The sequence below is a fragment of the Synechococcus sp. MIT S9509 genome, assembly GCF_047303035.1.
In the GTDB taxonomy this organism is placed as follows: Bacteria; Cyanobacteriota; Cyanobacteriia; order PCC-6307; family Cyanobiaceae; genus Synechococcus_C.
Genome location: NZ_CP138940.1, coordinates 2,149,714 through 2,205,576, shown reverse-complemented (window position 1 = coordinate 2,205,576; position 55,863 = coordinate 2,149,714). Strand labels below are relative to the sequence as shown.

Sequence of the window (55,863 nt, the reverse complement as noted above, 5' to 3'; positions counted from 1 at the left end):
ATCCGGGCTGAATCCAGGCAGCTGCTGGAGAACCTGGATGAGTTGGCGGATCGGTTCAAGGTCCATGTAGAAGTCCTGATCCAGTTCGGCTCCTGACGTCATGAGGCGGGTTGGTTGCAACTGACGGGGGAGGCGCCTGCCAATGCGTTGCAGGGTCATCCATCCGAGTGAGTCGATGCGGTCGGCTGCAGTTTCAACTATCTGATGGCGCAACATGCCCCCATGGGTTGACACCAGGAAATCAAGAACCTGATCCAGCAAGGCTTCCAGATCCAGCTGGTCCTGACTGGCTGCACTGGCTACGAGATTTTCCAGACGGGTCCAGCTGAAGATATCGCCGTCGAACAACATCTCCTTCAGGCTTTGCCTGAGCTGTGGATCCGGATCCTCCATCAGTCGGCGAGCGAAGTAGGGATAGGCGGCTCCGAGAATCTTGAAGTCAGAATCCACACTCAGAGCAATTCCCTCAAGGGTCACCAGCGATCGGATGATCAGTGCGTAGTAAGGCGGAACTCTGAACGGGAATTTGTACATGACCCCGGACAAGTCATCGGTGACCGCTTTGAAGTCCATGCGGCTGACACCCGCTTCCAGTGCCTGACTGAATACGGTTTCAAAAGCCGGAACAATCGGCTCCAGGTTCACGTCTTCCGCAAGGAATCCGAGGCTGACGAAATCTTTTGACAATTTGCCGAAATTGCGGTTCACCAGGTGAACAACGGCCTGGATCAGACCGGTCCGTGATTCACGGGAAACCTCGCTCATCATTCCGAAATCCAGATAGCAAAGCCGCCCATCAGCAAGGGCCAGCAGATTGCCTGGGTGTGGATCGGCATGAAAAAAGCCGTGTTCAAGCAGTTGCTGCAGGCTGCAGTTCACGCCCACAGAGACCATGTCGTCTGGATCAATCCCCAGATCTCTCACCGCTTCAAGATTGGTGAGTTTGACGCCGTCGATCCATTCCATCGTCAGCACTCTTCGGCTGGTCGCTTCTCGATAAATGTGTGGAACGGCGATGCGGGGATTTTGTTGATGAAGCTCGCTGAATTTCTCCGCATTTGACGCTTCATTGAGATAGTCCATCTCTTCGAACACCCGACTGCCCAGTTCATCAATCAGTGCAACCAGATCGCTGCGGATCAGGCCGATGTTGCTGTTGAGCCAGGCAGCGATGTTGCGCACGATGTAGAGGTCAAGCGTGATCTGTTCACGCAGTCCGGGCCTCTGCACTTTCACGGCAACACGTTGGCCGTCGTGCAAGGTTCCTCGATGCACCTGGCCGAGAGAGGCAGCGGAAATGGGTTCGCGTTCCAGTTCTGCATAAATGCTGTCGACGGGAGCGCCCAGATCTTCTTCGATGCAAGCCATGGCCAGAGCGCTGTCGAATCCTGGAAGCTGGTCCTGCAGCTGGGCCAGTTCCTCAAGGAGCACCGGAGGAACGATGTCTGGTCGCGTTGATAGAGCCTGACCTGCCTTGATGAAGGCCGGGCCGAGTTCCACAAGCAGCTCGGCGCATTCCTTGGCTCGGCTTCGTGCCCGTTTCGGATCCTTGAGCAGTTGGAAGATCCAGTCAAAGCCGATTCCGATCAAGAGCATTCCAATCGGCACCAGGGTCTGCCAGAGACGCCTCAGCAATCTCTGCGGATGCCCCGCGTAGATGCGGGTGATGGCAGCCGGGTCATAGGTCAGTAGACCGGCCGCTTCGATGAAATCGCCGAGTTCTTGTGGGGCCACCGGCCGCAATGCCATGTGCACCCCTTCTAATCGAGCTGAGCCGCCGCTACGGTCAGCACCAACACCGGGGTCTGCCGTGTTATCCGGTCTGCGACTCGAGAACATCGCCTTAATCGACAGCCTCGATCTTGCTTTTGATCATGGCTTCTCCGTGCTGACAGGTGAGACGGGAGCAGGTAAGTCGATCCTTCTTGATGCTCTTGATGCCGTGCTTGGAGGCCTGCAGGCGGGCGCCGGTCTGCGCCTTGTGCGTTCCGGATGTGAGCGGGCTGTAATCGAGGCCAGTTTTCGACCTGGCGCAGCTGCCAGACGCTGGTTGCTTGAGCAGGAGATCCCTGATGGAGATGAGGAGCTGGTGGTGAGTCGGGAATGGCGGCGCCAGGACGAACGTTTCAGCAGTCGCTCGAGGTTGAACGGTGTGATGGTCAATCGTCAGCAGCTGCAGCTGCTGCGTCCACTGCTGATCGATCTCACCGTGCAGGGTCAGACCCAGCAGCTGGCGCGTCCCGGTCTGCAGAAACGCTGGCTTGATCGTCTTGGGGGTGTTTCTCTTGAGGTTCAGCTTGACCAGGTTCGCAGCCACTGGAGTGACTGGGTCCGCTGTCGAAATGAGCTTGAGCGCGCTGAAACCGATCAGCTGCGTCTTCAGGAGCAGCGGGAGGAGCTTGATCTGTTGCTGGTGGAACTCGACCGGGCCGAGCTTGAAGACCCTGCGGAGATTGAGCTGCTCGAGCGGGAGCAGGATCGTCTTGTTCACGGTGTGCGCCTGCAGCAGGGCCTCGGTCTTCTGATCGGGCGTCTGATGGATGGGGCTGATCAGGCACCTTCAGCCATCGAGCATTTGCATGCCTGCAGCCATGAGTTGCAGCAGATGCAGGGCCTTGATCCATCGCTGAATTCCATCAAGGATCGATGCCTGGATCTTGAAACCGCTGCTCAGGATCTGACCCGGGAACTGGAGAGTTACGGAGCCTCACTGGATAGTGACCCCCATCGTCTCTCTCTTCTTCAGGATCGTCTGGCCGAGCTCAAGCGCCTGGAACGCAGGCATGGTCAGAATCTGAGTGATCTGATCAAGCGACGCGATGAGCTGCGTGACCGTCAGCAGTCAGGGGGTGTTGATGCACTGATTGAGCAGTTGCGCAGCAAGGAGCAGGCGGCTTGTGTGATTCGTGATCGCAGCAATGCTTCTCTGCATTCAATGCGACTGGTTGTTGCGGCGAAGCTGCAAAAACGGTTGATGGATCATCTCAGGCCCATGGGATTGGCCAATGTGCGTTTTGAGGTCGCTGTTGAACCATCCGAGCCTGGCGAGACCGGTGCGGATGCGATCTGTTTCCTGTTTTCGGCCAATCCAGGTCAGCCCATGGCACCGCTCGCTGAAGTGGCTTCCGGAGGTGAGATGTCGCGTTTTCTGCTGGCCCTGAAGACCTGCCTTGCCGAGGTTGATGGATCCAGCACCTTGCTCTTCGATGAAATCGATACAGGAGTGAGCGGTCGTGTCAGTGGTGCCATGGCTGATCTGCTTCGGCTGTTGTCAAAACATCGCCAGGTGTTCTGTGTCACCCATCAGCCCCTTGTCGCCGCAGCTGCAGATCAGCATTTCCGCGTCAGTAAAGACGTTGTCGCTGGAGTGACTTATTCACGAGTGTCCCAGCTGCGGGACACCCAGCAGCGACAGCGTGAGCTGGCCGAACTGGCAGGCGGAGACCTGCATGAAGCTGAGGCTTATGCAGCCAGCCTTCTGGATCAGAAAGCAGCATGAGCACCAGCTATCCGATCGGCAGTGACAACTTTTCAGATCCAGCCCTGCAGGTTCAACCGTTCCCCAGATCATGATCCCGTTTTTGACAGAGTCGATGTAACTCATGACTTGATGTCAGCAGGTGTGATTCAAGTTCCAGATGCTTGGCGCCAGTCTTAGGAGGTTGATCCCAGCCTCCCTCGCAGTAGGAAATGATTTATTGAAAGAAATTGATCTCGAAAGTCTTTTTAAGCCGATTTAATCAGGAGTTTTAGCACCATATTTTCAGATAGCTGATGAAAAATCGATGAACGCATGGCATTATTTCAATCCAGGATTGACAATGCTGGACTGTGCTGTTGTCTTATGATTTCAATAACTGTTGTTTGGTAAATGTATCAACCAACATTTGCTAAGGCGGCAAAAGACTATGAGAGCCACGCCTTGCCCCAGGGACGAGCTGCAAGTCGTTTGGTTAGACAAATCATGGAGACGGATGACTTAAAGTCAATCAGTTCAATCATCGACATTGGCTGTGGTACAGCCTTCGCGATAAAACAACTACTCAATAAATTTAGAGATAAAAATATTGTATTCCCGGCTGAGTGTGTATTGGTTGATCAAGAAACCTTGATGCTTGATGTTGCATCAAAAAGCATTCGAGAAATCTTTAATGTTGAACCAAAATGTGTATTGTCGGATGCATTTAACTCCAAATGGACAGGTTTTTACCAGAAGCATGGGCAGACACATGGCAGAAGAGTTGTAATCAGCAGTTATCTTCTTCAGTGGAGTAAAAATCCACTTGATGTTTTGATCAAAATCTGGATCAATTTATTAAACAAAGATGATCTTTTGGTGATTAGCTTTCCAGATTCAAGAAGTTTTGAATGGTTAAGAAGGTCGCATATGTTGGCTGGTTTAAAAGATAAATCTTTGAAATTGTTTGATTCCGAAGAATTGATTGGGGCTAATGCAATTGCAAGGTTGTCGACCTGTTATCAGGTTGTTTCCTGTGGCCAGGATAATGATTCAGTTGTGATTAAGCAGCCATCCGATTATTTAAGGCATTTTTCAAGAATTGGATCAACGCCTTCGTTTCGACGATATAGCTTCAGGGAAGTCAAGCTTATCCTCAAAGCTCTGTCTTTTTTGGAGAAGAGTGGTCACCCATGCATGTTGGATTATTATTCAACATGGCTTGTACTTAAACGTCTCTGACTGCTATTAAAGGTTGCATTACGAGAAGTATTTATATGAATTTAAAGTTATTATGTCTATCTGCTGATCAGTGAAGTTTTCCGTTTTTGCTTCTGCAAAGTCGGTTGTAATGCTTTTAACGCTGCAGAATTGGTGATTCCTTCTGCGGTTGTATGAAGGTTTTAATGCTAAAAAGCATACGCAAATTGATATACACGGCGATTTTTAGGGGGAGTTTTTGTGAAGTCAGTTAACAATGGGGCCGCCTTGAGTGGTTTTGATGTCATGGCTGTGGATCAGCGTTTCAAGGTCAGCCAAGTGTTGTCGATCTGAGCACCGTCAAGAGTGTCCCATCTGCGGGACACTCAGCAGCGACAGTGAGTGTTGTCGGGTCTGGACTTTTGTGAAGCGGGCGTCTACGTAGCCAGCCCGTCGGATCAGAAAGCGTCATGACCATCATCCGATCTCAGTAGAATCTGCGATCCCTGAGATTCAGCCGTATGGGGCGCGCAGCTCCCAAATCCAAGGCCCCGTCTCTGGCGGAGCCGGTGAAGCTGACTGCTGAATCCGACGAGAACGTGATCCGCGTTCGAGGAGCTCGGCAGCACAACCTCAAGAACGTCGATCTCACCATCCCCCGCAACAAGATGGTGGTGTTCACCGGTGTGAGCGGCAGCGGTAAAAGCTCTCTGGCTTTTGACACGATCTTCGCTGAAGGGCAACGTCGCTATGTCGAAAGCCTTTCCGCCTACGCCCGTCAGTTCTTAGGTCAGGTCGACAAGCCCGATGTTGATGCCATCGAAGGGCTTTCACCGGCGATCTCGATTGATCAGAAATCCACCAGTCACAACCCTCGTTCCACAGTCGGAACCGTCACGGAGATCCAGGATTATCTGCGCCTGTTGTTCGGGCGGGCGGGCGATCCGCACTGTCCGAGGTGTGATCGTCCGATTCGCCCGCAGACCATTGATGAAATGGTTGATCAGATCCTCACCCTGCCTGAATCAACCCGCTATCAACTGCTTGCTCCGGTTGTGCGTGGCAAGAAGGGCACCCACACCAAATTGATCAGCGGTCTGGCCGCTGAGGGTTTTGCCCGTGTGCGGATTGACGGAGAAGTGCGCGAACTGGCGGACAACATTGAACTCGACAAGAACCAGAGCCACAACATCGAAGTCGTTGTCGACAGGCTTGTTGCTCGCGAGGGAATCCAGGAAAGACTCACCGATTCTCTGCGTACGGCTCTGAAACGCGGAGATGGGTTGGCCATTGTTGAGGTCGTGCCCAAAAAGGATGAGCAACTTCCAGAGGGTGTCGACCGCGAGCGCTTGTTCTCCGAGAATTTCGCCTGCCCCGAGCATGGGGCGATCATGGAGGAGCTGTCTCCGAGATTGTTTTCGTTCAACAGTCCTTACGGGGCCTGTGAGGCGTGCCATGGAATCGGTCACCTGCGCAAGTTCACTGCAGAGCGGGTTGTTCCGGATCCCTCACTGCCCGTTTACGCCGCAGTTGCTCCCTGGGCCGAGAAAGACAATTCCTACTACTTCTCCCTGCTCTATTCCGTTGGGGAGGCCTTCGGCTTCGAAATCAAGACTCCCTGGAAGGAACTCACTGAAGAGCAGCAGGACGTGTTGCTCAACGGCAGTCGCGAACCGATCCTGATTCAGGCCGATAGCCGCTACCGCAAGGGCAGTGCTGGATATCAGCGCCCTTTCGAAGGAATCCTGCCGATTCTTGAGCGGCAGTTGCGTGATGCCAGCGGCGAGGCCCAGCGTCAAAAGCTTGAGAAATTTCTGGAGCTGGTTCCCTGCTCCAGCTGTGCCGGCAAACGACTGCGCCCCGAGGCACTGGCTGTGCGAATGGGCTGTTTTCGGATCACCGATCTGACTGCCGTGAGCGTGGGCCAGACCCTTGATCGGATTGAGCAGTTGATGGGTGTCGGCGCATTCGAGAGCAGTGCGCCACTGCTGACGAACCGTCAGATGCAGATCGGAGACCTTGTGTTGCGGGAGATCCGCATGCGCTTGCGTTTTCTGCTGGATGTGGGTTTGGACTATCTGAGCCTTGATCGGCCGGCGATGACTCTTTCAGGCGGAGAAGCGCAGCGCATCCGTCTGGCGACTCAGATCGGAGCCGGTCTTACCGGAGTGCTCTACGTGCTCGATGAACCGAGCATCGGTTTGCACCAACGGGATAATGATCGTCTGCTGGCCACTCTCGAACGTCTCCGTGATCTGGGAAACACCCTGGTGGTTGTGGAACACGATGAGGACACCATTCGCGCCGCCGATCACGTGGTGGATATCGGTCCTGGAGCCGGAGTGCACGGAGGCCACATCGTGGCGGAGGGATCTCTTGACGATCTCCTGAATGCAGCGGACTCGGTTACCGGTGCTTATCTCAGTGGTGAGCGAAGCATTCCCACCCCTGCTGAACGCCGTTCGGCGGGGACTCGCAGCCTCAAGCTGCTCAATTGCAATCGCAACAATCTCAAGGACCTGAGCGTTGAGTTTCCGCTTGGTCGTCTGGTTTCCATCACCGGGGTGAGCGGCAGCGGCAAGAGCACGCTTGTGAATGAGTTGCTTCACCCTGCGCTCGAGCATGGACTTGGTCACAAAGTGCCCTTCCCCCACGGTCTCGGGGAGATGCGTGGTCTCAAGTCGATCGACAAGGTGATCGTGATTGACCAGTCACCGATCGGCAGGACCCCCCGCTCCAATCCCGCCACCTATACCGGTGCGTTTGATCCGATTCGTCAGGTGTTTGCAGCCACCGTTGAAGCCAAGGCTCGTGGCTATCAGGTGGGTCAGTTCAGTTTCAACGTCAAGGGCGGACGCTGTGAGGCTTGCCGTGGTCAGGGGGTCAATGTGATCGAAATGAACTTCCTGCCGGATGTCTACGTGCAGTGCGATGTATGCAAGGGCGCACGATTCAATCGTGAAACCCTTCAGGTCACCTACAGGGGCCACACCATTGCTGACGTTCTGGAGATGACCGTTGAGCAGGCCGCCGAGGTGTTTTCAGCCATTCCGCAGGCGGCTGACCGACTGCGGACCCTCGTGGATGTGGGTCTTGGTTACGTGAAGCTGGGTCAGCCTGCACCCACGCTTTCCGGGGGTGAGGCGCAACGGGTGAAGCTGGCGACGGAGCTTTCTCGCAGGGCCACCGGTAAGACGCTTTATCTGATCGATGAGCCCACCACCGGCCTGAGTTTCTATGACGTGCACAAACTGATGGATGTGATGCAGCGTCTTGTCGACAAGGGCAATTCCATCATCTGTATCGAGCACAACCTTGATGTGATTCGTTGTTCCGACTGGTTGATTGATCTTGGTCCAGAAGGTGGTGATCGCGGCGGACAGTTGGTGGCCTGCGGAACGCCGGAAGAGGTGGCCCAGCATCCAACCAGTCACACCGGTCGCTATCTCGCCCGGGTTCTGGAGCAGCATCCCCCTCAGACGGTTCCTCTGGCGGCATGACGTCCTACCCGTGTTTCCGCTTTCATGGGCTGGTTGCAGCTGCGGCTTCGCTGCTGGTCGCTCAACCAGTGGCAGCGGTTGAGCGTCTCACCTTCACTTTGCCCTTGCTCGATGAGAGCATCAGCCTGGATTTGACTCAGGCCACCAACGCACGGGAGTTGATCGATTCCAATCCGGATCTTCGGGAGCTGGATTGGGCAGGGGAAGGATCGGTGCAGAAGCTGATCGAATCACTGTTGACTGCTCCTCTTCCTGAAGAGACCAGCAGCATCGTTCTCCAGTCCCTTGGGCACCCTCTGTTTGAGCAGCTGCTTCTGGCAGCCTCAGAACTGATTCAGGTCAAGGGTCTCCCTGTCGACACCAGCGGGCGCATGGTGTCGGAGGCTCTGATCGCGGCCTATCGGGATGATGAGCCCCATCTGCTGGGATTTCTGCGTCATGTCCCTGGTGATGAGATCTCGATCAATCTTCAGGTGCTCGCTGCCTATGCCAAAAGGCTCAGCGACAACCAAGACGATGCAAAGGCGCTGGTGCAGAGGGGCACTGCAGCCAAGCCTGTTGCATCAACCATCGTTGATGCCGCTGCATCAGGTTGGACGCGCCAACAACGTTCCGTTGCGATTCAGCATCGTCCGCAGCCTCTGGAGGTCACTGTTATTTCTCCCACCGCAAGGCCTAACGGTCGACTGGTGGTGATCTCCCACGGGCTCTGGGATGAACCCTCCAGTTACGAGGGCTGGGCCCATCTGCTTGCTGCCCATGGATATTTCGTCCTGCTGCCTGACCACCCAGGCAGTAATGCAAAGCAGCAAAATTCAATGCTCAAGGGCAAAAAGCCCCCACCGGCATCGGACGAACTTCGCTTGCGTCCCATGGATGTCACCGCCGTGATCGATGCGGTCGAAGCTGGCATCCTGCTCTCTGGTTCTTCTGTTCAAACCGATTCAGTGGCTGTTGTCGGTCATTCCTGGGGTGCCACTGCAGCTCTGCAGCTGGGCGGTCTGAAGACCACGAGCCGGAAGCTGAGTTCACGCTGCCGCAATCCTCGTGATCCAGACCGCAACCTGAGCTGGGTTCTTCAGTGCAGCTGGTTGAAAGGTGCTGATCAGGGATCTCTGGGTGACATGAGAGTTCGAACCGCGGTTGTGGTCAGTCCTCCACTGCGCCTGCTGTTTGATGAATCCAGTGGTCCTTCAATGCATGCCAAGGTTTTGCTTGTGAGTGGAACCCGCGATTGGGTTGTCCCCTCGGATCCTGAAGCGGTTGTTCCGTTGCGCAACGGTCAACCTCTGGCCAATGGCCATCGCATTGTTCTGGCATCAGGTGGTGATCACTTCAACCTCTGGGCTCCGGTGGATGCCAAAGAACCATCTGTGCTGGGACCTCTGATCCTTGCCTGGATCAATGATCACCTGGGCATCACCGATTCCCTCAGCTTCAGTGCCGGTGGATGGGGCAATCGACGCGTGCCGCTGATGGATGTCACCGGTCAATTATGAAAATTCTTTACGCTATGGAAATGTTCTGATCCAATTTTTTTGTTTGCATATCTATATCAAAATCAATCTCAATTTGTAGTGCCCGTCTCTTTTAAATCCTTTTAAAGCCAGGGGATTTGCACGTGCTTTCAATCTCTGCAGATTCATTTGTCAGATTGTTTTTATCTTTTTGAATCTCCACATCACCTAATCCTTAATCGGACACCAGGACCTGTTCCTGAATGTGTTGGAGGTCCAGTGGGACTGAAGCTGCTGCAACTTCATCTCCATGGCTTGTTCCGTTCGCAGGATCTGGAGCTTGGCCGTGATGCAGATACCGGAGGCCAGACCCTCTACGTTTTGGAGCTGGCACGAAGCCTTGCCAACCGTGCCGAGGTGGCCCAGGTCGAGGTTGTCACGCGTCTGATTCAGGACCGCCGGGTTTCTCTCGACTATTCAAGAGCGCACGAACCGATTGCACCTGCTGCATCGATCCGCCGTTTCAGCTTCGGGCCACGCAGGTATCTGCGCAAGGAGCAACTCTGGCCCCATCTTGATGAGCTGGCTGATCAACTGGTTCGTCATTACCGGGTGGAGCACAACAGGCCCGACTGGATCCATGCCCATTACGCAGATGCCGGCTATGTGGGGGCTCTGGTCAGTCGCCGTCTGGGAATTCCACTCGCTTTCACGGGTCACTCCCTGGGGCGTGAGAAATTGCGACGCCTGCTTGCGGCAGGAGGAGACCATGAACAGATCGAGCAGAATTATTCGATCAGTCGGCGCATTGATGCAGAGGAACTGGCTCTTGCCCATGCCGATCTAGTGATCACCAGCACGCGGCAGGAGCGCGATGAGCAATACGCCCGTTACGGATGTTTCAATCCGGATCGCGCCCAGGTTGTGCCGCCAGGAGTCGACAGCCAACGTTTTCATCCACACCCCAACTCGGAGGAGCTCAGCGAGGTGTCCGGTCTGCTGAGCTCTTTTCTGAGGGAGCCTGAGCGTCCACCTCTGCTGGCCATCTGTCGTGCAGATCGGCGCAAAAACATTCCTGCGCTCGTTGAAGCCTTCGGTCGATCCTCTGTGCTTCGTCAACGCCACAATCTGGTTCTCGTGCTCGGCAATCGCGACGATTCCCGCCAGATGGAGCGTCAGCAGCGGGAGGTGTTTCAGCAGATCTTTGATCAGGTGGACCTCTACGGCTCCGTGGCCTATCCCAAGCACCATCGTCGCGATCAGGTCCCGGCCATGTACCGCTGGGCCGCGGCCCAGCGCGGTTTGTTCGTGAATCCCGCACTCACCGAACCGTTCGGCCTCACGCTGCTGGAGGCTGCGTCGTCGGGCCTGCCAATGGTCGCCACGGATGATGGCGGCCCCCGGGAAATCCTCAGCCGTTGTGACAATGGCCTGCTCGTGGATGTGACCGACCGGGAATCGCTCCAGGATGGCTTGGAGCGAGCTGGCGCTGATGGCGAGCGCTGGCGTCGCTGGAGTGATAACGGCGTGGAAGCTGTCAGTCGCTATTACAGCTGGGATGCCCATGTCTGCGGTTACCTGGCTCAGATGCAGGAGCGCCTCAAGCGTTCGAGCACGCGGACGGTTTCTTCACAGCTGCTCGCCACGCCCTCCGGCCTCAGTCCATTTGGCTCCCGTCTGCTGCTGCTGGATCTCGACAGCAGTCTTGAGCAGCCCGAGGACAAGGCACTGCAGAGTCTGCGGCAACAGCTGATGGCACCGTCCGCTCAAGCTGCCCGTACAGGCTTCGGCATCACCACTGGACGGCCTCTCAGTGCGGCCCGGCAGCGTTTTGCAGAGCTTCATCTTCCTGATCCGCAGGTCTGGATCACCCAGGCGGGCACTCAGATTCACTACGGCCAGGAGGAGCAGACGGATCGCTTCTGGCAGGCTCAGATCAGCGTTGATTGGCAACGCGACTTAGTGGAGCGGACCCTGTCCGATCTTGGAGATCACATCAAACTGCAGAAACCCGAGCACCAGGGCCCGTTCAAGATCAGTTATCTGCTCGAGCAACCGGGCCCTTCCGTGTTGCCTCTCATCCGCCAACGTTTGCGTCAGAGCAGCCTGCCTGCAAGGCCCCAATTGCGCTGTCACTGGTTCCTTGATGTGCTTCCGATGCGGGCTTCTCTGAGCGAGGCGATTCGCTTCCTTTCACTGCGCTGGGGATTGCCTCTGGAACACATTCTGGTGGTGGCCAGTCAGCAGGGGGATGTGGAGCTGGTCCAAGGTCTGCCCGCTGCTGTGGTGACTGCCGACCATGACCCATGTCTCGATGGCTGTCGCCATCAACAACGGGTTTATTTCGCCAATCGGTCGTGTCTGATGGGCGTCTTGGAAGGTCTTCAGCACTACCGCTTCCTCAGTGCAAAGTCCCGTCTGGATTAGCCCTCGATCTGAAGCGTCACAGCACCAGCGCTGCGATCGGCCTTGGCCTGAGCATCAGCTCGGTGGTCTCCGCAAGCCAGAGCCACACCCATCCTCCGGCCTGGGCGGGCCTCCGCTTTTCCGAACAACAACACTTTGGTGTCTGATTCGCTCAGGGCTGACTCCAGGCCGCTGAAGCTGACCTGGCTGCCATGGCGGTCCGCAAGGATCACTCTGCTGGCAGCCGCTGTGGCACAACGGATCGTGGGGATCGGCAAACCAAGCACAGCCCTCAGATGCAGTTCAAACTCACTCAGGTTCTGGCTGATCAGAGTGACCAGACCCGTGTCATGGGGACGAGGGGACAGCTCTGAAAAAATCACCTCGCCCCCGCAGAGAAAGAACTCCACTCCGAAAAGACCGGCCCCTCCCAGGTTGTCCGTCACCGTGCGGGCCATCGTCTGCGCCTGTTGCAACTGCTCTTCGCTCAGTTGAGCGGGCTGCCAGCTGCATTGATAGTCACCATTGGCCTGTTCATGTCCGATCGGCGGACAGAACAGGGTGGATCCGTCTCGCTGGCGGATGGTGAGCAGTGTGATCTCCTGATCAAAACGCAGAAACTCTTCCACGATCACCTGGTTGGAGGTGCCACGCGCGTTAACCATGGCCGCCTCCCAGGCCTGATCAAGCCCTTCGGCGTCGTTCACCACGCTCTGCCCCTTCCCGGACGAGCTCATCACCGGTTTCACAACCACCGGCCACCCCAACGGTGCTGCAGCGTTGTGCAGGTCTTCGGCACTGGCCGCATAGGCGAAGCGAGCGGTGCGCAGCCCAAGCTCCGCTGCTGCCAGGTTGCGGATTCGATCACGGTTCATCGTGACGGCAGTGGCGCGGGCCGTGGGGATCACGGTGATGCCCTCTTCCTCCAGTTCGGCCAGTGCATTCACCGCTAGAGCTTCAATCTCTGGAATCACCACGCTGGGACTGTGGCGCCGCACCACCTCCAGCAGTGCCTGAGGCTCGGTCATCGGCAGCACCTCCGCCTGATCTGCCACCTGCATGGCCGGTGCCCCCGCATAGCGATCGCAGGCGATCACCCTGCAGCCCAGGCGCTGGGCTGCAATGGCCACCTCTTTACCCAGTTCACCACTGCCCAGCAGCATCACGGTGGCGGGAAACGTCGTCATGACCTTTTCAGGGCAGCATGGACTGATCCTCGCTCCACGCCTGATGCTTCCATCACTGAGCTTCACTCCCGTCGGATTCTCGACGGCGGGAGATGCCGCTGATGGGCTGATCTTCGGTTGGGAGATCGCCACAGTGCAGAAATGGGCTCTGATCTACCTGGGTGCATCGCTGCTGGCCTTTGTCATCGTCTGGTTGGTTGGAGCCTTTCGCACAAGAATCTGAGATCCATCAGCCTCAGGGTTCGAGGTCATGCATCAGGGTCAGTTGGCGCTCCGCTGGTTCCTCGTTCACAAACCCCCACGACTGGAAGATCTCAGCATCCTTGTGGGTGATGTGTTGCGCGCCATTGCGCTGTTCCAGCACGAACCCCTTGTCGGCCATGCGGCGCATCAGGCTGGCGGCTTCCTCGAAACGGGAGGCCATCGACTCAAGGCTGGCGCAGTCGGCGGTCAGACCTGCCTCTTTCCACGTGAAGTAACTCATTGTCGGCTGGCTCAGGTGGGGCGAAGCACAATACCCAGAATGACCAGTCCAGCTGTCGCAAGCCAGAACATCGGCACCACGATCTGCTCTGGCGATCCACCCAGTTCGAAATGGTGGTGGAGCGGGGCCATTCGCAACACCCGGCGCCCCACACCATCCTCTCCTTTGGTCGCTTTGAACACCCACACCTGGATGATCACCGACAGCGATTCAGCCAGAAAGACGCCCCCCATCACCAGCAGCGGCCAGAGGCTGTTGGACAGCAACGCCACGGCACTCAGTGAAGCCCCCATGGCTAGCGACCCCGTATCTCCCATAAACACCCGTGCCGGGTTGCGGTTGTGAATCAGAAAGCCGAGCCAGCAACCGGCCATTGCCATGCAGAACGCTGCCAGTGCAGGGTCACCCTCGTTGCCGCGCAACATCAACTGCAATCCCAGACCTGTGAACACGAGGGCCCCGCAGCCTGAGGCGAGGCCGTCCAGCCCGTCGGTGAGATTGGTGGCGTTGCTTTCCGCGAGGAAGACAAACAGACCCAGTGGCCAGATCAGCCAGCCCAAAGGAATCACCATCCCCAGGGGCAGACCTACCGCGTCAGGGATCCATCCCTGCCAGGCTGACCAGCCCAGAAACACCATGGCTGCTGCACTTTGCAACAGGATTTTTCCTCTGGGTTTCAGGCCGGTATTGGTGCGTTTGGTCAGGCTGCTCCAGTCATCGATGCCACCAATCACCATGTAGGCCAGTGTGACCAGACCAACAGCCAGCAACTGATCCGCGCTGCGTCCTTCCCAGCTGATCAGGCATCCCACAATCACTCCAACCGGGATCACAAGAAGGCCACCCATCGTTGGTGTTCCGGATTTGCATTGATGTGCCTGAGGCCCCTCGGTCCGGATCACCTGGCCCATTTTCAAAGCCCGCAGTTGTGGAGTTCCCCACCAGGTCACAACCGCAGAGACAAGAGTGGCTGCGAGCAGTGGCAGGCTCAGCAGGCTGTTGGGAATCCAGCGGTCTGACGCGTAGGCCGTAATCATCACCACCGTGATCAACACAGCAGCTGGAGCACGGCCGTCGTGACGGTTGGATCGGTCCGCAGAAGCGCTCAAGTCCCGAAGACGAATCGCAGGGACCTTAGATCAGTCTTCCCAGTTTTCTTCGTTCTCTTCGTCAGCCTTGTAGTCCTCTTTTTCTCCCATCAGAGCGGAGAGCTCCTCCTCTTCCACCGTGCTCACTTCGGGTGAACTGGACTCTTCGTCCTCCACCAGGCGGCCGCTGGTTTCAAGCCAGCTCAGCAGATCAGGCTCTTCGCGAAGAGGCAGCACCGGGGCAGGCTCTTTGCGTCCGTAGCGGGTCAGGGCCGGATTGACGTTGTCAAGGGCGCTCAAGTCCGTGAGATCTGAGGACAAGATCTTCAGAGCCAATCCTCCATCATAGAAGACTGCGCATCTCCAGCTATTGAAGAAAGCGTCGATCTTCGCTGCCGTCTGGGGGATCTCACTGCTGATCAGTGCTCTGCTGCGCTTCTGGGGACAGCAGCACCCACAACCTCTGCAGCCCAGTGTCCTCCCTGTTCTGGCTCTGCTGTTTGTGCCCTCAGGGCTGATGGCCGGATGGTTGCTGTGGTCGTCCCGTGGGAGTGGAGAATCGGAATAGTTCCGCTAAAGAACAGGAGTCCGCTTGATGGGACGCGCCAAGAAGGTTGTGCTCGCGTATTCCGGAGGTGTGGACACCAGTGTCTGCATTCCCTATCTCAAGCAGGAGTGGGGTGTCGACGAGGTGATCACCTTCGCTGCAGACCTCGGTCAGGGCGATGAGCTGGAGCCGATTCGCCTCAAGGCCCTGGACGCCGGTGCCAGTCAGTCCCTGGTTGGTGACCTGATTCAACCCTTCATCGAGGAGTTCGCTTTTCCAGCGATCCGAGCCAATGCTTTGTACGAGGGCCGGTATCCGCTGTCCACAGCACTGGCGCGTCCGCTGATCGCCAGACGTTTGGTGGAGGTGGCGCGGGAGGTTGGCGCCGATGCCGTGGCTCATGGGTGCACCGGCAAGGGAAACGATCAGGTGCGCTTTGATGTGGCGATTGCTGCTCTGGCTCCTGATCTGAAGGTGCTCACTCCTGCCCGTGAATGGGGGATGAGTCGTGAGCAGACCATCGCCTATGGCGAGCGTTGTGGGATCCCCGCTCCGGTGAGCAAGAAATCTCCTTATTCAATCGACCTCAACCTGTTGGGCCGCAGCGTGGAGGCGGGTCCGCTTGAGGATCCGATGGTGGCGCCTCCGGAGGAGGTGTTTGCGATGAGCGTGTCCGTGGATGCGGCGCCTTCTCAGCCTCAGGAGATTGAAATCGGCTTTGAGGCAGGTAACCCTGTGAGCATTGACGGCGTTCGGCTGCCTCCGGTTGAGCTGATCCGTGAAGCCAACCGTCTGGCCGGAATGCACGGCATCGGCAGGCTCGACATGATCGAAAACCGGGTGGTCGGCATCAAGAGCCGAGAGATCTATGAAACTCCTGGTTTGCTCCTGCTGATCCAGGGCCATCAGGAACTCGAGAGCCTCACACTGGCTGCTGATGTGCTTCGCACCAAGCGACAACTGGAGATGCAGTGGGCGGATCTGGTGTATCAGGGACTCTGGTTCGGACCGCTCAAGGAAGCTCTGGATGGATTCATGGATCGCACTCAGACCCACGTGAATGGCACGGTCCGCCTTCGGCTGCACAAGGGCAATGCCATCGTTACGGGACGCAGATCCAGCGACAGCAGCCTCTACGTTCCTGAGATGGCCTCCTATGGCAGCGAAGATCAATTCGATCACCGCGCAGCAGAGGGTTTTATCTACATCTGGGGGTTGCCGATCCGGCTCTGGTCTGCAGCTCGACGTCGCTGAGCACTCTGAAGCCGAGGATCAACTCAGGCGGCGTTCCGTTCGGATCGCCGTTCATGGCTGTTTTTTCTGTTGCGCCAACGTTCCAGGAACGGAATGGGGATGTCGCTCAGCGGTTGTGAAGGCTCTTCAATCAGGGGCAGAGCAGGTTCACCCAGCATTTGCTGTGCTCTGGCCAGCAGCCGGTAACGCTCCATCAGTGGTTCGAGGCGTTGCTGAAATTTGCGCTCGAACAGCTCTGGAAGCTCACTCAGCAAGGTCTCATAGCCCTCGATCATCTGCTCAAGTTCAGCGATGCGCGCTCGCAGAGCATCGGTTTGCTGTTCGTGTTCTCGATCAGCTTCCATCACCTCAGGTGATGGGTTCCAGAGAGGCAACGGTGCCTGATGCTCGGCATTCTGAGACTGCATGACCGAACGGTATCGCCCGGTCAGCAGTTCAACAATGCCTATGCCTCAGGCGGTCGCTTCGGCTGTTTCAGGCTGCGCTGCGGGTTCAGTGCCTGGAGCCACGCGGGGAGCCGGCAAAGGGCCGTCCTGCTTGACGGTGAGGTAGCGGATGACATCCTCGCTAAGGCGCATCGCTTTCTCAAGCACAGCAACCTGCTGCCCATCACCGTTGTGACTCAGCTGGACATAAATGCCTTCCTTGTGCTTTGCGATCGGATAGGCCAGACGACGCTTGCCGCGCATCTGGTTGTCCAGGACATCAGCACCGGTTTCAACCAGGATGTCTCGGTATTTGGTGAGATGAGACTCGACCTCTTCTTCCGGAATGTCCGGACGAAGGATGTACATGGTCTCGTAGTAAGGCTGCTGGGTCATGGAGACAGATCCGACAGGGACTGAAGGCTCACAGCGTGAGCGACGGATCCAACAGCCTATCCCCTTGGGGTTGACAGTCTCAGTAGAGCTGCATGCGGACTGCCTGGCTCAATCCGGGCAGATCAGGTTCTCTGCCGCGGATGCATTCGATCGAAGCGAAGATCACCACGGCCAGCACCGCCACCACCACCGTGCTCGAAAAAGTTCGCAGCATCAGACCGCTGCTGAGAGGTTGCAGCAGGATGGCGAATGCGTAGCCGAGCAGCACCACGATGATGTCCACCAGCAGGGCCTGGAGCGTGTTGAAGCGAAGGAAGTAAGGCACGTTGGGATTGCGCACCACAGCCAGGAACAGCAGGAAGAACACCAGCAGATTTCCGAAAGGGATGCCCCGTTCGAGCAGCACCAGAGGTAATGCAGGCAGCGTGAGCCACTGCATCCAGGGGAACTGACCCATCAGATGGCTGCCGAAGGGAATCGCATCGCTCCATGGCAGCACGTACACCAGCAGACCCAGGAACCGTTGCCAGACGGGAATGGCCATCGCAGCCTCGACATTGGCCCGAGCGTAGAGCGTGTGACTCGATTCAGTTCAGTGATCGTGAGTGCTGATCCTGATGCGCCCCCAGGCTGCGAAGAGCGCCTTCCCGCATCTGATCAACAGGCACATCCGCTCGCCCCGACCATCGACGCAGGGCCGCAGCTCCCTGCTGAACCAGCATCTCCAGGCCATCGATGGTGCGGCAGCCACGCTGTTGACCCAATGCAAGCCAAGGCGTTGGTCGGGGTGTGTAGATCAGGTCGTAGAGGGTCACGGATGCATCAACACCTGCCCAGAGATCTCGGCCGAGCGGCATGGCGTTGTCATCTCCATGGCCCTGCATTCCCACAGGAGTGGTGTTCACCACAAGTTTCGATCGCTGCAAGACCCTGCTGAGCGGTTCCGGATCGAAGCTCATGGCGATCAGCGGTGCGCTGTCGCTGCCCTGGCCTGCACGCAGGTCGCTCAGAAAGTCAGCCAGCGCATCAGGGCGTCTGCCGGAGACATGGATTGCGGTGAGGGGTAGTTGCTGCAGCCCCGCCACCACAGCTCGGGCGCTGCCACCGCAGCCCAGCACGACTGCTTCGGCACCCTGCCACTGCCCTGCTGGTTTCTGCAGTGGTGCCAGAAAACCTTCCATATCAGTGTTATGCCCATGCCAGCCGCCTTCTTTGAGGGGTGTGAGCGTGTTCACGGCACCCAGCCGTTCAGCGAGGGGGCTCAGCTCTCTGCAGAGACCCACCACCTGCTGCTTGTGCGGAATGGTCACGTTCAGGCCGCGGCACCCCAAGGCTTGCAATCCATTGAGCACCGTCTTCAGATCGTCAGCATCACAGGGAAATGCCATGTAGCGCCAATCGAGCGCCATGGCTTTCAGAGCGGCGTTGTGCATCACCGGTGACAGGGAGTGGCTCACGGGTTGTCCCAGCAAGCCGATCAGTCCTGTGGTTCCGCTGATCATTCGGAGAAGCGCAATCCTCTCCACCAGCCTGCTGCGTCATCGGTCTGTTCGGGAACCACACCTCGCCTGGAGGCATTGCCTCTGCCGAAGATGCGAAAGATCTAATCAGTCATTACGCGGAGCAAGGAGGCACGGATGGGCAAGGTTGTCGGCATCGATCTCGGAACCACCAACAGTTGTGTGTCGGTGATGGAGGGCGGCAAGCCCACCGTGATCGCCAATGCCGAGGGCTTCCGCACCACGCCGTCGGTGGTGGCTTACACCAAGAACCAGGATCAACTGGTGGGTCAGATCGCCAAGCGCCAGGCGGTCATGAATCCCGACAACACCTTCTATTCCGTGAAGCGTTTCATCGGCCGTCGGGTTGATGAAGTGAATGAAGAGTCGAAGGAAGTCAGTTACTCGGTTGAGAAGGCCGGCTCCAATGTGAAGGTGAAGTGCCCGGTTCTCGAGAAGCAGTTCGCTCCTGAGGAAGTGTCCGCTCAGGTGCTGCGCAAGCTGGCAGAGGATGCCGGCAAATACCTCGGCGAATCGGTGACCCAGGCCGTGATCACCGTTCCCGCCTACTTCAACGATTCCCAGCGTCAGGCCACCAAGGACGCGGGCAAGATTGCCGGCCTTGAAGTGCTGCGCATCATCAACGAGCCCACCGCTGCGGCTCTGGCTTACGGGCTCGATAAAAAGAGCAATGAGCGGATTCTGGTGTTCGACCTCGGTGGTGGAACCTTTGACGTGTCGGTTCTTGAGGTTGGGGATGGTGTCTTTGAAGTGTTGTCGACTTCCGGTGACACCCACCTCGGCGGTGATGACTTCGACAAGGTGATTGTTGATCACCTTGCCGACACCTTCAAGTCGAACGAAGGCATCGATCTGCGTCAGGACAAGCAGGCGCTTCAGCGCCTCACCGAAGCTGCTGAAAAAGCCAAGATTGAACTCTCCAGTGCCACTCAGAGTGAGATCAATCTGCCCTTCATCACCGCCACTCCTGAAGGGCCCAAGCATCTCGACCTCACCCTCACTCGCGGCAAGTTCGAAGAGCTGGCCTCCAAGTTGATCGATCGCTGTCGCGTTCCTGTAGAGCAGTCACTCAAGGACGCCAAGCTCTCCTCCGGTGAGCTGGACGAGATCGTGATGGTGGGCGGGTCCACCCGGATTCCGGCTGTGCTCGAGCTGGTCAAGCGGGTGACCGGCAAGGATCCCAACCAGACCGTGAACCCTGATGAGGTGGTGGCCGTGGGCGCTGCCATCCAAGGCGGTGTGCTCGCCGGTGAAGTGAAGGACATCCTGTTGCTGGACGTCACCCCTCTTTCTCTGGGTGTGGAGACCCTCGGCGGTGTGATGACCAAGATGATCACCCGTAACACCACGGTGCCCACCAAGAAGTCTGAGACCTACTCCACTGCTGTCGACGGTCAGACCAACGTTGAGATTCACGTGCTCCAGGGTGAGCGCGAGATGGCGTCCGACAACAAGAGCCTTGGAACTTTCCGTCTGGATGGCATTCCCGCTGCTCCCCGCGGTGTGCCTCAGATCGAAGTGACCTTCGACATTGATGCCAACGGCATTCTCAGCGTCACCGCCAAGGACAAGGGCAGCGGCAAGGAGCAATCCATCTCCATCACCGGAGCCTCCACCCTCAGCGACTCCGAGGTGGAAACCATGGTCAAGGATGCTGAAGCCAACGCCAGTGCTGACAAGGAGAAGCGCGAGCGCATCGATCTCAAGAACCAGGCTGAAACCCTCGTTTATCAAGCTGAAAAGCAGATGGAGGAGCTTGGCGACAAGGTCGATGCAGACGCCAAGACCAAGGTGGAGGAGAAGCGCACCAAGCTCAAGGAAGCCACTGAGAAGGAGGATTACGACGCGATGAAGCCCCTGCTTGAGGAACTGCAGCAGGAGCTTTACACCGTGGGAGCCTCTGTGTATCAGCAGGCTGGTGCTGAAGCCGGTGCTGCTCCTGGTGGCGACTCAGGCGCGACTCCCGGAGGGGGTTCTGGATCTGGTGAGTCCGGCGATGATGTGATCGACGCTGAATTCACGGAATCCAAGTGATTCTTTAAGGCCAATCACACGTGGTCTGACATCCTCGTATTTTCTTCCCCGTCTGTGATCAGACGGGGTTTTTTGCTGCGCAAAAAAGGGAGCATTCGCTCCCTTTTGATTTGCAAGTTGGTCCAGACGCAGTTGATCCAGAGGTTGCGAACGCTCAGTTGATGGAATCGGCTGCGGCTTTGGCTTGGCTCACAACTTCAGGTGGTAGCGAAACGTAGCCCAGCTCTGGAGCCTGCGACTGTGCTTCCTCGGAAAGCATGTAGTTGAAGGTCTTCTTCAATAGTGCCGTTTTGTCGTCGTTGCCAGTTTTGTAGGCCAGCACCCAGGTAAAGGTGACGATCGGATAGCCCCCTTTGGGATTGGAGTTGCTTCCGATCAGGTCGGGGCCGAGGTCAATGGAACCCAAAGCTTCGCTGGCCGTGGCATTGGTGGGCTTCACCTGTTCACCCGAAGCGTTCTGCACTGCAGCGGCCTGGAGATCACCCTTCACATAGGCCAATTCCACATAACCGATGCCTCCAGCGATTTGGTTCAGCTGGGCGGAGACACCTTCATTGCCTTTGGCGCCCACACCGGTTGGCCATTTGACCGACTTGTCTGCCCCAACATCCTTTTTCCATTCAGGGCTAATGGCTTCCAGATGTTTCGTGAAGTTGTAGGTGGTGCCGGAGCCATCGGAACGGTGAACCACATTGATCGCCTTGTCGGCACATCCGAGTTCGCTGTAGTTCGTGATCTGCCCCAGAAAAATGCCTGCCAGTTGTTTCTGGGTGAGTGACAGTTCGCAGCCGGGGTTGTTGTAAGCCACGGCGATCGCACCCGCCGTCATGGGGATTTGCGCCACACCGCGACTCACCTTGGCAATGGCTTCAGGTTTCATCGGCTTGTCGGATGCGCCGAAATCGACGGTTTCCGCCGTGAATTGACGCACACCAGCACCCGACCCCACGGACTGATAGTTGACATTCACACCTTGGGGCGACAATCCCTGAAACCATCGCTGGTAAATGGCTGCAGGGAAGGAAGCGCCTGCTGCGGAGAGCTGGCCCTGATCTGTTTCATCACTACCACCACTTGTGGAGCAAGCAGCCAGGCTGAGTCCTGCGGCCACACCCGAGATGACAGTCAGCGTTCTCGTGAGAAAAGAGCGTTGCATGAACTCTTCTAAACAATCGATGGAGAGTGAAGAACACTCGAATTGAACTTATTGCAATGCGAGGAGACAGGATTTAAGGGCTGGTTATCGTTTCTTTATCAACGTGTTGTCCAACCCATTCAGCGGTTGCGGGTGCCAGCAAGACGCCGTTGCGGTAGTGCCCTGACGCCAGCAGCAGTCCAGGTTCGAGCTCTTCCAGTAGAGGGGCAGGTCTGTCTCGTGGCCGTGCACGCAAGCCATGCCATTGGCCGAGCAGTTGGGAGTTTTCCAGCCATGCCGGGGCTAGGTCATTTAACCGTTTCATGGTCTCGATGGCTGCGGGATCCGCTTTCGTGCCAGGTTCCAGCGTGGCTCCGATCCACAGGCGATCCTGTCCCTGCGGAATCAGATTGATGCCGCCGCAGGTGAGCACTGCTGGCCACCCTGTCCATTGTTTGGCTGACTTGTTGAGCTGCAGCTCAAGCACCTGTCCGAGCACGGCATCCATGGGACGTTGATGCCCAAGGTTCTGCAGCAATTTGGCGCTGCCCAAAGCAGAACAGATCACCACCAGATCCACCTCTTCGTTCCGTCCTTCTGCGGTGATGAGGCGCCACTTGCACCGAGGTTTGCTGTCAGGGCGTTGCAGTTCCACGACATCTGTTGCTCGTCGCTCCACGTTGTGTTCAATCAGGCTCCGCTTCAGGGCCTTCAACAGCTGCAGAGGATCGACCCGCCCATCACGTTCGGAGAGCATTGCCCCGTGACCCGCCTGGGGCCAAACCGGATCAGCCTTATCAAGCATGTTGCTGGCGATGAACTGCAGACCTGAAACGGGTCTGGCATCCACAAGCTGTTGCATCCGCTGGGCTTCTTCGGCACTGCCAGCGAGCTGGATCAGCGGTGTTTCCAGCTGCAGAGGTGACTCTGGATGATTCAGTTGTTCAATCCATGCTGGCCACAGCGCCATGCTGCGTTGGCGCAGCCTCCAGGCCCTGCCGCTCGAACGTCGGAAAGCGTGGCCCATCAGCACGCCTAATGATGCGGTGCTGCCATTCAGATCACGGTCAGCTGGCCTTTCTGGAATCGGCTTCGCCAGTGATGGGTCCGCCAGCAAAACACTGTGCCCTCGCTCGGCAAGTTGCCAGGCGGTGCCAGTGCCGGTGACCCCGGCACCAATGACGGCGATGGATGCGATCAGCTCAGGGCCTGCTCTGGAATGACGGCGGCGTAACTGGCGAAGTCAGCTTCAAGATCGTCGTAGGACTTCTGAAGTTTGGCGCCGTCCTGCAGACGAGCGGCTTCATCGAGATCAGCCATGGCGTCCTTCAGGGACGTTGCCAATTTGTTGGCTTCTGCTCGGTCCTGAGGAAGCAGCCGTTGATTGATGTACAGCATTTCTCTGCCCACTTCCTGCATGGGGCCGTGGATCAGGTTGCGAGTGAAGGTCCAGTCGCGTTCGTCGACGAGCTTGGCCAGTTCAGGCAGCCGTTCCCTGGCAGCCGTGAACCCTTCCACCTGGCGGCGGATCACTGCCATATCCTCTGGGCTGATGGTGGCAGGCTTGGCATTGGCGCTGCCATCACAAGCTGCGAGGCCGAAACAGAGGGCGAGGCAGAGGCAGAAGGCAGCCACGCGGCGCAGGGCGCTCAGCATCGGAGTTCACAAGAGTGGTGGCGACTTTAACCGCCACCTAAATTCAACTGGTCTTTTGTCGTTACAAGTGTGCGCTCATGAGGGTGGACAAGGTGCCGCTGGCTTCCGTCCGCAGACCTCTGCAGCGATTCCTCGACGAAGACAAGGTGCAAGCCCTGATGGCCTCCATTCGCCAGGAGGGATTGCGTGAACCGATTGATCTGCTGGAGGTGGATGGTCAGCTCTGGGGGTTCAACGGCTGTCACAGGGTTGCAGCCCATGAACGTCTTGGACTACCAACCATCCGTGCTCGGATCCGACAGGCCACATCCAGGGATTTGAATCTGCATCTTCGCTGAGACGACGGCACGCCCCGGCGCAGAATCAACGTTGTCATCTCTCTGACATCCTTGTCTTCCGCTTCGGTCATCCTTCAGCTGATCTGTCCGGATCGTCCGGCACTCGTGAGTGAACTCGCCGGCTGGGTGGCTGCGAACGGCGGGAATATCCGTCATGCCGATCACCACACCGATTCCGGTGCCGGTCTGTTTCTCAGCAGGATTGAGTGGGATCTGGAGGGCTTCGGTCTGCCGCGTCAGGCGATTCCATCAGCAGCGGAGTCTCTGGCACAACGGCTAGGGGGTGAGGCTCAGCTGCACTTCTCCGACGATCATCCCCGTGTGGCGATTCTGGTGAGTAAACAGAGTCATTGCCTGCTTGATTTGCTCTGGCGTGCCCGCAGCGGGGAACTGCCGATGCAGGTTCCCATCGTGATTGCCAATCACCCTGATCTGGAAAGGAGCTGCAAGGAGTTCGGGGTTCCTTTTATTCATGTGCCCGTGACCCGCGAGACCAAGGCTGAAGCTGAGCAAACCATTCTTGAGCTGCTGATCGAACATCGGGTGGAGCTTGCAGTGCTCGCCAAGTACATGCAGGTACTCAGCGGGACCTTCCTCCGGCAATTTCCCAACGTGATCAATATCCATCACTCATTTCTGCCCGCCTTCAAGGGCGCACAGCCGTATCACCGTGCCTGGGAACGGGGTGTGAAACTGATCGGTGCGACGTCCCATTACGTCACTGAAGAACTGGATGACGGCCCGATCATCGAGCAGACGATCGCCCATGTGAGCCATCGCGATGAGGTGCAGGACCTGATCCGAAAGGGTCGTGACACAGAGCGACTCGCTCTGGCCAGGGCGCTGCGCCTTCATCTGTGCCGACAGGTGATGGTCTATCGAGGCCGTACGGCAGTGTTCGCGTGATGGTTTGGCTGGATCAGGGTCGACCCTCCCTTGCGTCTGCGCGTGGTTGGCGCTGCTTTCAGCTCGGCCTGTTTCTGCTGCCGTCGTCAGCTCTGCTGGGCAGTCTGCTGCTGTTCCCAGCACTGTTGTTCGGTTGCGCCGGGCGTGAACGCTCCTGTTGGCGTGACCCCTGGAATGCCCCGCTGCTGCTGGCTTCTGGCCTGATGATTCTGGGTTGCTTTGGGGCCTATGACCAGGGACTCGCCTGGGTGGGTCTGGCCAACTGGCTGCCTTTTTTCTGGGGCTTCTGGGGTTTTCAGCCCTACGTGATGAGTGGCGAGGCCCGGCGCCGCTCCGCCCTTTGGTTGGTGGCAGGCAGTGTGCCTGTGGTGGTGACCGGTCTGGGTCAGATCTGGTGGGGATGGCAGGGACCCTGGCAGCTGCTGGGTGGATTGATCGTGTGGTTCATGGCAGCCGGTGGCCGCCCTGATGGGCGTCTTTCCGGTCTGTTTGATTACGCCAACATCGCCTCCGCCTGGTTGTCCATGGTTTGGCCACTGACCCTGGCGGCTCTTGTGCAGCAGGGGTTGAATCGCTGGCGCCGTGTCGTGGTGGTGGTCCTGGCTGTGCTGCTGGTGGTTGCGCTGGTGCTCACGGAATCCCGCAATGGTTGGGGTTCACTGGTGCTGGTGGTCCCACTCGTTCTGGGTCCGCCCAGCTGGCCCTGGTTGATTCCTCTGTTGGTACTCGCGCTTCTGCCGGTGCTGTTGTCCGTGCTTCCCGGGGTGTCGCCCATGCTCCAGGATCCTGCCCGGACTCTGGTGCCTGAAAGTCTCTGGGCTCGACTCAACGACAGTCAGTACGGGGGAGAAAGGGTCCTCGCTTCCACGCGCCTCAGTCAATGGAACGTTGCGTTGCAATTGATTGGTGAAAGGCCATGGCTTGGTTGGGGAGCCGCAGCGTTTTCAGTGATCTATCCACTGCGCACCGGTCAGTGGCATGGCCATGCTCACAATCTGCCGCTGGAGCTGGCGATTGGTCATGGTCTACCTGTGGCAGTGCTCTTGGTGGGTTTTGTCTTGGCCCTCTTGGTGGTGAGCCTGCGCCGGGGACTGTCCGGTCTGTTCGACCGGGCCTGGTGGACGGCACTGTTGGTGCTGATCATTCTGCATGGCACTGATCTGCCCTTTTTTGACAGCCGTCTGAACATTGCCGGCTGGATTCTGCTGGCGGGTGTGAGAGCGTCCTTTAGTCCTGAACTGTCGGCGCGGCTCCAGCCAGAGAAAGGCTCTGGTGCTTGAGCAATGTTTCTCGTCCCAGGGGGCCGTTGAGATGGTCCCAGGGGAGCACGACGGCTTCATCCCAGTTGTCGTGCACCACCTGCTCCCATGGCGGGGGTAAAGGCAGATCCACCCCACCGCTTCTGGCCCCCGGCAATTCGCCAGCTCTGCTGCTGCGGTAGGCCTTCTTCCAGCCTCCGAGGCTTTCCTGTGATCCTCGGACTGCGGCGATGACCGGAGCCAGACGGCGGTCACTGCGAGAGAGCAGAGCCTGGATCACACTCCAGCCATAACTTTCCGGTCTCAGATCAATTCCCTTCGGTTTCAGGCGTTTGGCCAGGCGTTTGAGGCGTTTGTCGGCTTCAGGCCTCACGCCCTGCCATTGGAAGGGTGTCTGAGCTTTGGGAACAAAGGTGCTCACGCCCAGTGTGAAACGCAGGCCAGGGGTGGTCTTCTTGAGTTGGAGCAGCAGATCCGCAGTTGATTCCACATCCGCTTCCTGCTCACTGGGAAGCCCCACCATCCCGTAGAGCTTGAGGGCATGCAGCCCACCTTCTTTGGAATGGCGCGCAGCGGCACTGATCTCCTCGTTGCTCAGCTTTTTGTTCACCACCTTGCGCATGCGTTCGCTGCCGCTTTCGATGGCGATCGTGAGTGATTTGCTGCCCCGTCTGGCCAATCCGCTTGCAAGCTCAGTCGTCACGGTGGCTGCCCGCACCGAACTCACACTGACGCGAACGTCCTCAAAGCGGTCGTGACCAAGCCAGCTGAGCAGGTCTGCGAACTGTGGATGCTGAGTGACTGAGGCACCCAGGAGTCCCAACCTGCGCGTTGCCACCAGACCTTTCTCGACAGCAGGGATCAGACCGTCGTCCAGAGACGGAGTGCGGAAGGGAAGGGTGAGATAACTGGCCAGGCAGAAACGGCACAGTTCCGGGCAGCTGCGCACCACCTCCACCATGTGGATATCAGGCCAGGCCGATTCGGGTGTGATCACCGTTGAATGGCTGAGGCTGTTGCCACGCCAGGTTTGCTTGCTGATCGTTGCTGGCAGATCTGCTTCGATCGGGTCGATGCTTTGCAGACAACCGTCATTGCAGTAGCTGGGTGCGTACAGCGATGGCACGTAAATCCCAGGAACCTGAGCCAACCGCCGCAGTCGTACGGATCGTGATTCAGTTCGGACTTCCTGGAGAGTGTCGATGAAGCTGGGCAGCAGTTCTTCGCCGTCGCCCAGCAGGATCACATCGAAAAAGGGAGCCAGAGGTTCGGGGTTTGCAGTCAATACAGGACCGCCACCAAACACGATCGGATCCTGATCCGAGCGCTGCTCGCTCCAGATCGGAATCCGTTGCTGCTCCAGCAGATCCAGCAGCACCGGTCCGTCCAGTTCCCAGCTGAGGGAGAGTCCGAACAGATCGCACTGCCGATGCGGCGGATCGCTCTGATCGGTGAACAGGCGCCGTACATCCAGGTCAGACCGCATGGCCAGGGTGGCCCAAACGATCTGATAGCCAAGGCTGGTGATCCCCACCGTGTAGGTGCTGGGAAAGGCCATCACCGCACGCAGGGCTCCGGTTTCCGGCACAGCCGGATCAAACAGCAGCGTTTCCTGGTTCAGGAGAGCCTTAGCTTCAGATGTTCATCCTGAAGGATCAAGGATTCAGAGGCTCCAGCCGATGCCATCAATGGTGTCGCTCCGCCCAGTGAAGAATTGCCCACCCTCAGGCAGTGGACAATTCGCAGACATCGGTTGACCGTCGTGGCCATGGAATGAAGGGAGCTGCTAGGAATCAGGTTTTTTGGTTTTGTCCTTGGGAGGTGGTGGTGGTTTAGGAGGATCGAACTTTCTGCGCCGAATCGATCCCTCCCAGGCGTGGTGAATGCCACCCCGTCGTTCTCTGCGGGCTTCCAGGTGATCCTCCTCCAAAAGCTCCATGCCCAGCTGGCGCTCATAAATCGAGCGGTCATCAAACAGGCGTGCCACGAGGAAGCTGGCCAGGCAGGCCACCAGGATCGGCTTGAGGATCAACAGATCCTTGGTGAGTGCAAAGGCCAGGAACATGGCTGTGATCGGTGTGCGGGAACAGCTGGCCACGAAGGCACCCATGCCGGCGAAGACATAGGTGCTGGGCACGTGTCCGGTGAGCGCTTCCACCCAGATTCCGCAGGCCAGGCCGATGGCACCTCCAAGGGTGAGCATCGGATAGAAGAGCCCGCCTGGAGCTCCCGACGCAGCAGCCAGACCGGTGCTGAAGAAAAGCACGATGAAGGTGCCAAGCGCCATTGGGATATCGGCCTTGCCATCAGCGATCAGGTGCTGCAGCCCTTCAAGGTTGTGAAAATCCTCAGGCAGAAAGGCATAGACACCGCCCAGCACACCACCACTGATCACCATGCGCAGTACCAGGTGATCGCCGAACCAGGCATTGCCCTTGCGTTGCATGGCGAGCACGTAGCGGCAGTAGAGCTCCGCCAGCACTCCAACCACGACGCCGAGCCCGATCAGATAGCCAAGATCGATCGGCAGGAAGTTCACCAGTGGTGTGTATTCCCGTTCCAGCTGGAATCCCTGCGTGGCATCGAGGCCTCCTCCACTGGAATTGAGGCCTGCCAGACCCAGAACGTCTGCCCAGGCATCGGCCCAGAAGGTGGTGACAATCACCAGCAGCAACACCACCGGTCTGGCGGAGTGCAGCAATTCTTCGACGGCGTAGACGAAGCCTCCAATGGGAGCACTGAACACTGCTGCGATTCCGGCTCCGCCGCCAGCGGCCACAATCATGCGGCGAAAGGCCACAGGTGCTTTCAGCCAGCGCGCCATCTGCCATGCCACCGAGCCTCCCATCTGAACTGCGGGTCCTTCCGGACCCAGTGGGAAGCCGCTGCCGATGGCCACGATCCCAGCCACCAGCTTCACCAGGCCCACCTGAAGCCCCATGGGCACCGCCCGGTGTTTCAGAAACCCCATGATGTGTGTGATTCCTGAGCCGCCAGCGGCTGGGGCCAGATAGGCCACCATCAGACCTGAGATCAGGCCGCCCAGGGCTCCCAGTCCAGGCAGAACAGCCCAGGCCGGTAGATCCGCCAGCAGTTCCAGTCGCCAGCCACTCAAGACTTTGATGCCCGCCTTGAACAGCACACCGGTTAGGGCAGCGCCCAGGCCGGTGAGCATCAGTGCCAGCACCACAACCCACCAGCGCCGTTCCAGCAGTCGTCTGATGCTGCGGCTGGAGCCAAGCTGGTGGCGGCGTTGTTTCAGTTCACTCAGAACAACCATTGCATTGCCGGCGCGGGATCACGCCCCGGCGAGCACCTGGGCCTCCTCATCTGCACTGACCACCCTGCCCTGATCCTCGAAGCCGCTGATCTGGTCGAAATTCAGATACCTGTAGAGCTCGTCGGAGAGGGGATCGATTTTTTCGGAGGCGATGCTGCGGTATTCGTCAGCTGTGGGGATCCGACCCAGCTGTGCACAGACCGCTGCCAGTTCGGCGCTGCCGAGGTACACCTGGGCGCCTTTGCCCAGGCGATTGTTGAAGTTTCGGGTGCTGGTGGAGAACACGGTGGTGTCGTCTTCCACTCTGGCCTGGTTGCCCATGCAAAGGGAGCAGCCCGGCATCTCCATGCGAGAGCCTGCCGCTTCGAAGGTGGCGTAATAGCCCTCCGCCTTGAGGGTCTCTTCGTCCATGCGGGTGGGAGGGCAGACCCAGAGGCGGGCTTTGTTCTCACCGGCTCCCTCAAGCACCTTGGCCGCGGCCCGGTAATGGCCGATGTTGGTCATGCAGGAGCCGATGAACACCTCCTGCACCGGAGCCCCAGCGACCTCGCTGAGCAGTTTCACATTGTCGGGATCGTTCGGGCAGGCCAATACGGGTTCCGTGAGTTCGTCAAGGTTGATCTCCAGCACCTCGGCGTACTCGGCATCGGCATCAGCGCTGAGCAGCTGGGGGTTGGACAGCCAGACCTCCATCTCCTTGATGCGGCGGGCCAGGGTCCGGGCATCGCTGTATCCGCGGGCGATCATGTTCTTGAGCAGGGCCACGTTGCTGCGCAGGTATTCACCCACCGTTGCCTCGGAGAGCTTGATCGTGCAGCCGGCGCAGGAACGCTCGGCGCTGGCGTCGGTGAGTTCAAAGGCCTGTTCGAGCTTCAGATCAGGAAGACCCTCGATCTCCATGATCCGGCCATTGAACAGATTCTTCTTGTTGGCTTTCTCAACGGTCAGCAGGCCTCGCTGAATGGCAACCCAGGGGATGGCGTTCACCACATCGCGCAGGGTCACGCCCGGTTGCAGAGATCCGCTGAATCGGACCAGGACCGACTCGGGCATGTCCAGGGGCATGGCACCGATGGCCGCGGCGAAGGCCACCAGGCCTGACCCGGCCGGGAAGGAGATGCCTAGCGGAAAGCGGGTGTGACTGTCACCGCCGGTGCCAACAGTGTCGGGCAGCAGCATCCGGTTCAGCCAGCTGTGGATGATGCCATCGCCGGGTCGCAGCGCGACGCCGCCGCGCTGGGCAAAGAAATCGGGCAGGTCCTTCTGGGTCTGAAGATCCACAGGTTTGGGATAGGCAGCGGTGTGGCAGAAGCTCTGCATCACCAGATCGGAGGAGAAGCCCAGGCAGGCCAACTCCTTCATTTCATCGCGGGTCATCGGCCCGGTCGTGTCCTGAGATCCGACTGTGGTCATCAGTGGTTCGCAACTGGTGCCGGGTCTCACCCCCCTGAGGCCGCAGGCCTTGCCCACCATTTTCTGAGCCAGGGTGAATCCCTTGCCGGTGTCTTCCGGAGCACTGGGGCGGATGAACAGTTCGGAGGGCGGCAAACCAAGCTTGGCGCGCACCTTGTCGGTGAGAGCCCGACCGATCATCAGAGGGATGCGACCACCGGCGCGCACCTCATCACTGATTGTTGAGGGTTTGAGTTCGAAACGACTCACCACGTCGCCATCCCGTTCAATTGTGCCTTCGTAGGGCCGGATGGTGATCACATCCCCGGTGTTCAACCCGGTGACATCACATTCGATGGGCAGCGCGCCAGAGTCTTCCGCGGTGTTGAAAAAGATTGGGGCGATCTTTCCCCCCAGGATCACTCCTCCGGCCCGTTTGTTGGGTACATGCGGAATGTCTTCCCCCGTGTGCCAGAGCACCGAGTTGATCGCGCTTTTGCGGGAGCTTCCTGTGCCGACAACATCTCCCACATAGACAACGGGATGCTCACCTTGTTTCAGCGTTGTGATGGTCTGAAGACCATCGGGGTCTCGGGTTTCCAGCATCGCCAGGGCATGCATGGGAATGTCCGGACGGGTCGTGGCATGAGTTGCCGGAGACAGATCATCTGTGTTGGTTTCACCTTCAACCTTGAAAACGGTCACGGTGATGGATTCAGCCAGCTCAGGTTTGGTTGTGAACCACTCCGCTGCGGCCCAGCTGTCCACGACCTGTTTGGCAAAGCGGTTGTCTCCAGCCAGCTCCATCAGTTCGTTGAAGGCGTCATAAACGAGCAGGGTGCGGCTCAGGCCCTCCGCGGCACAGGCGGCAAGTTCTTCATCGCTGTGTTTGAGCAGCTCAATCAGGGCTGCCACGTTGTATCCACCCACCATCGTTCCCAGCAGGCGGATCGCTTCCAGGGGGGAGACCAGTGGGCTGCTTGCCTCGCCCTGAGCAACCGCACTCAGCCAGGTTGCCTTGACATAGGCCGCTTCATCCACCCCAGGTGGGATGCGTTCACTCAGCAGATACAGCAGTTCCTCTTCTTCTCCGGCAGGCGGGTCCTGCAGCAGTTCCGTGAGCGCTTTGGTCTGGCCGGCATCGAGTGGCAGCGCTGGGATCCCCTGGGCCAGGCGTTCTGCGGCGTTCTCGCGGTAGGTGCTCAGCATCGGAATCGGCGCAGGAACGTCAAACGCACTTCATTCTCCTGCGTCACCGTTCCCTGCCGGCGTCATGCGCCATGAAGAAGCTTGCGTAACCTGAGATCATTCATGGCACGAGGCATGACCACCACTCACGATCTGCATGTGGTGGACACCCGGCCACTGGTTCCCCCGGCCTTGCTGCACAGGGATCTCCCCACCGATGCCAGGGCCACTGACACCGTGGCCACCGCCAGAAACCGCATCCAGTCCATTCTTCGGGGCAAGGACCATCGCTTGCTGGTGATCGTCGGGCCCTGTTCGGTTCACGATGTGGATGCAGCCCTTGATTACGCCCGTCAACTCGCTCCTTTGAGATCCCGACACGCGAGGGAACTGGAGGTGGTGATGCGGGTTTACTTCGAGAAGCCTCGAACGACCGTGGGTTGGAAAGGTTTGATCAATGATCCCCACCTCGATGGTTCGTACGACATCAACACCGGATTGCGTCTGGCGCGTTCATTGCTCCTTGATCTCGCCAGGGAGGGCATGCCCACGGCAACGGAACTCCTCGATCCAGTGGTTCCGCAATACATCGCCGACCTGATCAGCTGGACAGCCATCGGTGCCCGCACCACCGAAAGTCAGACCCACCGCGAGATGGCCTCGGGCCTGTCCATGCCCGTCGGCTACAAGAACGGGACCGACGGCAGTGCCACTATCGCCATCAATGCGATGCAGTCAGCCTCCAGCCCCCATCATTTTCTGGGGATCAACTGTGAGGGGCATGCCTCCATCGTGAGCACAACTGGCAATCCCTATGGCCATCTGGTGTTGAGGGGCGGCAACAGCGGCAGCAACTACCACTTGGAGGCGATTCAGGAAGCATCCGCTGAACTGGCTAGAGCGGGCCTTCCGGACCGACTGATGGTCGATTGCAGTCATGCCAATTCCAATAAGGACTATCGCCGTCAGGGCGAGGTGCTCAGGGCGGTGGCCGCGCAAGTGCAGAAGGGATCAACCCATGTGATGGGTGTGATGTTGGAAAGCCACTTGGTCGAAGGCAATCAGAAGATCAGTGCTGATCGCTCTTCACTCACTTATGGACAGAGCGTCACAGATGCCTGCATCAGTATTGAAGCAACGGCTGAGTTGCTGGCTGAACTGGCCGAATCCGTGAAATTGGCTGGCACTCCTGCATCTGAGATTCCCGTGGCTTGAGCCTTGAGGTCGGCCGTGGTTTGTTAGACGGTCATCCACGCCCAGCACAACCCAACGGCAATCGGCACAGTGAGGTTGTCGATTCCCCAGCGGCCGAATTGCTCCAGGCCGACGGCCAGAGCACAGACCGCGATCAGACGCAGCGGATGCAAGGGACTCTGACTGAGCAGCACCAGCAAAAGCAACACCAATGCGGTGACCAAGGCCATGGTGATGGTGCCCGCTACTGATTTCCGCTGTTGCCAAATGGTCCAGCTGGGCGATGCCATACCACGGCCAACAAGCCCCGCCAACCCATCGGCGAAGGCCATCACCAGCACCCCGGCGCAGACCGCAACAGCCTGTTCAGGCCAGAACAGGAGCAGCAACAGGCTGATGGCGAGTCCATACGCCACGGTTCCGTAGCTGTTGCGATCCACATCCTCAACAGCTGGCAGAAGTTGCAAGCGGTGATTGACCGCCGTGATCACTGTCACGGCGATGGCCACCGGCACAGCAACAAATGCTGGGATTGCAAGCCACCAGGCCAGAACCACAATCGGACCGGTGCCGATGTGGACGATCTTGCGACTGAGTTCCTGTTGCTCAGGCCAACGTTTTCGACAGATCAAAGCTGCTGAGATCACCAGCAGCATCCAGGTGCCGATGATCAACAGAGATGAGAGCAAAAACTCAGGCCGCCTGCTGATGGTTGGTCATGACACGTAATTTCAGAATGGCCTTGGCTTCCAGCTGCCTCACCCGCTCCCTCGACACATTGATCTGACGACCGATTTCAGCCAGTGTCAGTGGCTCGGCCCCATCAAGTCCGAAGCGCAATTTGAGAATTTTTTGCTCACGTTCATTCAGCTGAGAGAGCCATCCGCTCAGGTGCTCCTTCTGAATGCTGCGATCCATTCCCTCCATTGGCTCAGCGCCATTGGGGTCTGGGATCAGTTCACCGAGCGTGCTGCGATCTTCTTCACCACGGGCGTGGGCATCCAGAGATGCGCATGGAGCGCTCTGGGCGATCAGGTCTTCAAGATCGCGTGGTTCGATGCCCATCGCACTGGCCAGTTCCAGTCGATTCGGCTGACGACCGAAGCGGTGGGACAGTTCACGCGTGATGCGGCGCATCTTGGAGAGCTTTTCGCTGATGTGAATCGGCAGGCGAATGGTCCGCGCGCTGTTGTCAATCGCGCGAGTCATCCCCTGGCGAATCCACCAGTAGGCATAAGTCGAAAACTTGTAGCCCATCGCCGGATCGAACTTGTCAACGGCCCGCTCCAGGCCGATGGCTCCTTCCTGCACGAGATCGAGCAATTCAAGGCCCTGGTTCTGATATTTCTTGGCAACACTCACAACCAGGCGAAGGTTGGCTGCCATCATGCGATCCCGGGCCCGTTTGCCCATGCGGATGCGGTGGCGTTGCCTGGGAGTGCGTTCCTCTTCAGCAGTCTCAAGCAACTCCTTCATGGCTTGCACGTGGTGTGCGAGCTCGATTTCTTCGGCCGCAGTAAGCAATGGAACACGTCCGATGCTGCTCAGGTAGTAACCGATTGAATCGGTCGTCAGGCGACTGTTTTGACGTGTTGAGCGACTTGAAGTTGAGCGTGAACGTGCACTGCTGTCACGACGACCTGTGGTCGGCAAGACAGGCTCTGATGAAGCAACTTTTTGAGTTACTTCTTCAGATTCCAGAGGGATCCCCATCACCCTGGCCTCCTGAAAATTAGATTTGAGAAAAATTTAGCACCTGAGCCAAAGAGTGAGCTATCTAAATCGAAAGTTTTTACGAATCAATGATGCAGTGTTAAGTCTCGTGGATCGAATGTGAAATAAAGACAAAAAGCACAATTTGACTGTATCGATGAACACGGGTCCAAGCGGTTCAGTTTTTCGTTGACAGTCCTTTTCTCCAGGTTTGAATCAGGTTCAGCTGAGAATTACGTTCCTCTCCTTCTGGATGGCGCTGAATGAAGGATCCATCGGATTGCATATCGAATAATCCACGGTTGTCATCGAGATAGATCTGCATCAACCGTTCCAGTTGCTCCCGAAGTGCAGGTTCTTCAACTGGTGTCACAGCTTCCACGCGCCTGTCCAGATTTCTGGGCATCCAATCAGCGCTGCCGATGTAAACCTCGGGTTTGTCGTGATTGGCGAACCAGAACAGGCGTGAGTGTTCGAGAAAGCGTCCGATGATGCTCACCACGCTGATGTTGTCGCTCACGCCTTCACGCCCCGGGTACAGACAGCACATGCCCCGGACGACCAGTTCGATTTGCACGCCTGCCTGTGAGGCTTCGTACAGCAGCGTGATGATGCCTGGATCCACCAGTGAGTTCATCTTGGCCCGGATATGGCCGCCACGTCCGTTCTGCGCATGCTCGATCTCACGGCGAATCAGGTGTTCCATGCCTTTACGAAGTGAAACGGGCGCCACCAGCAGCTTTCGGAATTCCTGCTGTTTGGAGAATCCTGTGAGGTAATTGAACAATTCAACGAGATCCTGGCCGAGTTCCGGTCGTGCCGAAAGCAGGCCAAGATCGGTGTAGAGACGTGATGTCTTCGAGTTGTAGTTACCAGTGCCGATATGGACATAACTGCGCAGACGTTCCTTTTCCTTGCGCACCACCAGCACGATCTTAGTGTGGGTTTTCAGGCCCAGAACCCCATAGACGACATGCACTCCTGAGCTCTCAAGGTGTTTGGCCCACTGGATGTTGTTGTCTTCATCGAAGCGTGCCTTGAGTTCCACCAGCGCCATCACCTGCTTGCCGTTTTCCGCTGCACGGATCAACGCGGCGATGATTGGTGAATCCTTGGAGGTGCGATAAAGAGTCATCTTGATCCCCATCACCAGCGGGTCATCGGCGGCCTGGTTGATGAATTCCTCCACAGACGTTGAGAAGAGGTCATAGGGGTGATGCAGAAGCACATCGCGGCGTCGGACCACCGAGAAAATGCTTTCGAATTCCTCTTCTTTGATGGAGCCGTCTTCGAGCATGTTGCGCTGGGCCCGACGCAGAACCGGAGGTGTCTGACCTGAGTGGGACTCGTTCTTGAGTCGGGGCAATGGAATTCCCATCAGCCCGAACAGATCGTCGAGGCCCAGAGGTCCATCAACTCTGTAGAGATCCGCTTCCTCAACGGACATGCCATCCATCAGCATCTCGATGACGTCCTGCGGCATTCCATCAGCAACCTCGAGTCGCACCACTTCGCCACCCATGCGTCGCTTGCGCAGCCCTTGCTCAATGGCGATCATCAGATCATCAGCTTCGAGGTCGCGCAGTTCCAGATCCGCATCCCTGGTGACGCGGAAGAAATAGTGCCCCTCGATGCTCATGCCTGGGAAGAGAAGGCCGAGGTTGAAGGCCACCACCTGCTCGAGAGGAACGGCCGTGTGCACAGTCTCTGATTCCTCGTCTGCGAGATCGACCGGGATGGCGACGAATCGGGGCAGGATTGTCTGAGGTACCTTCACCCGGGCGAGCAGACGCTGTCCGGTGTCCGGGTCATCAATAAGAGCTGCGACATTCAGGCTGAGGTTGCTCACGAAAGGGAAGGGGTGAGCGGGATCCACTGCCAGAGGTGTCAGCACTGGAAAGATTGCTGTTTGGAAGTAGTTGTCTACCCAGAGTCGTTGGCGTTCGTTGAGCTGTTTGTAGTCGAGTAGATGGGCGCCATGGTGAAGCAGTTCACGCCTGAGTTGACTGCGGTAATGCTCCTGCTGGCGTTCCAGAAGAGGTGTGAGGTGGTTTCGTATGGCCTGTAGCTGTTCCAGCGGCGTGCGGCCATCCTCGCTGCGCTTCTCAATGCCCGCTTCCACCTGAGCCTTGAGGGAGGCCACCCTCACCATGAAAAATTCATCGAGGTTGTTGCTGAAAATGGCGCTGAATTTCGCCTGCTCCAAAAGAGGGGTGCGCTCATCCAGGGCCTGAATCAGCACGCGTTCGTTGAAGGCGATCCAACTGAGTTCCCGGTTGATGTAGTGATCAGGATCCAGGGAACGCTCTGCCATCACAGAAGAGAGGTGGGTGCGAAAGCTGTTGGCCGCAAGGTAGCAATCACCTTGCAACTGCAGGACGCTCCGGATTTTCAGATCTGCTTTGCCTGAGGTCCACCACGAAGACTGCCAGCAACAAGCAAGGCAACTCCGAGCAACATCACACTGCCGAACCAGAAGGGACTGGTGACCCCAACGCGGTCGTAACTGAAGCCAGCGGCGGAGGCGCCCAGAAATGTTCCAAGGCTTTGCAGACCCTGTAGACCGCCCAGGGCTGATCCCTGGCCATCGCTGCCGAGTTGACGTGAGACCAGGGCTCGCAAGCAGGGGCTCACAAGTCCGGTGCCCAGTGCGAGCAACGACACTGCGGTGTAAACCACTGGAACTGAGTTGTTAGGAGTTGCTAAGGGCACCAACAGGCATCCGGACGTCAGAAGTCCAAGACCGACAAGGGTCAGGCGGAGCTCTCCGAAGCGTTTCACCAGTGGGCCTATCAATCCTCCCTGAACCACCATTGCGATGACTCCGACCAGGGCGAATGCGGCTCCTGCCATGCCCTCAGTCCAGTTGAAACTTTTGCGCAGATACAGCACCAGAACCGTTGTGAAACCGTTGAAGGCCATAAAGAAGCCAAAGAAAGCGATCGAGAGGCGACGCACCTCTGGCTTGGCAAAGACACGTGCAAGCAGGGTGATTGGGTTGAGCTCGCGTCTGCGGGGCAGTTGTTTGCGGGCCTGCATCGGATGGGTTTCGGGAAGGAGTCCCAGCACAACGATCAAGTTAGTGACTGCAAAGGCTGTTGCAGCCCAGGCGGGAAGGATGCGGTTGATATCTCCAAGCACTCCACCAAGACCAGGACCCAGGACAAACCCGAGACCGAAAGCCACGCCAATGAGGCCGAAGGCTTTGGCACGGTTTTCCGGTGTGGTGATGTCTGCCAAGACAGCCGTGGCTGTGGCGGCTGTGCCCCCGCTGGCTCCATCAATGATTCGCGCCAGAAACAACATCGCGAGAGGCAGGCCTGCAGCAGCGGCCCCTGGTAAGAATTCCTGCCAGGGCAGGGTCAGGGTGGTGGCGAACAGGCCCATTCCGATGACCGAGCCAAACACGCAGAGACTGATGACCGGTTTACGCCCGAAGCGGTCACTGAGGGCGCCGATCAAGGGAGCAACGGCGAACTGTGAGAGTGCGTAGGTGCCTGAGAGAAGTCCCACCGTGCTGCCATCGCTGCTGAAGTCCTCGAGCAGAAAAGGCAGTAACGGCAGAAAAATGCTTTCGCTGAGTCGGTCATTGAGCAGCGTCAGAAAGGCGCTGAGCAGGGTTGGAATGCGTGGTCGCTGCAAGGCAGCCGCTGGGCAGGTGAGACTCACATTCCCATAGGCATCGGCCATGGCCCTGCGTTTGATCCTTCCAGCGGACGAGATCCTTCTCAGGGAGATCTATGCCGATGCCATCGAGAGTCAGGCCCCACAGCTGTATTCGGATCAGCAGGTGAAGTCCTGGGCAGCACTCGCCTGGTTGCCGGGTGTGCTGGATCAAACCCTGAAGCAGGGCTCGGGCTGGATCAGTGGTGAGGATGCCGCTTTTGCGATGCGTTATCCGATGGATCGACTTGCTCTTCTCTATTGCCGGGGCCGTGCGGCACGTCAGGGCCATGGCAAAGCGCTCCTGGAGAGACTTGAAGCTGATGCGATCGTTGACGGCGTCAGATCTCTGCGCACCGAAGCCAGTCAGTTCAGTCGTCCGTTGTTTGAGCGCTATGGCTGGAGCCTCGTTGCTCCGGAAACGATCACGATTGCTGGAGTGCCCTTTGAGCGCTACAGGATGCACAAAGCACTGGGCAAGCAGCGCAGCTGATCAAGCTGATCCAGTGCTCGACCTTGCTCGAGCGCGGTGGTGGCCATCGCAATGCCCGAGTCGAGATTGTCGCTCAGGCCAGCGTTCCAGAGATAGGCACCTGCGTTCCAGCGCAGGGCTTCGCTCAGGGGACCACGGTTTCTGAGCGCTTCGAAAGCCTGGCTCTTCCAGGTGCTTTCCGACGACCATTCCAGGTCTGCGTTGTGGCATCCATGATCGCGGGGGTGAAGGATCAGACGTTCAGCCCGTCCATCGCGGACTCGGGCTGTGATGCAGGCCCGACCGATGGGAAGGTCTGTTCCTCCTTCCAGGCCTTTCACAGTGAGCAGGTCGGTTTCGCCTGCAAGCCTGAGTGCTTCCCAGGCCCGGCTTTCGGTTGGTGGGTGCACAAATCCACTCACAAGAAGGTGATTTCCCTGGTGGGCTGTCCACAGAAGCTCGAGGCTGGCCACGGGAGGCCGTTTACCCAGCTGCTCGCGGTAATCAATCAGCGTTTCGGCGATGGCGAAATGATCCGGTTGATGGATGAGTGCGAAGCCATGTGTGTTGAACCCTTCCTGAACAGCGCTCAGGGGCAGTCCACCCAGATTCAGATCCAGAAGGCGGAACAGATCGAGGGCTGTGATGCCGTATTTGATCGGCATGCGGTCACCTCCCTGCAGGACGACCGGTTGACCGCATGCCACCAGAACCAGGCTGGTGAGTGGGTAGATGGGCGCCGTTCTGGTCCGACCGTCAAATGGCATGCCAAAGCAGAGCGGTCTTCTCTGAGCCGGAGGGCTGTGAACAACGGGCCCCAACAATCGATAGGTGTCGAGCATGCCGGTGAGCTCCTGGGGCTCCGGCCGGCGAATGCGATGAGCAATCAGGAAAGCACCAATCTGTGCCGGCGTGGCCTCCTCCCTGAGCATGAGTGCCAAAGCATCTGCAGCTTCCTCTCGACTCAAGCCTTTGCTGGTGTGTTCGCCGCTCCCGACTTTGCGGAGATGCTGTTTGAAGCGTTCGCGGCCGTTGCAGACAGTGCTTGTCAAGGGCCAAACCAACGCTTCATGCAGTGTTCTGCAGAGAGGTCACTTTCAGGGGTAGCGATTGCTACCGATCGCTTCACGCAAGCATCGAGAGCCCTTCGAAGCGTCCATGTTGAGGGTGGCTGGGGTTATGGCGACCATCGGCGTAATACAGCCGCTCTAGCACCAGACTTGTTTTGACGTCTGAGTTGTGATTCTGGCGATTCAGCAGTGTGGCGAGTGTGCGAAAAAAAGTGTTCATCAATCACACGTTCAGTGAATCCAATAGAGCAGTTCTGGATCCATCGAGATGTAGTTAATGCATCCAAAATGGGTTTCTGTTTTGGTTGTCTCTGTAGCTGTTTTCTGGTGCAAGACGCGACAGTCTCGTCTGGATTTCAGTATTTTTTATGACTGTTTCGTCCATGTCCACGCCATCACTGGCGGCCCCATCGCCGAGCACATTGACCGCTTCGTTGATGGCTGCCAAAAAAGCGAAAGGGATGAGTTTCGCGGATCTTGAGGCAGCTCTTGGGCTCGATGAGGTCTGGATTGCGTCTCTGTTCTATGGACAGGCCACAGCCTCTGCTGATGAGGCGGAGAAGCTGGCGTCCCTGTTGTCGTTGGACCCTGCAATCACAGCTGCGATTCAGGAGTTTCCGACCAAAGGCAGCCTGGAGCCCGTGATCCCAACCGATCCCCTGATCTATCGCTTTTACGAGATCATGCAGGTGTATGGCATGCCGCTGAAGGATGTGATTCAGGAAAAGTTTGGAGATGGAATTATGAGTGCTATCGATTTCACCCTGGATGTTGACAAAATTGAAGATCCGAAGGGTGAACGTGTACAGATTACGATGTGCGGAAAGTTCCTTCCATACAAAAAGTGGTAATTCCACTTTCTGATTTTTATCGAAGAAGTGTCATCAACCTTTCAAGCCCGACTGGTGTCGGGCTTTTGTTTGCTCAGCTTCGAAATTGCTGTTGCAGCTGTTGGCAGGCCAATTGTTTGCGTGATTCACTACTGAGGGTTTGACTGAGCTCTTTCAGGCAACGTTGACTGATCGGAGTTGCGATGCAGCCCAGGGCCCGGAACGCAGCGGCAGCGACATGGTCGGATCCGGTTTTGCACAGATTCGATAGGCGTTCACTGATCGCTGCCCCATCCCTGCGTTGCAACACCCGAATCGCCGCGATCACCACTGGATCCCTGAAATCGTTGAGGGGTTCAGCACACAACACGAGTAATTCCTCGTCGCTCAGGCTGTGGGCGCGGAAACCAACTAACTGCAAGCCCGCCAAGCGATGATGTTGTCCGGGGTGATGCAAACACTCCTTCACCACATGTTCTGGAACATCTGCACCCCAGCAAGACAATGCCTCAAGGATGCAGAGGTTGACTTCAGCGAATTCGGAGCTGTTTTTCAGTTGATCAAGCAGCCAGTCCCTTGCTCCTTGCTGGTGGCACAGTCCGGCGGCCAGAACAAGATCAGGGAGTGCTCCATTCTGCTGAATCAATCGTTCAATGATTGGCCAGCCTTGTTCAGCCAGCATTCCAAGTTTTTCGCAGAGTGCACGGCGAAGCTCAACTGAAAAGCTGGGAGAGTAAACCTCCCCCAGCCACTCGGGCTCCAATGGAGCACGTCGTGATTTTGAAAGCCGTTCCCAGAGAACGGCTTCATTCTCGGGTAAAGACACAGATGTCAATCAACGGGCGCCAAGCTCAGCGGCCAGTTCGCGTTCCAGTTTGTCATCATGTTCACTTGGCAGCACGTTTCCGATGTTGGTGCGGTGGGTGCTGTAGAAGAGCATGCCGATGAACACCATGCCGCCAATGATGTTGCCAATGGTGACGGGCAGGAAGTTCCAGAAAATGCATTTCCAGAAGGGAACTCCAGATCCGAGGATTGGCCCGGCGGTGTGCAGAAACTGGTTGACCACAATGTGCTCCATCCCCATTGATTGGAACGCTGTAATGGGTAGCCAGCAAGCCAGAATCTTTCCAGGCACACTTTTACTGACCAGGGCCATGGTCACACCGAGGCACACCAGCCAGTTGGCGATCAGACCTCGAATAATGGCCAGGAAGAATCCCATCGACTGAAGATTCTCATATTTGGCAACAACGTTGGTTTTATTCAACGCGATGATTTTTGCTGCCACCTGTTGCCACATTCCTCCACCTTCAGCAGCTGATGCAGGATCAACAGTTCCTCCGCTGGTCAGGCTGATTGCCATCAGAACTGCCACAACTGCAGTTCCGATCCAGTTGCCGAGCCAAACCCAACCCCAGTTTCGAAAGGTTGCACTCCAGGTGCTTTTCCCTGCCCAGGTGGCCATTGGCAGAAGAGCAAAGTTGCCTGTGACCAACTCCATGCCAAACAAGACAATGCTGGCGAAACCGAATGGGAAGAGCAGCGAGCCCAACCATGGTTGTCCACTTTTGAGCCCTACTGTGAGTGCAAGGATCACGGCCAGGCCAAGGATCGCTCCCGAATAAAATCCCCTGAGCAAGAGGTTTTTGACGCTGACGGTGGATTTTTTGCCGCCGGCGCCGATCATGCCGTCGACAAGTTCATTGGGTAGGACGTAGTCCATCTGTGAAGCAGTCACACTCATGAGTTCAATGCGGTTAAGAAGAAATGAAGCAGTTGATCGAGTCCTGAGATCAACAGTTAGCCGCTGATCTTGTTCATGAATCTGGAAAACGCATCCTGCTGATGCGCAGCCCGTGAAATCGGTTGTTTGTCTTGACCAGCTTTCGAAAACCAGTTGACCAGTCTTGAGAAAAAATCGCTGTTGCTAGACATACAAATAACGATGTAAATTTGTTGAATGATTGGTTTGGCTGTGATGGCCTCAAAAAGTCAGCACCAACACGGCAAAACGACTGATCTCTGCACCTGTTTCAACTTTTGGTTCGTGGTTTGGCACCGAACCGTTCAATCAGCACGTCGCGCAGAACCTCTTTAATGTTTTCGGCGGGAATGGCCTTCTGATGCAATTCACCCACCGTTGGATTGGGTCCCTGTGATCCACCAAGGGTCATCGTGTAGCCATCATCTGTTTTGCCCTCACTGTTCTTGGCTTTGGCGCCTGTCAGGCCGATTGCACCCATGTAGGCCTGCCCGCAGCTGTTGGGGCAACCTGTCCAGTGAATTTTCAGTTCTTCTGGCAGATCAAGCTCCTGATCGAGCTCTTTGGCAGCGGCCAAGGCTTGATCTTTGGTGTTGGTCAGTGCGAATCCGCAATAGGTGCTTCCTGTGCATGACACGGTGCCAGCCGAAATCGCACCAGGCTTGAGCGGAAATCGTTCGAGCAGGGGATCGTTTTCAAACGCTTCGACCTGTGCTTGCGGTAGTCCAACAATGATCACATTCTGATCCTCAGTGAGCCGCACTTCTCCACTTCCGTAGCTGATGCTCGCCGTGGCCAGATCATGAAGATCCTGCGCTGTCAGGCGACCAACCGGAACGTGGAGCCCAGCAAAGACCAACCCTTCCTGTTTCTGCGGGTGAATGCCGTAGTGCGATCGGGGTGTGGTGTCAAAGACAGACCCGGGGTCGGGTGTTAACGGTCCGAACTGTTCTTCAACCTGCTTGCGGAAGTTGTCGTGGCCAACTTCATCGAGATACATTCTGAATCGACCTTTCGGGCGTTTGTTGCGCTCTCCGTTATCTCTCCAGAGGCGAATCACCGTATCGGTCAGTCGACAAATTTCATCTGGCTTGACCCAGGCATTCAGGGGGATGGCGTAGGCATTCATCTGCGATGAAAGAATGCCACCAATCCACACACCGAAACCCATTACGCCATCTTTTTCGACCGGATGGAAGGCAATGTCGTTGTGAAGAAGGAAATTGTCTTTTGCACCGGCAACTGCCGTATTCCACTTTCTGGGTAGATTGGAGTATTCAGGATTGCCTTTGCGGTGATTGGTTAAAAAGTTTTCCAGTTCATCTGTGTAAGGTCTGGTATCGAGGATTTCCTGTGGATCAATTCCAGCAATTGGGTTTCCGGTGACATTGCGGGGATTATCAAAACCCGACTGGATCGTACTCAGATCAGCTTCTTCAAGCCGCTTGAGGATTTCCGGCAGGTCGCCAAGAAGCACTCCTCTCAGTTGCAAGTTCTGCCTGGTGGTGATATCGCAGCTGCCGTTTTCGCCATAGCGTTCAACAATGGAGCCGATAACGCGTAACTGTTGGGCAGAGAGTACACCGTTGGGAACCCGCAGGCGCAGCATGAATTTGCCTGGCGTTTTTGGACGCCAAAACATTCCATACCATTTCAAGCGCAGTTGAAGATCGGTTTCATCAACCTGCTCCCAGCCCATTTCCGCAAACTTCTCAATTTCACTACCAACCAGCAGGCCATCTTTGGCCGACTTGTTCTGTTCAATCTTATTAAGCTTCTTGCCATCCAGATAAGGCCTGGAAGGAGAGCTAATCGTCATGATCTTGTTCAGCGAGGGGCAAATGATTGATCATGAATTGCTGTAGATCAATCAAAGGGTCAAGATGACCTGCGCTTCAAAAAGAAGGTGAGCGCTTTTGCAGCAGTTAAGAGGCTTGTCAGGGGTCTGTCGGTAGTGGATTGAACAATTTCCCCAGCTGACTGTTTATTTCAAATGGGATGGACGAATTGGTGACTGTGGCTACATCTCATCCGCCCGGCGGAGCCCTAGAAGGCTGCCTTTCGCGGACTCAGTATTGACGTCCAACTTCGCCAATCATTCGGATCGCCCCGTAGCGAAGCATCTGCCAGACGCGTTTCATGGCGGCGAAATCCCGGTCGAGCTCACTTTGGAACCGGGCGTCTCTGCTGCTGCTGCTGCGTCTGTCATCGGTATGCCAATGACGGTGAGCCCTTTCCGAGCGATAGCTTTGATCGGTGGAGTCTCGTCGGAACCGACCTTCAGAGACAGTGCGATCAATGGATCGACGGCGAGACATGGCAGCAGGAGCAATGACGATCCATCGATGACAACAGTCAGTTCGACCTTTGATCCGTGGCCATTGCTACGGAACGATGATCTTCGTTGTCAGCGAGCGATCAGGTTGGTTGTGCATGGACGCTCAGGCGGCGTCGTTCCCGAATCATTGATTGAGCTGCAGAAGGCCCTCCAGCAGCGTCGTCAGGCTCCTGTGCAGCTGGAAGTTCTGACTGCCGATACTCCACCTGTGAGTCCAGAACAGGCCAGTTGGTTGGTGCCTTTGTTGTTATGGCCGGGATCGCATGCGCGTGCGGATGTGCCTGAGATCAGACAGCGCATGCAGCGAGAAGGTGCGGATGTCGATTTGCTTCCTTTCCTTGGGTCTTGGCAATGTTGGTGGGCTCTCGTGGCTGAAGCGCTTCAGCCCTTTGCTTCCCAGGGCTCAGTGCTGGTTCATCACCCATTGAGTTCCGAAGAAGCTGACAGTTTCCTGCTCGAGTTGTCTGAGCGCATGGGGCTGCCGCTGCTGTCCTTCGACGATTGGTCTGACTATCAGAAAAGCCATCCCGAGGCTCACCCACTGATGCTTGCGCTTGCCCCCAATCGCATGACGGAGGCACTGAGCGAGGCTGGAGGTCTTCCACCGCTGCTTGATCTGGCTCTGATTCGTCAGGGCCTGATCGACTTGCTTGCCGCTCTGCCGTGACGACTGCTGAACCCATCGGGACCGTCTATCTCGTCGGTGCAGGCCCTGGAGATCCGGATTTACTCACTGTGAGGGCCCATCGCCTGCTGGGATGCTGTGATGCACTGGTTTACGACTCTCTTGTTCCTCGCGAGGTTCTTGATCTGGTGCCCGAGCACTGTGAGCGCCATTTCGTGGGCAAGCGGCGTGGGCATCACTCCGTTCCGCAGCCCAGTACGAATGCGGTGCTGGTTAAGCTTGCAGCTCGCCACCGCTGCATTGTGCGCCTCAAGGGCGGAGATCCCTTTCTGTTCGGACGCGGTGGCGAGGAAGCTGCGCATCTGGTGAAACATGGTGTTTCCGTTCAGGTTGTGCCTGGGGTGACCGCTGGAATCGCTGCACCCGCGTACGCAGGGATTCCTGTGACCCATCGTCGTGCCGGCTCATCCGTCACCTTTGTGACCGGTCATGAGGAGATCGACAAGCGACGCCCCAGTGTGAATTGGCGCTCACTGGCTACAGCCAGTGATGGTCTGGTCATTTACATGGGTCTGCACAACCTTCCGAAGATCGCCGCTGAGCTGGAGGCAGGTGGTCTCAGTGCTGAGACCCCTGTGGCTGTGATTCAGCAGGGGACTGTGGCCGGGCAACGTTGTCTCAAGGCGACTCTTTCAGACGTTGCTGCGCGCACCCGCAGTGAAGGCTTTGCCTCGCCCTCCGTGATTGTGGTTGGAGATGTGGTGAATGAGCAGGTGAAATCCTGTGCCCCGCGGCCGGCCGATGTCACCATGCCGATCCCGTTCTGATGGTCAGCTTGGTGGCTGATCTGCGGATTCCTTAAGCCTTGATTTGAGCTGCGCCAGATTGCAGGGGCGGGTTTCGCTGTTCAGCTGGGCTGAGATCAGTTTCTCCCAGGCTGTGGTGACGGCATCCTGTGATCCAGGCAGAACGAAGATGAACGTGCCGTTGGCCACTCCGGCGAGGCAGCGACTCTGCAGGCTGCTTGTGCCGATGGTCTGGAACGAGAGCATCCGGAACAGTTCGCCGAACCCATCGATGGTCTTGTCCAGCAAGGGGCCGATCGCTTCAGGGCTGCCGTCGCGCCCAGTCAGGCCTGTGCCGCCTGTGGTGATCACCACGTCAACGTCTGAATCGACGATCCATTGGCTGACGATCGCTCGAATCCGATAGCGATCGTCGGGACAGATTGCACGAGTCTGCAAGTGATGACCGGCATCGATCAGTCGTTGCTGAAGCAGATCTCCGCTCGGGTCGTTCTCCAGGGTCCGACTGTCTGAAATCGTCAGCAGGGCAATGGACAGCACGCAGCGTTGATGGAGGTGTGATCGACAAACGCTAGAACCGTGAAGGTTTCGTATGGCAGGGATGAACCAGGGGCAATCCGATGCGCCACCTTCGGTGAAGGTGTTGTTGTTTGCCTCACTGCGGGACCAGGCGGGTTGGTCTGATCGTTGTATTGCACTGAATGCGCAGGCTGTGCAGACAGCCAGAGAGATCTGGGATCAGCTTGAACTGGGTGACTTACCCCAGGTGGTGCTTGTTGCCATCAACCAGCACATCGTCAGCGCCGACCACCCAGTGCAAGCGGGAGATGAACTGGCTTTCCTGCCGCCATTCACAGGAGGTTGACCGTGCTGCAGAAGCCTGACGAGGTCCAGATTGTCATTCATGACCAACCCATCTCGGGCGTCTTGCAGTTCGACGCCTGGTTGCGGTGCCGGATGGATGCCGCCACCGCGATCTTCATGGGCCGCGTGCGTGATGTCGCCATGGATGGACAGCCGCTGGAGGCCCTGGAGCTCAGTCACTATCCGGGATTGTGCGAACGTTTGATTGAGGGCTCAGCTCACCAGCTGTTGCAGCACCATGGTTGCCGTTCCGCGCTTGTGCTGCACCGTGTTGGCCGGTTGCTGCCTGGCGAGTTGATCGTTTTGGTGGCGATCAGCGCTGATCGGCGTGGACCTGCACAACGCTGCTGTACCGCCTTGCTTGAGGCTCTCAAGCATGACGCTCCCTTTTGGAAGCGGGAATGGAGTCATGGCGTTGGGACCTGGCTGTCGGAGAACACACCGCTGTGACCCAAACGGTGTTTCAGAGCAATCGCCGACGCAGCAGTTGCGCCCAGAGTTGATCTCCGCGTCCCAGTTCGCCTGACTCCGCAGGGATCTCCAACAGCAGATCAACATTCTGGAGAGAGCCGATGCGTGAGGAGGCCTGGGATCCATCGACCCGGGCACGCAGTTCTCCGTCAGCAGAACAGACCAATGAAGCTCGAGCCAGTTCCGGCCGTCCCGGCCTGCGCCGGTAAGGCGTCTCAAGGCTTACCCGCAGTCGCGGTAACAGCTCCGGTTCCTGCTGGCCCTCCAGCAGCTGCAGCGCTGGCCAGAGCAACTGCAATGCCGTGACGGCTGCTGCAACGGGATTGCCTGGCAGCCCAAAGAACGGAACGTTATTGCCCACGCAGCCAAAGGCGAAAGGCCGACCCGGTTTGAGGAACAGTTTCCAGAAGTCCACCTCGCCAAGCTCCGTCATCAACGGTCGGATCCAGTCGCTGTCACCGGCGGAGACACCTCCGGTACTCACCAATACATCACAACTGGAGCTCAACTCAACGATCGTTTTGCGCAGGATCTGCGGTTGATCCGCCACCACACGGCAATCCCATGCTTGATAGCCCAGACGTTTCAGCAGCCCTTTCAGCAGGGTGCTGTTGCTTTCCCAGATGGCTCCCTCAGGTCGTTGTTCACCCGGAGAGACCAGTTCATCGCCGCTGATCAGCAGCCCGATGCGTGGTTGGCGATAAACATTCAGTTGCCGGATGCCACAGCTGGCAGCTTGGGCAAGATCTGCAAGTCCGAGGCGCTGTCCCGGCTTCAGCAAGGTGGATCCTTGACTGCATTCCTCGTTGGCCGGCCGGATCCATGGGTTGGCCGAGGCCTCGTGTGTCAAGCAAAGACTGTCGTTCACCCTCTGAACCAGTTCCTGAGGAAGAACCCAGTCAGCCCCTTCAGGCAAGGGTGCACCGGTGAGAATTCGAATGGCTTCACCATGGGCAAGCACAGTGGGGTAAGGGGCGGCCGGCGCGGATCGCCCCACCAACGTCCAGGTGTCATCAACGGCTGGTTGCTGACTTTGGCCCAGGGCATAGCCGTCCATGATCGATGCCCTGAAGCCGGGAACATCGGCCCTGGCCAGCACGGCCGCTGCGTTCACGCGTTCCAGAGCGTCTGCCAGTGAAACCGTCTCGATGGACGCTTCAGCACGTTGTGTCGTTCCCCCTTGGATCGCGTTCAGCACACGCGTTCGAGCCTCCGCAAGCTGCAGGCCCTCGCGGCCATAGGGGTCAGCAGCTCCAGCTGCCATGGCGACCCCCATCCTTGTGCAGCAGCTGAATTCGGTTGATCGTCATACCAGGCTCAACCGACTTCAACATGTCGTAGAGAGTCACCAGCCCGATGGAGACGCTGGTCATCGCCTCCATCTCAACGCCGGTCTGACCGGTCGTGCGACAGCTGACCTGCACCGTCAGACCAGGCAACGAAGAGTCCGGTTCAATCTCCACGTCGATGCCGCTCAGGGGCAAAGGGTGGCAAAGAGGAATGAGCTCGGATGTGCGCTTGGCGGCTTGAATGGCAGCAACGCGTGCCACGGCCATCAAGTCTCCTTTGGATGTTCCGCCGTTCAGCACCAGATCCAATGTGGATCTGCGCATCACCAGCGAACCCATCGCGGTCGCCTCGCGTTTGGTGATGGCACGATCACCGACTTCAACCATGTGCACCTCACCCTGATTGGTGAGGTGCGAAAGCTGTTCAGACATCGATGAATCGGGTGCTGACTGAGTTCGTCAGTGTTGATCAGCGCTCACCCAGCACCGACCACATTGCAGCCTGGGAGGTGATCACGGGCTCGACCTGGGTTGAAGACGGTGATGTCTCGACGGGAGTGACTGCGGCTCGTTGGCTCCGGACCATCTGTACGGCCAGAGAGGCCACAATGAATGCGCCGATGAAACCTGCTGCAACGGTGATCGGGCTGCGGCTTGCGCTGGTTGTCGAGTAGGAGCGAACCATTCGGAAATGGACAATCTCCTTTCACTATGGATAAAAACTGTAGGAATCGCTACTGAGCTCACTGAAACTTTGCAGTGACGACCCATCTTGCTGGGAGTGAATCAGCAGGAGGCCGGAAGCAAGTCCCTCGGAGGCCAACCAGCCATGGGCCGAGCCAAAAATCATTCCCAGACAGAGGGCGAAACGCATTGAAGTGATCAACGTTGTGTTGAGCATCTCTGCTTCGCGCTGCGTCGTTGGTCGTTGTTGCCACTGTTTCCAGCTAGAGATATGCAAACCGTTGTTGTTACTACCAATGCATCCGCAACTGGATCAGTCGCGGCACTGTTTTGCATTTGAACAGGACTTCATCGGCTCCTGGCGATGTATTCCTTTATGTGTTCGCCGCAAACTTGATTTGGCAGGCATCAAGCTCAAGCTCAGTCACTGGTTGGCGATGAGTCATGAGCAGCGCCAGGGCCTGGTCGACTGGGGCGATTCCCCCGAGCACTTGGCGCAGATGCGTGAACATCTGCGCGCCTGCACTGCTGCGATGGCTGATGGCATGGTCAAAGATCTGCCACCTGCAGTGGAGGAGCCATGGCAGCAACCGGCTCAGCTTCCGGCTCAGCTTCTGGATGCGGCTCGACTTCGTGGCATCGTTCTGACGTCTCAGACCTGGATGAAGCTGCGGGAGCTGGATCGCTTCGCCCTCTGCAAGCTGGCGCGTCCTGGCCATGATCATCACAATCTTGATGCCGCGTTCAGCGAAGTGCTGGGGTGAGCATCCTGCGCAGCCTCTCCAGTCGGCCGCTCTGTTGTTCGACCGGTTGCATCACCGAGACGGCAGGGGCAACCACCACTGCTGTTGCCTTGAGCTCAGGTTGTTTGGAGATCGGGCAGGCCTGATCATGCATCAGGGTGTTGGCCTCGCAGGCTTCGGAGTGCGTGAATCCCCAGTGCATCGGCAGAAAGACTGAGCCTTTGCGGATTCGATCGGTCACGCTGACGCGTGCTGTGAGAGTGCCTCGCCTGGAGGTGATCGCTGCCAGGCCCCCGTCTTCGATGGCGAATTGTTCCGCATCACTGGGATGAATCTCCAGGCGGGGTTCCGGGTGCATGCTGTTCAGGCGTTTTACTTTTCCAGTGCGTGTCATCGTGTGCCACTGACCGAGATAGCGACCAACGGTGAGCACCAGTGGATAAATCTCACAGGGTGGTTCCGCCAGGCCCAGCGGAGCATCCGACTGGAACCGGGCACGCCCGTTGGCTGTCGGGAATCGCTTGCCGACGTACAGACGCTTGGCTGCTTGCGTCGGCTCATGGCCGAGGGGGAAAGGCCATTGCTGGGGACCATGCTCGTTCAGCAGCTGGTGGCTAAGCCCTGAAACATCACAGATCCGGCTTGCGGACAGAGCGGCAAATTCGCTGTAGACCTCTGCTGCTGAGGCGTAAGTGAACTGATCGACGAATCCCAGTCGGCGTCCGAGCTCTGCGAAGACCTCCCAATCGGGTCGGCTGTCGCCATGCTGTGGTCTGAACGCCGGGCAGAGCGTCACGCGGCGCTCCGAATTGGTCATGGCTCCAGACTTTTCGCTCCACTGCGATGCAGGCAGCAGCAGGTGGGCGTAGTGAGATGTTTCCGTGTCGGCATAGGCCTCGCTCACCACCACGAGCGGGCAGCGTTCCATGGCTGCCTTGACTCGCTCCAGATCAGGCATGCTGACCAGGGGGTTTGTGGCAGCGACCCACCAGAGATCCAGTTCACCCCGCTCCATGGCTTGCACCTGTTGCCAGGCACTCAGTCCTGGTTCTGCAGCGATGGATCCTGAGGCCAATCCCCAGGCCTGCTCCACTTCGGAGCGATGGTCCGGGTTGGTGACCAGCCTGTAGCCCGGCAGCAGGTGGGCCAGTCCTCCGGCTTCACGGCCACCCATGGCATTGGGCTGGCCTGTCAGTGAAAACGGCCCTGCACCGGGCTTACCGATTTCACCGGTGAGCAGATGCAGATTGATCAGCCCACTCACCACAGCTGTGCCCTCCCTGCGTTGGTTCACGCCCATGGACCAGAGGCTGAGGATGCCTGCTCTGCGGCTCCAGAGCCTGCCAACGTCACGCAGTTCCTGTTCTGTGATCCCGCAGAGCCTGGCGGTCTCTTCCGCTGTCCAGGTATTGATGGTCTTGGCGTAGTCAGAGAACCCTTCGGTCGCGGCATCGATGAAATCGCTGTCGAAGCCGTTGTCTTCAATCACGAGTCGAGCCAGACCGTGGAGCAGGGCGAGATCAGTGCCCGGAGCGATGGCTAGATGATGGTCTGCAATCTTGGCTGTGTCTGTGCAACGAGGGTCCACGACAACGATGGTGAGGCCCTTGGGATCACGTTTTTTGCGTTTGAGCAGGCGCTGGAACAGCACGGGGTGGCATTCGGCCGTGTTTGTTCCGATCAGGAATGCCACGGAACAGTGATCGAGATCCTCGTAGCAACAGGGAGGACCGTCCGAGCCAAGGCTGCGGGTATAGCCGGCCACCGCTGAACTCATGCAAAGGCGGGAATTGGCATCAAAGTTGTTGGTGCCCAGAGCTCCTTTCAAAAGCTTCTGAGCCATGTAGTAGTCCTCGGTGTGGAACTGGCCCGAGCCATACATGGCAATGGCATCTGCACCTTTGCCGCTGAGGGTGCTGCGAATCCGCCCTGTCAGCAGGTCAAAGGCACTTTCCCAGCTGATCGGCTGGAAATCATCATTGAAAGTCGGTCGGTAGAGGGGCTGAGTGAGCCTTCCCTTGGCCAAGGTCTCTCCCACCGTGGCCCCTTTGATGCAGACCTGTCCCAGGTTGGAAGGATGCTGTTTGTTGCCACGCGCAGTCCACATCGGGTTGCCCTCGGCATCCCGTTTCACAGATTTTCCCGCTTCTCCCGGTGGCATCAGTTCCAGACCGCAGCCCACGCCGCAGTAAGGGCACTGACTCTGAATGCTCTTGCAGAGACTGGTCATCAAAGAATCTGATGGAATGCAAGATCCCCGGTGCTTACAGCACAAGGGATCAGTGATCTCAGTCGAGTGTGCTGATGGCTCAGCGAGCCAGGGCAGGAGCTGATGACGCGGGACTTTCGCCTTCATGCAACTCATCGAAGGATCCCTTGGGTTCCTTGAGGAAGAAGAAGCAGAAGAAAGCCACGATCAGGCCTGCGATTCCCAGAATCTGGAAAAACGCACTGTTGGAGGCAGCGATCACCTCAGGGGAAGGATCCTTCCCTCCACCCATCCAGAGCGGCAGCAGGCTGAAAATGGTGAGGTACGTCACGGCGCCAACGTTGCCGTAGGCCCCAACCAGACCTGCCACCTGACCGGTGACGCGTCGCTTCACCAGCGGCACGAGGGCGAATGTTGCGCCTTCCCCTGATTGAACGAAGAAGGAAGCAAGCATGGTGATCACAACAGCAATGAAGATGCCTGTGGAACCGCTGAATGTGCCCGGTTTGATCAGGCTCATCACCAGATAGCCGATGCCGAGGCCGGCTGTGAGAAAGCCCATGGTGTTTTTTCTACTGCCGAGTTTGTCGGAGATCAGACCACCGGCTGGACGAGCGATCAGGTTCACGAAGGCGAAACAGGAGGCCAGGATTCCTGCTGTTGCTTTCGGCAGGTCGAATGTGGTTTCAAAGAACGTTGGCAGCATCGAAACCACAGCCAGTTCGGAACCGAAGTTCACGATGTAGGTGAGTTCGAGGATGGCCACCTGGCGGAACTCATAACGATCTTCCTTGGGATATACCTTGATTCCCATGATCAGATCACGGTTGGTGCGGATGATTCCCCAGGTCTGGAAGATGAACCAGACGAGTACAGCCAGCAGGGCCAGTGGATAAGTTCCAGCGTTCAGGAATCCAACTTTCTGGAGTCTCCAGCAGAGAACACAGAGGATTGCTGCGAAGGGAACATTCATGCCCAGCAATCCCCAGAAATCTCTCATCGACGTGACTTCAAGACCTGCAGTCTTTTCAGGGCGTTGATAGTCCTTTCCGGGAGGGGTGTCGGTGACGTTGAAGAAGTAAATCACGCCATACACGGCCGAGATGATTCCCGTTAATGCAATCGCTCCTCTCCAGTTCAGGGTGGCGCCAGTTGGCAGATCGAATCCACCGGAGAAGGAGAGATAGCCAGCCACTGCAACCAGGCTCAGCGCCGAAAAAGCGGAGCCGAAGTTGCCCCAGCCGCCATAGATGCCCTCTGCCAGGCCGATCTCTTTGGGTGGGAACCATTCGGCCACCATGCGAATCCCGATCACGAAGCCGGCGCCCACGATGGAAAGCAGCAGACGAGCCACCACCAGTTGATTGAAATCCTGTGCGGAGGCAAACAACAGGCAGGGAATCACCGAGAACACCAGCAGGGTGGAATAGGTGAGTCGAGGGCCGAATTTATCCAGCAACATGCCAATCAGCACACGAGCTGGGATGGTGAGCGCAACATTGCAGATTGCAACCGTGCGGATCTGACCAACCGTCAGTCCGAGATCCGCCTTCACTGTTGTGGCCAGTGGCGCCAAATTGAACCAAACGACAAAAGTTAAAAAGAACGCAAACCAGGTGAGATGAAGTGTTCGGTATCTCCCCTGGAATGACCAGAGTTCGCCAAGCATGGGGTTTGTTGGTGTGGAGATTCAAACCCCGGTGTCGAAACGAAGGCACTCAGGATTTCAAAATGCGGCGCTCATGCAGACCGCCGGATAATTGCACCATTTGCCGGTTCCATGAATCGTTGCATCGGTTACAAAATTTCAGCCATGACAGGCCTGTGTCAATTATGTGTTTTCTTGATTCGGATCTTTTTGGTAGTTGTTGTAACTGCAATGTCGTTGGTCTGAGGTGTTACCAAGGCACAAGCTCTTTGGCTCTATGTCTCGTCGTCTTCTGGGCGTTGTTCTTGCCGGTGGTGCCAGTCGACGCATGGGTGCAGACAAGGCTCTGCTCACCCATCCGGACGGATCGAGTTGGCTTGAGGCTCAGGTCCAACTGTTGCGCTCAGTGGGTCTTGAGGTTTGCGTGCTGACGGGTCATGGCCGTCATCATGCGCTGCTCAGTTCCTGCGAAGGTGTGACTGTTCAAGCTGAGCCCTGGCAGCCGGCAGGTCCCCTCTGGGCCTTGAGCTGTGTGCTGCACGATCGTGATGATGAAGCGCTGCTCACGTTGCCTGTGGATATGCCGGGCTTGCGTTCTGAGGCATTGCAGCAGCTCATCCGTTGCTGGAGGCCGCAGCCATCCACGGCGCTTGTTGCCGATGACGGCTCCAGGCTCCAACACCTCTTTGGCATCTATCCATGCGGTGCGCTCTATCGCCAGGCGCTTGATGATGAGCTAACGGAGGTGAAGGCCCGTTGGCGCGGCTGGCTTGCACGCATACCCCATGAAACGGTGAACCTTCCTTCTGATCAGTTGGTCAATGTCAATCGGCCCATTGATCTGGCAGCGTTAACTGGATGATTGCCGGATCTGCCCCCACCGACCAGCGGGCTCGAGCGCTCGGGGTTCTGCGGATGTCGCTCACGGCACGCTGCAATCTGGCTTGTCCTTATTGCTGCCCCGACGCTGTGGATCCCCCAGGCCTGCTCAGCCTCGAGCAACAAGTGCGCCTGATTCGGGCTGCTTCCCGGTTGGGGGTCCACACCCTGCGGCTCACTGGAGGCGAACCGTTACTGAGCGATCGGTTGCTTCCGCTGCTTGAGCAGGTGGCTTTGGGACGTGCCACTCCCGGAGATCCTCTGCAGGGTCTGAGGCAGGTGGCTCTCACCAGCAACGGAGTCTTGCTGACGCAGGAGCGGGCCCGTGCTCTTCGCTCTGCAGGCCTCGAACGGATCACCATCAGTCTTGATGCGGTCGAGGGTGCGGTGGTGGCGCGTATGGCTGGTTTGCGCGGTGGCGAATCCGCTGGAAATCGTCTGATTCAGCAGGTGCTGGGGGGTCTTGAAGCAGCTCGTTCGGCTGGATTTGA

54 protein-coding genes (2 of these 54 cut by a window edge) are annotated in these 55,863 nt (G+C 57.6%); 22 read left to right on the top strand and 32 right to left on the bottom strand.

Annotation, left to right across the window (positions count from 1 at the left end; all coding sequences use genetic code 11):
* Positions 1 to 1,749 carry the 5' portion of an ABC1 kinase family protein gene (locus tag SIB73_RS12525; RefSeq protein ID WP_413406188.1) on the bottom strand. It extends 132 nt beyond the left edge of the window, so 1,749 of the gene's 1,881 nt are visible here — the first part of the coding sequence; the start codon lies at positions 1,747 to 1,749; the stop codon falls past the left edge of the window.
* 61 nt (positions 1,750 to 1,810) lie between these two features.
* Here SIB73_RS12525 and recN point away from each other — a divergent pair, with 61 nt between their 5' ends.
* The 5 genes from recN (at position 1,811) to SIB73_RS12500 (ending at position 12,041) form a co-directional block, all read left to right on the top strand.
* Positions 1,811 to 3,499, top strand: a complete 1,689-nt coding sequence (gene recN, locus SIB73_RS12520) for a DNA repair protein RecN (RefSeq protein WP_413404650.1) — start codon at positions 1,811 to 1,813, stop codon at positions 3,497 to 3,499.
* Positions 3,500 to 3,871: 372 nt separating this feature from the next.
* Positions 3,872 to 4,699, top strand: coding sequence for a hypothetical protein (locus SIB73_RS12515; RefSeq protein ID WP_413404652.1), 828 nt, complete (start codon positions 3,872 to 3,874; stop codon positions 4,697 to 4,699).
* 479 nt (positions 4,700 to 5,178) lie between these two features.
* Positions 5,179 to 8,157 (top strand): excinuclease ABC subunit UvrA, encoded by a 2,979-nt coding sequence (gene uvrA, locus SIB73_RS12510; RefSeq protein ID WP_413404654.1) that lies wholly within the window; start codon positions 5,179 to 5,181, stop codon positions 8,155 to 8,157.
* Positions 8,154 to 9,656, top strand: coding sequence for an alpha/beta fold hydrolase (locus SIB73_RS12505; RefSeq protein WP_413404656.1), 1,503 nt, complete (start codon positions 8,154 to 8,156; stop codon positions 9,654 to 9,656). The genes uvrA and SIB73_RS12505 overlap by 4 nt, the downstream gene beginning before the upstream one ends.
* 237 nt (positions 9,657 to 9,893) lie before the next feature.
* Positions 9,894 to 12,041, top strand: coding sequence for an HAD family hydrolase (locus SIB73_RS12500; protein WP_413404658.1), 2,148 nt, complete (start codon positions 9,894 to 9,896; stop codon positions 12,039 to 12,041).
* On the opposite strand, the gene purT is transcribed toward SIB73_RS12500, so the two are convergent.
* On the bottom strand, positions 12,038 to 13,207 hold the full coding sequence (purT, locus tag SIB73_RS12495; protein WP_413404660.1) for a formate-dependent phosphoribosylglycinamide formyltransferase: 1,170 nt from the start codon (positions 13,205 to 13,207) through the stop codon (positions 12,038 to 12,040). The two genes, SIB73_RS12500 and purT, sit on opposite strands and share 4 nt — an antisense overlap.
* Between purT and SIB73_RS12490 the strand changes: the two genes are divergently transcribed.
* Positions 13,206 to 13,430: a cytochrome B6 gene (locus SIB73_RS12490; RefSeq protein ID WP_413404662.1), complete on the top strand. Its 225-nt coding sequence runs from the start codon at positions 13,206 to 13,208 to the stop codon at positions 13,428 to 13,430. The genes purT and SIB73_RS12490 overlap by 2 nt on opposite strands.
* Positions 13,431 to 13,442: 12 nt before the next feature.
* Here the strand turns inward: SIB73_RS12490 and SIB73_RS12485 are convergent, their stop codons facing one another.
* The 3 genes from SIB73_RS12485 to SIB73_RS12475 all read right to left on the bottom strand — a co-directional run bounded on the left by SIB73_RS12485 (position 13,443) and on the right by SIB73_RS12475 (position 15,079).
* Positions 13,443 to 13,691 carry a hypothetical protein gene (locus tag SIB73_RS12485; RefSeq protein WP_413404664.1) on the bottom strand — a complete coding sequence of 83 codons (249 nt, stop codon included), beginning with the start codon at positions 13,689 to 13,691 and terminating at the stop codon, positions 13,443 to 13,445.
* An 11-nt stretch (positions 13,692 to 13,702) separates the two neighbouring features.
* Entirely contained in the window at positions 13,703 to 14,728 is a 1,026-nt protein-coding gene (mraY, locus tag SIB73_RS12480) for a phospho-N-acetylmuramoyl-pentapeptide-transferase (protein WP_413406190.1), read from the bottom strand.
* Between the two features lie 102 nt (positions 14,729 to 14,830).
* Positions 14,831 to 15,079, bottom strand: coding sequence for a DUF3134 domain-containing protein (locus SIB73_RS12475; protein ID WP_413404666.1), 249 nt, complete (start codon positions 15,077 to 15,079; stop codon positions 14,831 to 14,833).
* A 70-nt stretch (positions 15,080 to 15,149) separates the two neighbouring features.
* On the opposite strand from SIB73_RS12475, the gene SIB73_RS12470 reads away from it, so the two are divergent.
* The gene (locus tag SIB73_RS12470) at positions 15,150 to 15,347 is read left to right on the top strand and encodes a hypothetical protein (RefSeq protein ID WP_413404668.1); all 198 of its coding nucleotides are present in this window, start codon (positions 15,150 to 15,152) and stop codon (positions 15,345 to 15,347) included.
* A gap of 27 nt (positions 15,348 to 15,374) precedes the next feature.
* The gene (locus SIB73_RS12465; RefSeq protein ID WP_413404670.1) at positions 15,375 to 16,580 is read left to right on the top strand and encodes an argininosuccinate synthase; all 1,206 of its coding nucleotides are present in this window, start codon (positions 15,375 to 15,377) and stop codon (positions 16,578 to 16,580) included.
* 23 nt (positions 16,581 to 16,603) lie between these two features.
* On the opposite strand, the gene SIB73_RS12460 is transcribed toward SIB73_RS12465, so the two are convergent.
* From SIB73_RS12460 to SIB73_RS12445, 4 genes are all read right to left on the bottom strand, one after another.
* The gene (locus tag SIB73_RS12460) at positions 16,604 to 16,987 is read right to left on the bottom strand and encodes a hypothetical protein (protein WP_413404672.1); all 384 of its coding nucleotides are present in this window, start codon (positions 16,985 to 16,987) and stop codon (positions 16,604 to 16,606) included.
* Positions 16,988 to 17,032: 45 nt separating this feature from the next.
* The gene (gene rpsF / locus SIB73_RS12455; protein ID WP_413404673.1) at positions 17,033 to 17,401 is read right to left on the bottom strand and encodes a 30S ribosomal protein S6; all 369 of its coding nucleotides are present in this window, start codon (positions 17,399 to 17,401) and stop codon (positions 17,033 to 17,035) included.
* Positions 17,402 to 17,480: 79 nt separating this feature from the next.
* Positions 17,481 to 17,945, bottom strand: coding sequence for a Tic20 family protein (locus SIB73_RS12450; RefSeq protein ID WP_413404675.1), 465 nt, complete (start codon positions 17,943 to 17,945; stop codon positions 17,481 to 17,483).
* Positions 17,946 to 17,988: 43 nt separating this feature from the next.
* The gene (locus SIB73_RS12445; RefSeq protein ID WP_413406192.1) at positions 17,989 to 18,903 is read right to left on the bottom strand and encodes a shikimate dehydrogenase; all 915 of its coding nucleotides are present in this window, start codon (positions 18,901 to 18,903) and stop codon (positions 17,989 to 17,991) included.
* A 135-nt stretch (positions 18,904 to 19,038) separates the two neighbouring features.
* Between SIB73_RS12445 and dnaK the strand changes: the two genes are divergently transcribed.
* A complete protein-coding gene (gene dnaK, locus SIB73_RS12440) occupies positions 19,039 to 20,955 on the top strand; it encodes a molecular chaperone DnaK (protein WP_114990650.1) in 1,917 nt (638 codons plus the stop codon).
* A gap of 154 nt (positions 20,956 to 21,109) precedes the next feature.
* On the opposite strand, the gene pstS is transcribed toward dnaK, so the two are convergent.
* The 3 genes from pstS to psbQ form a co-directional block, all read right to left on the bottom strand.
* The gene (gene pstS, locus SIB73_RS12435; protein WP_413404678.1) at positions 21,110 to 22,111 is read right to left on the bottom strand and encodes a phosphate ABC transporter substrate-binding protein PstS; all 1,002 of its coding nucleotides are present in this window, start codon (positions 22,109 to 22,111) and stop codon (positions 21,110 to 21,112) included.
* Between the two features lie 73 nt (positions 22,112 to 22,184).
* Complete coding sequence (locus tag SIB73_RS12430; RefSeq protein WP_413439794.1) at positions 22,185 to 23,270, bottom strand: NAD(P)/FAD-dependent oxidoreductase; 1,086 nt, start codon at positions 23,268 to 23,270, stop codon at positions 22,185 to 22,187.
* A gap of 17 nt (positions 23,271 to 23,287) precedes the next feature.
* Positions 23,288 to 23,746 (bottom strand): photosystem II protein PsbQ, encoded by a 459-nt coding sequence (gene psbQ, locus SIB73_RS12425; protein ID WP_413404681.1) that lies wholly within the window; start codon positions 23,744 to 23,746, stop codon positions 23,288 to 23,290.
* Between the two features lie 77 nt (positions 23,747 to 23,823).
* On the opposite strand from psbQ, the gene SIB73_RS12420 reads away from it, so the two are divergent.
* The 3 genes from SIB73_RS12420 to SIB73_RS12410 are packed head-to-tail and all read left to right on the top strand — an operon-like array spanning position 23,824 to position 26,270.
* Entirely contained in the window at positions 23,824 to 24,084 is a 261-nt protein-coding gene (locus tag SIB73_RS12420; RefSeq protein ID WP_413404683.1) for a sulfiredoxin, read from the top strand.
* 51 nt (positions 24,085 to 24,135) lie between these two features.
* Positions 24,136 to 24,990, top strand: a complete 855-nt coding sequence (purU, locus tag SIB73_RS12415; protein WP_413404685.1) for a formyltetrahydrofolate deformylase — start codon at positions 24,136 to 24,138, stop codon at positions 24,988 to 24,990.
* Complete coding sequence (locus SIB73_RS12410) at positions 24,990 to 26,270, top strand: O-antigen ligase family protein (protein ID WP_413406195.1); 1,281 nt, start codon at positions 24,990 to 24,992, stop codon at positions 26,268 to 26,270. The genes purU and SIB73_RS12410 overlap by 1 nt, the downstream gene beginning before the upstream one ends.
* Here SIB73_RS12410 and SIB73_RS12405 read toward each other — a convergent pair.
* From SIB73_RS12405 to acnB, 4 genes are read right to left on the bottom strand one after another with little or no spacing between them, the layout of a single operon-like run.
* Complete coding sequence (locus tag SIB73_RS12405) at positions 26,218 to 27,807, bottom strand: B12-binding domain-containing radical SAM protein (protein WP_413406197.1); 1,590 nt, start codon at positions 27,805 to 27,807, stop codon at positions 26,218 to 26,220. The two genes, SIB73_RS12410 and SIB73_RS12405, sit on opposite strands and share 53 nt — an antisense overlap.
* Positions 27,808 to 27,866: 59 nt before the next feature.
* Entirely contained in the window at positions 27,867 to 28,019 is a 153-nt protein-coding gene (locus tag SIB73_RS12400) for a hypothetical protein (protein ID WP_413404687.1), read from the bottom strand.
* A gap of 16 nt (positions 28,020 to 28,035) precedes the next feature.
* Entirely contained in the window at positions 28,036 to 29,529 is a 1,494-nt protein-coding gene (locus tag SIB73_RS12395; RefSeq protein ID WP_413404689.1) for a ClC family H(+)/Cl(-) exchange transporter, read from the bottom strand.
* An 18-nt stretch (positions 29,530 to 29,547) separates the two neighbouring features.
* Positions 29,548 to 32,130, bottom strand: coding sequence for a bifunctional aconitate hydratase 2/2-methylisocitrate dehydratase (gene acnB, locus SIB73_RS12390; RefSeq protein WP_413404691.1), 2,583 nt, complete (start codon positions 32,128 to 32,130; stop codon positions 29,548 to 29,550).
* Between the two features lie 114 nt (positions 32,131 to 32,244).
* Here acnB and SIB73_RS12385 point away from each other — a divergent pair, with 114 nt between their 5' ends.
* On the top strand, positions 32,245 to 33,324 hold the full coding sequence (locus tag SIB73_RS12385) for a 3-deoxy-7-phosphoheptulonate synthase (RefSeq protein ID WP_413404693.1): 1,080 nt from the start codon (positions 32,245 to 32,247) through the stop codon (positions 33,322 to 33,324).
* A 23-nt stretch (positions 33,325 to 33,347) separates the two neighbouring features.
* Here the strand turns inward: SIB73_RS12385 and SIB73_RS12380 are convergent, their stop codons facing one another.
* The 4 genes from SIB73_RS12380 to SIB73_RS12365 all read right to left on the bottom strand — a co-directional run bounded on the left by SIB73_RS12380 (position 33,348) and on the right by SIB73_RS12365 (position 38,706).
* On the bottom strand, positions 33,348 to 33,992 hold the full coding sequence (locus SIB73_RS12380; RefSeq protein ID WP_413404695.1) for a diacylglycerol/polyprenol kinase family protein: 645 nt from the start codon (positions 33,990 to 33,992) through the stop codon (positions 33,348 to 33,350).
* Positions 33,993 to 33,996: 4 nt separating this feature from the next.
* Positions 33,997 to 35,016 (bottom strand): RpoD/SigA family RNA polymerase sigma factor, encoded by a 1,020-nt coding sequence (locus SIB73_RS12375; protein WP_413404697.1) that lies wholly within the window; start codon positions 35,014 to 35,016, stop codon positions 33,997 to 33,999.
* A gap of 178 nt (positions 35,017 to 35,194) precedes the next feature.
* The gene (gene ppk1 / locus SIB73_RS12370; RefSeq protein ID WP_413404699.1) at positions 35,195 to 37,330 is read right to left on the bottom strand and encodes a polyphosphate kinase 1; all 2,136 of its coding nucleotides are present in this window, start codon (positions 37,328 to 37,330) and stop codon (positions 35,195 to 35,197) included.
* 77 nt (positions 37,331 to 37,407) lie between these two features.
* On the bottom strand, positions 37,408 to 38,706 hold the full coding sequence (locus SIB73_RS12365) for an MFS transporter (protein WP_413404701.1): 1,299 nt from the start codon (positions 38,704 to 38,706) through the stop codon (positions 37,408 to 37,410).
* On the opposite strand from SIB73_RS12365, the gene SIB73_RS12360 reads away from it, so the two are divergent.
* A complete protein-coding gene (locus SIB73_RS12360) occupies positions 38,705 to 39,172 on the top strand; it encodes an N-acetyltransferase family protein (RefSeq protein ID WP_413404703.1) in 468 nt (155 codons plus the stop codon). The genes SIB73_RS12365 and SIB73_RS12360 overlap by 2 nt on opposite strands.
* Here SIB73_RS12360 and SIB73_RS12355 read toward each other — a convergent pair.
* Positions 39,133 to 40,203 (bottom strand): anthranilate phosphoribosyltransferase family protein, encoded by a 1,071-nt coding sequence (locus SIB73_RS12355; protein ID WP_413404705.1) that lies wholly within the window; start codon positions 40,201 to 40,203, stop codon positions 39,133 to 39,135. The two genes, SIB73_RS12360 and SIB73_RS12355, sit on opposite strands and share 40 nt — an antisense overlap.
* A gap of 73 nt (positions 40,204 to 40,276) precedes the next feature.
* On the bottom strand, positions 40,277 to 40,441 hold the full coding sequence (locus tag SIB73_RS12350) for a cyanate hydratase (protein ID WP_413404707.1): 165 nt from the start codon (positions 40,439 to 40,441) through the stop codon (positions 40,277 to 40,279).
* A 178-nt stretch (positions 40,442 to 40,619) separates the two neighbouring features.
* Here SIB73_RS12350 and cynS point away from each other — a divergent pair, with 178 nt between their 5' ends.
* Positions 40,620 to 41,072, top strand: a complete 453-nt coding sequence (cynS, locus tag SIB73_RS12345) for a cyanase (protein WP_413406199.1) — start codon at positions 40,620 to 40,622, stop codon at positions 41,070 to 41,072.
* Positions 41,073 to 41,145: 73 nt separating this feature from the next.
* On the opposite strand, the gene SIB73_RS12340 is transcribed toward cynS, so the two are convergent.
* The 4 genes from SIB73_RS12340 to SIB73_RS12325 form a co-directional block, all read right to left on the bottom strand.
* Positions 41,146 to 41,877 (bottom strand): HEAT repeat domain-containing protein, encoded by a 732-nt coding sequence (locus SIB73_RS12340; protein WP_413404709.1) that lies wholly within the window; start codon positions 41,875 to 41,877, stop codon positions 41,146 to 41,148.
* 9 nt (positions 41,878 to 41,886) lie between these two features.
* Positions 41,887 to 42,777: a formate/nitrite transporter family protein gene (locus tag SIB73_RS12335; RefSeq protein ID WP_413406201.1), complete on the bottom strand. Its 891-nt coding sequence runs from the start codon at positions 42,775 to 42,777 to the stop codon at positions 41,887 to 41,889.
* A 310-nt stretch (positions 42,778 to 43,087) separates the two neighbouring features.
* Positions 43,088 to 44,635, bottom strand: a complete 1,548-nt coding sequence (locus SIB73_RS12330) for a ferredoxin--nitrite reductase (protein WP_413404711.1) — start codon at positions 44,633 to 44,635, stop codon at positions 43,088 to 43,090.
* A gap of 250 nt (positions 44,636 to 44,885) precedes the next feature.
* On the bottom strand, positions 44,886 to 45,134 hold the full coding sequence (locus tag SIB73_RS12325) for a hypothetical protein (RefSeq protein ID WP_413404713.1): 249 nt from the start codon (positions 45,132 to 45,134) through the stop codon (positions 44,886 to 44,888).
* Positions 45,135 to 45,161: 27 nt separating this feature from the next.
* On the opposite strand from SIB73_RS12325, the gene SIB73_RS12320 reads away from it, so the two are divergent.
* Both SIB73_RS12320 and cobA read left to right on the top strand, forming a co-directional pair.
* The gene (locus tag SIB73_RS12320; protein WP_413404715.1) at positions 45,162 to 45,821 is read left to right on the top strand and encodes a DNA mismatch repair protein MutS; all 660 of its coding nucleotides are present in this window, start codon (positions 45,162 to 45,164) and stop codon (positions 45,819 to 45,821) included.
* Positions 45,818 to 46,606 carry a uroporphyrinogen-III C-methyltransferase gene (gene cobA / locus SIB73_RS12315; protein WP_413404717.1) on the top strand — a complete coding sequence of 263 codons (789 nt, stop codon included), beginning with the start codon at positions 45,818 to 45,820 and terminating at the stop codon, positions 46,604 to 46,606. Before SIB73_RS12320 ends, cobA begins: the two co-directional genes overlap by 4 nt.
* A 3-nt stretch (positions 46,607 to 46,609) precedes the next feature.
* On the opposite strand, the gene moaB is transcribed toward cobA, so the two are convergent.
* Positions 46,610 to 47,125 (bottom strand): molybdenum cofactor biosynthesis protein B, encoded by a 516-nt coding sequence (gene moaB, locus SIB73_RS12310; protein WP_413404719.1) that lies wholly within the window; start codon positions 47,123 to 47,125, stop codon positions 46,610 to 46,612.
* A 52-nt stretch (positions 47,126 to 47,177) separates the two neighbouring features.
* Between moaB and SIB73_RS12305 the strand changes: the two genes are divergently transcribed.
* Both SIB73_RS12305 and SIB73_RS12300 read left to right on the top strand, forming a co-directional pair.
* Positions 47,178 to 47,450 (top strand): MoaD/ThiS family protein, encoded by a 273-nt coding sequence (locus SIB73_RS12305; RefSeq protein ID WP_413404721.1) that lies wholly within the window; start codon positions 47,178 to 47,180, stop codon positions 47,448 to 47,450.
* 50 nt (positions 47,451 to 47,500) lie between these two features.
* Entirely contained in the window at positions 47,501 to 47,899 is a 399-nt protein-coding gene (locus tag SIB73_RS12300; protein WP_413406203.1) for a molybdopterin synthase catalytic subunit, read from the top strand.
* A gap of 13 nt (positions 47,900 to 47,912) precedes the next feature.
* On the opposite strand, the gene SIB73_RS12295 is transcribed toward SIB73_RS12300, so the two are convergent.
* From SIB73_RS12295 to SIB73_RS12285, 3 genes are read right to left on the bottom strand one after another with little or no spacing between them, the layout of a single operon-like run.
* Positions 47,913 to 49,196, bottom strand: coding sequence for a molybdopterin molybdotransferase MoeA (locus SIB73_RS12295; RefSeq protein ID WP_413439613.1), 1,284 nt, complete (start codon positions 49,194 to 49,196; stop codon positions 47,913 to 47,915).
* A complete protein-coding gene (gene moaC / locus SIB73_RS12290) occupies positions 49,165 to 49,641 on the bottom strand; it encodes a cyclic pyranopterin monophosphate synthase MoaC (RefSeq protein WP_413404725.1) in 477 nt (158 codons plus the stop codon). Before moaC ends, SIB73_RS12295 begins: the two co-directional genes overlap by 32 nt.
* Positions 49,642 to 49,678: 37 nt before the next feature.
* Positions 49,679 to 49,894: a hypothetical protein gene (locus SIB73_RS12285; RefSeq protein ID WP_413404727.1), complete on the bottom strand. Its 216-nt coding sequence runs from the start codon at positions 49,892 to 49,894 to the stop codon at positions 49,679 to 49,681.
* A gap of 295 nt (positions 49,895 to 50,189) precedes the next feature.
* Here SIB73_RS12285 and SIB73_RS12280 point away from each other — a divergent pair, with 295 nt between their 5' ends.
* On the top strand, positions 50,190 to 50,657 hold the full coding sequence (locus SIB73_RS12280; protein WP_413404731.1) for a nitrate reductase associated protein: 468 nt from the start codon (positions 50,190 to 50,192) through the stop codon (positions 50,655 to 50,657).
* Here SIB73_RS12280 and SIB73_RS12275 read toward each other — a convergent pair.
* Both SIB73_RS12275 and SIB73_RS12270 read right to left on the bottom strand, forming a co-directional pair.
* A complete protein-coding gene (locus SIB73_RS12275; protein WP_413404733.1) occupies positions 50,638 to 52,866 on the bottom strand; it encodes a molybdopterin oxidoreductase family protein in 2,229 nt (742 codons plus the stop codon). The two genes, SIB73_RS12280 and SIB73_RS12275, sit on opposite strands and share 20 nt — an antisense overlap.
* A 79-nt stretch (positions 52,867 to 52,945) precedes the next feature.
* Positions 52,946 to 54,514: a NarK family nitrate/nitrite MFS transporter gene (locus SIB73_RS12270; protein WP_413404735.1), complete on the bottom strand. Its 1,569-nt coding sequence runs from the start codon at positions 54,512 to 54,514 to the stop codon at positions 52,946 to 52,948.
* A 256-nt stretch (positions 54,515 to 54,770) separates the two neighbouring features.
* On the opposite strand from SIB73_RS12270, the gene SIB73_RS12265 reads away from it, so the two are divergent.
* Both SIB73_RS12265 and SIB73_RS12260 read left to right on the top strand, forming a co-directional pair.
* Complete coding sequence (locus SIB73_RS12265; protein WP_413404737.1) at positions 54,771 to 55,355, top strand: molybdenum cofactor guanylyltransferase; 585 nt, start codon at positions 54,771 to 54,773, stop codon at positions 55,353 to 55,355.
* Positions 55,352 to 55,863, top strand: the start of a protein-coding gene (locus SIB73_RS12260) for a GTP 3',8-cyclase MoaA (protein ID WP_413404739.1). 532 nt of this gene lie beyond the right edge of the window; the window shows 512 of its 1,044 coding nt (coding positions 1-512); it begins with the start codon at positions 55,352 to 55,354; the stop codon falls past the right edge of the window. The genes SIB73_RS12265 and SIB73_RS12260 overlap by 4 nt, the downstream gene beginning before the upstream one ends.

Excerpts from the sequence above, each read along its gene's own strand:
- SIB73_RS12385 (WP_413404693.1), top strand. The coding sequence starts at position 32,245 with ATGACCACCACTCACGATCTGCATGTGGTGGACACCCGGCCACTGGTT.
- SIB73_RS12360 (WP_413404703.1), top strand. The coding sequence starts at position 38,705 with ATGGCCCTGCGTTTGATCCTTCCAGCGGACGAGATCCTTCTCAGGGAG.
- SIB73_RS12365 (WP_413404701.1), bottom strand. The coding sequence starts at position 38,706 with ATGGCCGATGCCTATGGGAATGTGAGTCTCACCTGCCCAGCGGCTGCC.
- SIB73_RS12265 (WP_413404737.1), top strand. The coding sequence starts at position 54,771 with ATGTCTCGTCGTCTTCTGGGCGTTGTTCTTGCCGGTGGTGCCAGTCGA.
- SIB73_RS12410 (WP_413406195.1), top strand. The coding sequence starts at position 24,990 with ATGGTTTGGCTGGATCAGGGTCGACCCTCCCTTGCGTCTGCGCGTGGT.
- pstS (WP_413404678.1), bottom strand. The coding sequence starts at position 22,111 with ATGCAACGCTCTTTTCTCACGAGAACGCTGACTGTCATCTCGGGTGTG.
- SIB73_RS12515 (WP_413404652.1), top strand. The coding sequence starts at position 3,872 with ATGTATCAACCAACATTTGCTAAGGCGGCAAAAGACTATGAGAGCCAC.
- SIB73_RS12350 (WP_413404707.1), bottom strand. The coding sequence starts at position 40,441 with ATGAACACTTTTTTTCGCACACTCGCCACACTGCTGAATCGCCAGAAT.
- rpsF (WP_413404673.1), bottom strand. The coding sequence starts at position 17,401 with ATGACCCAGCAGCCTTACTACGAGACCATGTACATCCTTCGTCCGGAC.
- SIB73_RS12460 (WP_413404672.1), bottom strand. The coding sequence starts at position 16,987 with ATGCAGTCTCAGAATGCCGAGCATCAGGCACCGTTGCCTCTCTGGAAC.
- psbQ (WP_413404681.1), bottom strand. The coding sequence starts at position 23,746 with ATGCTGAGCGCCCTGCGCCGCGTGGCTGCCTTCTGCCTCTGCCTCGCC.
- SIB73_RS12305 (WP_413404721.1), top strand. The coding sequence starts at position 47,178 with ATGGCAGGGATGAACCAGGGGCAATCCGATGCGCCACCTTCGGTGAAG.
- acnB (WP_413404691.1), bottom strand. The coding sequence starts at position 32,130 with ATGCTGAGCACCTACCGCGAGAACGCCGCAGAACGCCTGGCCCAGGGG.
- SIB73_RS12450 (WP_413404675.1), bottom strand. The coding sequence starts at position 17,945 with ATGGCCATTCCCGTCTGGCAACGGTTCCTGGGTCTGCTGGTGTACGTG.
- mraY (WP_413406190.1), bottom strand. The coding sequence starts at position 14,728 with ATGATTACGGCCTACGCGTCAGACCGCTGGATTCCCAACAGCCTGCTG.
- SIB73_RS12485 (WP_413404664.1), bottom strand. The coding sequence starts at position 13,691 with ATGAGTTACTTCACGTGGAAAGAGGCAGGTCTGACCGCCGACTGCGCC.
- SIB73_RS12400 (WP_413404687.1), bottom strand. The coding sequence starts at position 28,019 with ATGGCCACGACGGTCAACCGATGTCTGCGAATTGTCCACTGCCTGAGG.
- SIB73_RS12420 (WP_413404683.1), top strand. The coding sequence starts at position 23,824 with ATGAGGGTGGACAAGGTGCCGCTGGCTTCCGTCCGCAGACCTCTGCAG.
- SIB73_RS12275 (WP_413404733.1), bottom strand. The coding sequence starts at position 52,866 with ATGACCAGTCTCTGCAAGAGCATTCAGAGTCAGTGCCCTTACTGCGGC.
- SIB73_RS12465 (WP_413404670.1), top strand. The coding sequence starts at position 15,375 with ATGGGACGCGCCAAGAAGGTTGTGCTCGCGTATTCCGGAGGTGTGGAC.
- SIB73_RS12405 (WP_413406197.1), bottom strand. The coding sequence starts at position 27,807 with ATGGCCTTTCCCAGCACCTACACGGTGGGGATCACCAGCCTTGGCTAT.
- SIB73_RS12445 (WP_413406192.1), bottom strand. The coding sequence starts at position 18,903 with ATGATCAGCGGAACCACAGGACTGATCGGCTTGCTGGGACAACCCGTG.
- SIB73_RS12335 (WP_413406201.1), bottom strand. The coding sequence starts at position 42,777 with ATGGACTACGTCCTACCCAATGAACTTGTCGACGGCATGATCGGCGCC.
- SIB73_RS12320 (WP_413404715.1), top strand. The coding sequence starts at position 45,162 with ATGACAACAGTCAGTTCGACCTTTGATCCGTGGCCATTGCTACGGAAC.
- SIB73_RS12285 (WP_413404727.1), bottom strand. The coding sequence starts at position 49,894 with ATGGTTCGCTCCTACTCGACAACCAGCGCAAGCCGCAGCCCGATCACC.
- dnaK (WP_114990650.1), top strand. The coding sequence starts at position 19,039 with ATGGGCAAGGTTGTCGGCATCGATCTCGGAACCACCAACAGTTGTGTG.
- SIB73_RS12325 (WP_413404713.1), bottom strand. The coding sequence starts at position 45,134 with ATGTCTCGCCGTCGATCCATTGATCGCACTGTCTCTGAAGGTCGGTTC.
- SIB73_RS12375 (WP_413404697.1), bottom strand. The coding sequence starts at position 35,016 with ATGGGGATCCCTCTGGAATCTGAAGAAGTAACTCAAAAAGTTGCTTCA.
- moaC (WP_413404725.1), bottom strand. The coding sequence starts at position 49,641 with ATGTCTGAACAGCTTTCGCACCTCACCAATCAGGGTGAGGTGCACATG.
- SIB73_RS12395 (WP_413404689.1), bottom strand. The coding sequence starts at position 29,529 with ATGGTTGTTCTGAGTGAACTGAAACAACGCCGCCACCAGCTTGGCTCC.
- SIB73_RS12270 (WP_413404735.1), bottom strand. The coding sequence starts at position 54,514 with ATGCTTGGCGAACTCTGGTCATTCCAGGGGAGATACCGAACACTTCAT.
- SIB73_RS12330 (WP_413404711.1), bottom strand. The coding sequence starts at position 44,635 with ATGACGATTAGCTCTCCTTCCAGGCCTTATCTGGATGGCAAGAAGCTT.
- SIB73_RS12280 (WP_413404731.1), top strand. The coding sequence starts at position 50,190 with ATGCATCCGCAACTGGATCAGTCGCGGCACTGTTTTGCATTTGAACAG.
- purT (WP_413404660.1), bottom strand. The coding sequence starts at position 13,207 with ATGACGACGTTTCCCGCCACCGTGATGCTGCTGGGCAGTGGTGAACTG.
- SIB73_RS12295 (WP_413439613.1), bottom strand. The coding sequence starts at position 49,196 with ATGGGGGTCGCCATGGCAGCTGGAGCTGCTGACCCCTATGGCCGCGAG.
- uvrA (WP_413404654.1), top strand. The coding sequence starts at position 5,179 with ATGGGGCGCGCAGCTCCCAAATCCAAGGCCCCGTCTCTGGCGGAGCCG.
- SIB73_RS12505 (WP_413404656.1), top strand. The coding sequence starts at position 8,154 with ATGACGTCCTACCCGTGTTTCCGCTTTCATGGGCTGGTTGCAGCTGCG.
- SIB73_RS12490 (WP_413404662.1), top strand. The coding sequence starts at position 13,206 with ATGACCTTTTCAGGGCAGCATGGACTGATCCTCGCTCCACGCCTGATG.
- ppk1 (WP_413404699.1), bottom strand. The coding sequence starts at position 37,330 with ATGGCAGAGCGTTCCCTGGATCCTGATCACTACATCAACCGGGAACTC.